A 57,671-nucleotide genomic window follows, 5' to 3' on the forward strand; every position below is an offset into this window, starting at 1 on the left:
CCCATTCAGAGCAATCCGGTGACAACAGCGATCGTAAGAACATTCGCTCTGCGCAGCTGCCTTTGCAGTTCATTGAAACACAAGGGGCCGTCCCAAAGTCTAATGACTTTTGGGACAGCCCCTTTTTTGCTTTAGATAAACATGCGTGGATCTGCAATAGGTAGATTGGCGCATGTTTATTTTTCGTTGAGAGGGACGTTGTAGAATTATGTCATACTTTGTCTGCGTTTAATATTCTCCCAGAAAATAGAGAGGAGATAACGTAACAGCACACAGTTTCAGTGGGAAATCAGGGGAGGCGTTGATTTGAGAAAGGCAGGAACAATGCTGTTCAGAGTCTGTATGCTTCTAACGTTGGCGGCGGTTATATTCACAACGGGAAGACCGGTTAGTGGCGCCGAAGCTTCGGCGTTGCCAGAATTGACCGCGGAACAAATCTATCAGGCGGATGCGGACGCTGTGTTTTATTTGAAAGTTTATAAGGAAGACGGGACGCTGAAGACGGTGGGCACCGGATTCTTGATTCAGGGAGACAAGGCGTTGACCGCCTATCATGTCATTGCGGAAGGCGCTTCGTACGAAGCGGTGTTCGATGACGGGAAGACCGTTCGAGGCGTTACGGTAACGGCGGCCGATGAGGATCTGGATGCTGCCGTGCTGTCCATTCAGGCCGGCGGGAGAAAAGCCTTGGAACTTACGTCTGACGAAGCCCGCCACGGACAGCGCACGTTCGCGATGGGGTACCCGCTCAAAGGGACCAAGATTATTACCGAAGGCATCGTGAACGCCCCGGCGGCGAAGGTGAACGGCGTGAACAGGCTGCTGACTTCCGCTCAAGTGGCGAGCGGGATGTCGGGAGGACCATTGTTCGATCAATATGGCCAAGTAGTCGGAATCATCTCCGGCTCCTTCCGGACGATGGACAATATTCACCTATGCGTGCCGGTTGCAGACATTCGCAGCAAACTGCTGAAGGAGGAAGGCAAGTGACCAGAAAAATCATTGCCGTGATCACGGTATTCGCGATGCTGCTGCAGCTTACCGGATGGTTATCGGCACCGATCGCCCATGCAGCGACGACTTATACAGATGTATACGTCCCTAAAGGCGGGAAAATCGTCAACCGCGGGGACATGACGAGCTGGAGCACCAGCTTTTCCAGTTCCGATGCGAACAATTTCGGCATGTTCAAGAGTAAAGCATCCGGCGTGACGGTTAATTCCTCGGATGTTACCTACACGCTTGACAGCATAAGCTTCGATTGGTTCAACACCAATACGTTTACCGGAAAAATTAATATCAGTCAGAACCCGGAGCTTAAGAGACTTGCGCAAGGCGGAACGGCAAAGCTAATGCTGAAGACCGGGAAGTTAGACGGGTATATCTTAACCGTTGATATTACGTTAAGCGGAACATCGAAGTATAGCAAGGTTATTAGCGACGGAGAAGCAGTCAACTCGGGTTGGATCGGATTCGGAGCGACGGATACGATCACGATCGAGTTCAATCACTTATTATCGGCTGGCGAGCTGAATAACATCCAGCTCTACTTCGCGGATATCGATGCCCCTGTTTATCAAGGCAACACGTTCACGACGGACGGCTCCGTTCGCTTCAACGATGACCCTGCTGTCATGCAGAACGAGCTGTTCCTGAAGCAGGACAATATGATGAACATGGCGCTGAACTTCAGCGAGCCCGTATTCCCTTCGATGGCGGTCGATGCGTCCGATCGGATCGATGACAAGTACAGCTTCATGCGGACGGAATTGTTCACGAATCCCGGCGGAGACGGCTACGATCCGTCGACCTATTATTTGACTAACACGGATGACGGGTTTAACGGGTTTACGCTTGGGTCGCTCAATTTGACGAATCATTCACGCTCGACCTTTAATTTGAAATTTACGACGTCTGCGAACGACAGCACGGGCAACGTGCCGCTCGACCCGCTGCGTCTGACGGCGTCCTCCGACCCGGATCGCCCGACGCTGCTGCAGCGCATTAACGATGCCGGATTTATAGATGGGGCGGGTAATCCCTTGCAGACTGTCAGCAGCATCGGAACATCGCCTTTCGCGGACAACAGTAATCCAAACGGTACTTACCGGACGATTATCGACGCGCGTCCGCCGAAATATTCGGCGGTGAAGAATGGCGTACAACCAAACATCCTGACCGGACTCGTCTTGAACAAAGGCAATACGGTCACCTTCAACGTCAATGTAAGCAAGAAGCTGATCAGCGCTAACGCTCCTACCGAGGATACCCGGCTGACCTTCAGCAACGGAATGACGGCGTCTTACGTGAGCGGCTCCAATACGGATACTTGGACCTTCCAAGCGACCGTGCCTGGAGGTACGGGGGTCGAGACCGCTCTACTGAATACATCGGCACTGGAACACGCGAGCGATCCGGGAGACGGCAAGGCGTTGTGGGATTACGCGCACAATTATTTGACCGAGGCGGTCAAGTCTATCGACTGGGCAGATTTGTCTATCGACAATACGGCGCCTGAGGTCAATTACGTGTATAAAAACGAGAGTGGAGTTGAAGTGCCGGCATACCAGCATGTGAAGAACGGATCCATTGCGATCAACGCTTACGATCCAGATCTGAACGGACAGCCGAGCAAAGGCCTGTTCCGGCCCGGCGCTGGCTCCGGTCTCGTCTATTATTGGCTGAGCAAATCCCCGGAAGACCCATTTGCCGGCATGAATGATAATTATGCAGCGGTCAAGCGGTATTCGCTGACGCAAAAGCAGCCGTCGGAAGACTTGTACGCTTCCGGGTTCGAGGACGTCATACTGGGCGTAGCCGAGAACGGCGCGACGATTACGCTGCCGCCGGAAGCCGCAGGGACGAGCGACACCTGGTATTTGCACACCTGGACGGCCGACATGACCTGGGACTCGGCTAGACAGCTCATGCAATATGATAAGGGCAGCACGCAGCGAGACGAATATTTGTTGCAGCACCCGGACGCAACGCCAGCAGAGACCGAGACGAATTTCCGGCAAAATATTATGCCCGGCCTGGGCGAATACGACAATTTGCAGCAATGGCCGCTGAGTGACTACAGCAAGGAAGATTCCAATTGGTCGTATCATCGTGCCGTGCTTAACCTCGACAATGATGCGCCTGTCGTCACGGCAGGAGACGTCGTCGACAATATGACCGACAACGTTAAGATAACGATCACAGCTATCGATCCGACTTCTTCCATTAAGGACGGGAAGATTCAATATCAATTCGTCAAGCAAGGCGCGCAGCCGAACGAGGCTGCATGGCTCGAAGCTTCGCTGAACGAGCAAGGCAAAGTCAGCGTGGCGACACTGTACAATCCGGCGATCGACAGGGGCGGCAAATACGAGCTGTATGCCAAGGCGACGGACATCGCCGGCAACGCAGTGACCGATAAGCTGATCGAGGTCGATGTCCTCGTCATTTTCACCGAGTTCCAAAGTTATCCTGGAGACGGTTATGCGATCAATAACGGTCCCGAGTTTACGATCGCCGGGGTACCGATCGATACGGTCGAATATCAATATACGGATTCTTCGGTACGACCGGAGGACGGTTGGGATGCGATCGAGCAAGCGCCAGAACAAACGCAATTGAACGAGGAAGAAGCATCTCAGTACCAAATACCGGCCGATCAGACGAAGAACGGAACGGTCTATGCCCATATCAAGGTCAAACAGAAAGATATGAACCGTTACTACTATTACTATAAGGAATACAAATTCGATCATCTGCCACCGACGGTCACCTTCAGCAGCCAGGGGTATTTGTACCCGATGGCCGAGCAGAGCCTCATGATCGCCGTGGAAGATTCGCTCGTCGATTTTGCCGGGGTTGCGAAAGAGAATATTCAATACCAGTGGATCAAAGTAACGGAGGGACAAGCTGAACAAGCTCCCGATACCGACTCCAACGATTGGCAGCAAGCGCCTGCGAGCGGCGAGATTACATTGTCCGTCGACAGCAAAGACAAGAACGGCAACTACCGTCTGTACGTCTATGCCAAGGACAGCCTTGGAAACGGGAAGGTCTACAAGACAAGCGGCTTGTTCGCAACGTTCCTGCTTAGTGCGGATCCGCCAGTCGGCAGCGCCGAGCTGATCCATACAATGGGCAATGCAGCTGACGGTTATACCGCCATTATGAAGCTGGAAGTAGATGTGCCAGCCCAGGAGGGCTACTTCTACTCGATATCCTCAAACGGAGGCGACAATTGGAGCACCTGGCGTCCATTTACGAACTATGTGGGCGTGCCGGTTGATACCGATGACACTAACGCGCTGAAGGGTACCGTCCAAGTGAAATTCAAGGGGTACTACGACAACATCAGCGAGATTTATTCGCCGAGCGTGGCGATTCAGGATGCGCCGGCATACGCGCTCGCGTCGCTGGATCAGATTGATCCAGTCAGAGGCGGGGCAAGAACGGAGGACGGCGGTCAGAACAACGGGCTGGACATTGTGTTCGATCAGACGGACGGCAAGACGATTACGCCTACCGATGCCAATCCTGAGATGCCGGAGACGATAGAGGACGGCAAGCGGTACAAGGTGTACCGGAACGGCAGCTACTCCTTTACCGTTGAAGACGGCGGCAAATCGAATATCGTATTTATCGTCGTATCCAACTTTGACGACCAGGAGCCGATCGTTTCTGTGAAGTATTCCACGATCGCCAAAACGTCTGGAACCGTCGTCGCCAGCCTGCAATCGAGCAAGCCGATCCGGATTACCAATCTATCGAAGTCTTCCAAGACGTTTACGGAGAACGGTGATTTCACCTTTGAATACGAGGATGCGGTTGGTTTTACCGGCACGATTGACGCTCATGTGAGCAATATTATGAATACGCCGCCGGACGCCGATGTGGTGCTTCACTATAATCATAGCGATGTGAGCGCACTGATACGGTACGGAGGGCAATTGGTCGTCGTGAACAGCTCCGGGGACGGCTATGATGCGCAAGGAGAGCTGATTCATTATGCAGTGCCGACGACGGACAATGTGGTAGCGTCCAACCTTGTCGTGGCTGAAGTAAGACCGAAAGCAGGTGCGACTCAGGATTATCAGGTTGCCGGCAATAACGCAGGAAGCACACAGTCCTCGGTCGTTCTGAGAAGCAACGCCAAAGCCTTCTTTACGATTGTCGACGCTGCGGGTAACAGCACGAAAGTGGAGTCGGACCCGATCACAACGCTTGTGAGCGATCTGCCTGAAGTGAAGCAGATTGTGATGGAACGCATTGATTCGGCAGGAAACGTGCTGCAGGACGACAGCCTTGTCACGATCAACGGCAAATCATACTCGAAAGGCAAGATCAGGGTCAGCTTTGAGCTGGAGCCGTCGGCGATCTCAGAGAATACCGTGACGATTGGCGGCAAGCCAGCCGATACGTTCCGAGGCGAATATGACGTCAACATGCGGGCTTCCCTGTTGTTAATGGACAGGCTCGGCAACCGGTCCACGCAATCGTTTGTCATTGACGGATTGGATAACACAGCTCCGGAGATCAAGCTCAACAAGTCGGCGGTATCCATCATGCAGAGCAAATCGGACTTTGATTTTGTGACCGATCTAGGTGGTTACGAGGTGTCGGACAATTTGTCGGCAGCAGAGGACATTACCGTGACAATCGTGGAACAGGTGCTGGAGAACGGCCGATATACGGACCGCGACCTCGATCTGACGCGTGAGGGCAAACATACCGTGAAGTATATCGCCAGAGACCAGGTCGGGAACGAAAGCTACGCGACGCAGCTCGTCTATGTAACGCCATCCGACGGCATGTTCATTACAGCCAACGGCATTCCGCTCTCCGAAGCGGCGTCGGAGACGGCGATCGTGAACAGCACGACGGTTACTTTCAACGTTCAGAACTACAATCTGATCAAGATTGGTAACGGCACAGGCAAGCTGGAAAACGAAGAAGGCACCTTCGACCTGCTTTATTATCCTGGACTTGTTCGCGAAGGCGAGATGAAATATATCGCCACGAAGCTGACGTATGAGGAGCTGATGGAAGGCAGCTTCACCGTAACGCTGCCGAAGGCCGGGTGGTATACGATTATCGTCAGAACGCAGGAGCGGGAACAGATTTATACGACGCTGCTCGTAAGCAGATCCAATTAAGCTAAAGGAGCAACATACATGAACAGAACGGCTTTGAGAGGAATCGCAGCTTTTCTGGTTGCCATTCTGCTGCTGACAAGCCTGCCTTTGCATTCGATTGCCAGCATCGTGAGCGCGCCTGAGACGAGCTCGATTCAGAACGATTATATAAAGGTGACAGTCGATAATGCGAGCGGCAGATTCGGCATTCGCACGGTAGACGGCCAGCCGATTCGGAAAAAGGACGGAAACGTCGATCTGATTTTTGAAGGCGACAATCCGGAGTCCTCCTTTACGACATTCCGAATTGATGGAACCGACTTTATTTTCGGTAATCCGTATAAGCTGGCACCCGACTGGTTCTCGGAAGTGTCCGAGCCGGCGGTCGTCAAGAATACGAACGGAACGGAAAGCTTAATTACCGTATGGACGATCAAGCAAATAAGGATCAGCCAAATCATCACGCTGCTTCCGAACGACGATCTGGAGAACGCGGGCAATGCTCGCGTTACGTACCAAGTCGACAATAATACGAAATCGACAGTCGAGGTCGGCGCAAGGGTGCTGCTCGACACTTCTGTCGGCGGCAACGACGGCCCGGCTTTTCAGATCGGCCAGAACTATTTGCAGCCGCTCACCGTGGAGAGAAAGCTCGTTCACGAGCCGGAGACGCTGGGATACGACAAGGAGACGGACGAGCAAGCGTATAACCTGCACAAGCTGCCGTCTTACTGGGTCATGAGGGATAAGCTGGACCCTAGTAATCCGCTGGCGACCAATGTGATGGCATATGGCTTCAATAATATGTTCGAAGGCGGCATTAACATTGTCGACGAGATGATCGTCGGCCATTGGAGCGGGCTTGCCAGCACGAAGTGGGATTATGAGCCGAACGAGAATCTGGATTATACGCTTAACACGAATGCGTACGGAACAGCCGATTCGGCGGTCGCCTACTACTGGAATCCAGATTCGATCACGGCCGGTGCAAGTAATACGTATGAAGTCGTATACGGCTTGGGCGAGATCGTAGAGCCTGACAAAGTGTTCGATGTACGATTCCTGGATCCGGTGCAGAAGCTGGAGACGAACGATGCGGAAACCGGTTATGAGAATGACGGAATTTTCGAGATTAATACGGAAATCGAAAATTTGGCGATGTACGATATGGAGCATAGCCAAATTACGGTTACGCTCAGTCTGGAGAACGGGCTGAAATTCGTGGACGAGTCGGGACAAGTACTGGGGGCTACGCAAACGCTGGACTTTCGCAAAGATATCCCACCGGAGGAGGCGGCGAAGGGAGTAGAGGTCATCCCGTACAAGCCGGGAGAGATCATCTCTGCGAAGTGGAGGGTCAAAGCCGAAGGGAAGCCTTGGCCGACGACAAGTCAATATTTGGTGACGGTAAGCAGCCCTGAGACCGAAAAGGAGCTGCAGAGCAAGCTTCAAGAGGCTGGGGAAGAGCAGGAGTCCGAAATTCGGGCAATCTATGAGTCTTCGAAAGCGAATTTCGTATTTCTCCCACCTATAGGAGAACTTCGGCCGACGCTGCTGTACAGCATGACGCCAGACGAGGTATACGATCAGGACGACAAATATATATCACTGAACTTATCCAATATTTCGGCGTACGAGCCGGGCAGCACGGAGACGGGGGCCGCAGCCAACTTCGATCTCTACTTAAAGAACACGGCAACCGGAGAACGCTATAAAGTGCCCGTGTCGGAGTCGGTGACGACGAGGGCGCTTGGCAATGGCTTCTCGGGCGATATGCGAATTGTTTTCCGCGGCGGCGATCTAGTAGACAATAACGGCTTAACGATCGAGACCGTGGAAGCGAATGAATTGCCGCTTGGCGAATACGCGGTAGTTGTAGATTTCAAGGACAAGTCGAACCCGAACATCGCGGAAGCACTAAGCTTCGAGACGAGCGAGACGTTCCATGTGACGCAGAACGCGGAAGTCCGCGTTCGCAAAGCGAGCATATTGGCGGTGTACAAGGCAGTGCTCGATCTGACGCAGAGCGGCAGCGATGACAGTCAGAGGTTCGCGGAAGCGCTGCCTGCATCTTATAGCGGTTTAAGCGATGCGGATTTCATCGCGAAGAGAGCGCAGGACAAGACGATCCTGAGCGAAGCAGGGAAGGCGATCGCGAAAGCGGCTAAAGCGGTGACGCCGGAGCTGCGCTTGGATGAGGCGATCGATGTTTCGGCCGTACCGGTGTACGGCGTGCGGGCATTCCAATCGGAGGCAGAATTCGAAGCGTTCGAGACCCAGCTGAAGAAGCAGGACGACAGTCAGGAGATCGTGCTTGAAGTACGCGGCAATATCGTGCAGTCCGGCACGGGCGCGGGCGCCCAGTATACGGTGAAAACCGACCCGGAGCCTGCCATTATTAACCGAAGCGTTGCTTACACAGGCAAAGATTTGAGCTTCCCAGTCGGCGAGTTTCCGCTGGCTTCCCGGATTAGCGCGAATACTTCAACGCCTTTCCTTCACACGTTGTTCGCATCCGGGGAAGGAACGCTTAGTATCGCCAACAGCGGTTTCGTTTTTTATAAGGGCGAATGGACGGTTGATTTCTATAACGGCTTCGACAAAACGCTAGGAACCGGGACTAAGCTGTCGACAGAACAACAGGAATGGGAAGCAGCGAAAAATCCAGAGGACAGTACGCTAAACGGCAGTCTGGGCTGGGCGAACGGCTTGATCGGGGACGCGTCGAATCCTTATCGCGATCTGCTGGTGTCCTACGTTTACTTCAATCAACACTCGCTGTTTGCCTCCCCGAGCTTCTCTATTTCGGGCTTCGGGCTGCAGCTGAACGATTACGTGCTGAGAGAAGACGGCGTATCCTTTGGCGGGGCCGTGAAGATGGTCATTGTCGACGGCGAAGTGAAGAATGTCATGTTCAACGAAGAAGGCTTCGTCGGCATTGACGCTTCGCTCAAGTTCGAGCTGGGCAAAGCAATCGGACTGTTCAAAGAGGACAGTAAGAACGATGGTGGCGGCGAAATCAGCATTACGCACTATCTAGATCCGAACAAGTACGACGTTAATAACTACTACGGAATCAAATTTAACGCCAAAATCGAGCATGTCATGTCCATCAAGGCGGAGCTTGCCTTCAAGCAGGTGGCAGACGGCCGCATATTGCCTGACGTTATCGCTTTCGGAAGTGATCTGCCCGATCCTGGCGTCTCGGTCGGGCCAGCCACCTATATTACTGCTCTGAGAGGCGCAATACGGGAGCTGGCCGATACGATCGCCGGAGGAGACAGCCGAGTTCCGCTTACGCTGGAAGCCGGCATCGACATGAAGATGGGCATCAAGCCCGCCGTACTAACCGGCGATGTCGATCTTTCGCTGAAGATGACCGGTATTAAAGTGGCCGGATCGCTGTCATTAGGCGAGGATGACGAAGCCATCAAGCTGCTTACGGAAGCGGTCATTCAAATGCAATGGGTCAGCCCGATGTTCTTGTCGGCCAGAGCGACGATCGATATCGGAGGCTGGGGCATCATCGTCGGTAAGACGAGCCTGTTCATCGGAGAAAATCTGGAGAAGCATCGGACAGACTTCGAGGGCATTATTAACGGGCGGATTCAGGTGCCAAGCGGCGTGCCGATTGTCGGTGGAATCGGGTTCGGCGTTTATGCCGGCGCCAATAATGACAAGGTGTGGGCCGGCGTTTCCGTGCTGTTCGTAACCGTAGGCGTCACCTATTATTGGGGTGGAGGCATCGAATTCGGCACCGATGGCAATACAGAAGGCAAAGATGCGCTCATGTACTTGCTCGTTGAGGATCCGGAATTGGGACCTAAGGTGATGGCGATCGGCAGCGGCATCGACGTGCTGGCCACTTCGTGGGAGAACGAGGAGTCCGAGAAGCAAGAGATCACTTATCGGTCGATCAGCGACGGCGTTGCTATCATCGATGATGGGTCGCAAAATTTGGGCATCGGAGGCATCGTTACATCTAACGGCGCCAAGGTTCACTCCATTCCGATGAACAAGGTGTCGGGGGACGCATTGCTTGAAGTCGAATACTACGATACAAAGCGTCCGAAGCTAACTATGACCAGATCGGATGGCAGCAGCTACGATATCGTGATCGGGGATATTACGGATAAGAATGCGACAGCCTTCGAACAGATTATTAAGGCGGCTAAGGAAGGCGATCTGAAAAGCGACGGCACGAAGGTTACGAAGCAAGAAGCACTTGCGTCTACGGACGTGAGGAGAGTTTATATCGCCGTGCCGGAGAGCGAAGCGAAAACCGGCAAATGGACGTTGACTTCAGATCAGCAAATTCGCACCAAGCTGATGAATCTGCCGGTTCAACCAGCCCTGACCGGCGCTTCCATCGAGCAAGGCTCGGATGAGAACAAGTTCACGGCGAAGTGGACGGTTGACCATGCAACGCCGGGAGATACGGTCAGCCTGTATCTATCCAAGGACAAAGCATCGGATGTACCGGACCCTGATCAAGAGATCGATCCCGGTCTGTTAATTGCCAAAGACATCGTGATCAAGGCGGAGGATATCGCGGCGGACGGCACCGCTTCGGGCAAGCTGGATGTCGACGCGGCTCAGGTAAGCGGATTGGGCGGAGTAGACATCCGTGGTCTGCTGCCGCAAGGAAACTACTACTTGCGGGCGGAATTGAAGACGGAAACGACTTTCTCCGTCAAGTCCTCTGCCGAAACGTTCAGAATCATTGATCCGCTTGCGCCTTCGGAAGTGAGCGACGTCTCGATCAAGGCGGCAGGCAATGGACAGTTCGAGGTTGCTTTCCCGCAAGTGGCTCATAAGAGCGGTCAGGAGAACGCGCAATATGGCTACTTGATTACGGCGAAGGACGACAAAGGCAATCAATACGAGCCATTCGGAGAAGTCATGTATACCGAAGAGCAATTGGAGAGCGCCTTGCAGGATGGGAAGTATCGACTGAATATCGGCGGCTGGAGCCTCGTCGGCAAGCCGAAGATGGACGATGATGGCAATATCGTGCGTGATGAGCAGGGCAACATCGTGATGGAGGACGTACAGGACCGCTATACGGGACTTGAGACCGGCCTCAAGTATAGCGTCGGTGTCTCGACGGTTAGAATCCCGACAGAGGAAGACGGAGCAAGCTCGAACATGCGATTCGCGGAAACGGTGTATTCCGAGAATAAGCTGCTCCCTGTACCGTCAAAGCCTGTCCTCAACATTAACGGAGACACGCTTCAAAACAACCGCTACGACCTGACGGTTAAGGAGACGACGCAGCATATCGAGCTATCTTCGAACCAGACGGGCGTTGTCGTCGAAGCTATAGCAGATGACGCCGTAATTGGCAGCGTTACTCTCTCGGGCAGCGGCAACAGCGGCAAGCTTGATTTGAAAAATTTCAATACCGACGGCACTTATGCAGTGGAGCTGCGGGCGCGCAATGTGAATACGGGAGATTACTCGGTATCGATGCTTTATCTGACGGTCGATACGACGGCGCCGATGATTTATTTGGACACGCCAGATGGAGGCTTCCGAATAAACGGAGGCGGGTTCGAGCTCAAGGGAACGACCAATACCGATGCAACCGTTGCGGTGACGAATGCCGAGACGGGCGAGGAGCTGGCTTCTATCAAGCCGGATGCGAAAGGTCATTTTGACCAGAACGTCCCGGTTTCTTCTACGGACAGAGTGGTGAAAATCCGCGTTGAGGCGATCGATGACGCAGGCAATGCCAACAGCGCGGTAACGGAAGTGATCAACGATGATCTGAAGCTGCCGAAGCAGCTGAAGCTGGTCGTGCCGGACGAGATCGTAACCGGCGGTACCTCCGTTGCACTTAATGCGGTTGTGCAGTATACGGACGGCAGCGAAGAGTCGGTAGACCGTTCAAAGCTCGTATTTAGTGTGGAACAAGGCGATTCCAATGTAAGGCTGACCGATGACGGAATGCTGACGGGACGCAGGGAGGGCAGTGCGCTGATCCGAGTCGATTACAAGGCTTGGGAAGGGCTGCAGCTGAGCGGCTATGACGTAGTCGGAATCACACCATCCCCTGGACAATCCGTCCCGACCTCGATGGGGGTTATTAAAGCGGCCACGGCGGGCACCGGCAAAAAAGGCGAAACGCGCGTGATTATCCAGTCGTCTGGGAATGACGGCAATATGACCGGCAGCGAGTTGGCTTACAAACTTTACGTCGATGGACAGAAGGCAGCGATTCCGCTATTCGATCAAGATATTACATCGTGGAAAAGCTTGCCGAGCAACGGAATTATCCCTGCCAAAGACGGCAATATGATCGTTGTAGCCAAGCGAACGAAGGATGAGCCCAAGCTGACGTTGGCAGCTTCGGCGCCGATCAGGGCGTACGAGAGGGTTTACTCGTCAGGAGCGTCGAAGGGAACAACGATCACCGTCGGAGGGGTTGAAATCGCCTCCGGATCGAGCAAGAATGTGCAGATCCCGTTGATGCTTGACGGGGTTTCGACGGAAGGCCTTCTTCAGGCCGATATCGAGGCAAGTAACGATGCCTACAAGGTAGTGGTCAAGCCGGTGCGGGACAAGCTGCTTGAAGCGATCGGCAGTGGACATCTGACGCTATCGCTCCCGATGAAAGGCGCCGTCGACACGCTTGACTTCCAATTGGACGCTGAGTTAGTCAAGCTTATGCAAGACAAGGACGTTACGCTCGAGATCGAGACGGATATCGGCAAATATGTTCTCTCGCCGAATGCCATTGATTTGGCCGAGCTCGGCAAGCAATTTGCCGGAAGCAGCTTGCAGGATATCCAATTGACGATCAAGGTGGCGAAGCCAGCGGACTCTTATTCGAAGCTGGCGGAGCAGTTCGCGAATCAAGAGGGAGCGAAAGTGGTCGGAGAGCTTGCTGAATTCTCGATTACGGCAAACGCAAGCGGCAGGACAGAACAAATAAGCCAGCTCGCATCCTTCGTACGAAGAGAAATTCCTCTTCCTGACGGCGTGACCGAGACCGACGTTACAACGGCGGTCGTCATTGGGGCAGACGGTGCGGTGCGCAGCGTGCCGACCAGCGTACAGGTGCGTGAAGGGATGTACTACGCGCAGATCAATAGCATGACCAACAGCGTGTATGCGCTGATCAGCAATTCCCGCACGTTCAAGGATACGGGCAAGCATTGGGCATCCGATGCAATCCATGATTTGGCTTCACGATTCATTGTGTCCGGCGACGGAAGCGGAAGCTTTAATCCTTCTTCCGACATGACGCGCGCAGAATTTGCTGCCATTCTGGTGAAAGCGCTGGGCCTTGCGACAGTGAAGCCGGAGCATTCAGCCTTTAGCGACGTATCCGTCAACGATTGGTATTACGACGCTGTGCATACGGCTAACCAGTACGGGTTAATCAGCGGATACGGCAACGGACAGTTCGGTCCGAAAGACAAGACAACCCGCGAGCAAGCGATGGTCATTATCGCGAAAGCGATGAAGCTGGCCGGGCTTGATTACGAGCTTAACGAGGCTGAGATGAGCAGTCTGCTCAGCAGCTTCAAGGACGTGGGTCAAGCGTCGGCATGGGCGAAGGAAGGCATTGCATTGACCGTCAAATCTGGCATTATTACCGGCCAGAAAGCCGATCAACTAGCTCCGAAAGCCAACATGACGAGAGCGGAGCTCGCGGTTGTGATCCGCAGGCTGCTGCAGAATGCAGGTTTTATCGACTAGAAGTTATGAACTAGATTCAACGGTATCCAGCCCCCTCAATTCGAGGGGGCTTTCTCATGTGAAAGGTACATGTTCAACCCTTCCCTGGCCAGAAGGTTTTTTCGTCTTTCAGTGGAATTTCATGTACAATGAAAATTCAGATGTTAGATCACGTTTGGGGTCATTCCACGCCAGAATTCATTTTACGATATAGGGAGTTGTCTGAAGGACCATGAATAAGAAGGAACTCGCACATATTCGCAAGCAGCTGAAGCTGGACCATGAGATGTTGAAGCTATTCGAGATATTGAACGTGTACATCATGAAGGACAGCAGCGAGATTTATCATTATGAGCGCCAGCCGTTTGCCCTGTTGGATCGGGAGAAGCAGGAGCTGTACATGGGTAATTTCAAAAAGCTGCTGACCGGCGAATTGGATCAGAAGATGTTCGAGTTGAAGTTCCAAGACAACGCGGAAGAGCCTTCGAGGGAGCTTCTTCATCAAGCGCTGATCACCGGCGATCCGGATGAATGGCATGATCTGATGATTCTGCTGGTGGAGAAGATGCTGAAGGATACGAAGTATGAGAAGGATACCGTCGTGACGTTCGTGCGTGGACAATATGCTCGTCCGACTCGGGTAAGAAGTGAAGAGTCGGAGGAGAGCGCGAAGGATGAGATGTTCTCGCATCCATTCATCCTGTGCAGCGTGAATTCCACGGAACATCAGCGTAAGCTTCTCATGTTCGACTATGTGGAGCGAGTATACAATTATAGTGTGTTCGTTGATCCGATTATTAAGCTGAACACGCCGGAGCAGGGCTTCTTCTATCCAAGCGTGACGGATAACTATTCGGATGTGAATCGCGTACTGTATTGTTCGGGTAAAGCCCATGAACCGAATTTGCATTTCGTTGAACAGGTGCTGACGGCAGAGAAGTCCATAACAGCGATTGAAGAGCGTGCGATTTTCGAAGACATCGTGAAGGAAGTGGCGGGCGAGCAGCTGGATGCTTCAGCGATCGCTGCGGTGTACGAGGAGATTAATCGGGTTATCGAGGAGAACGAGGGAGAAGAGCCTGCGCGTCTGGATTTTGTCGATGTGGAGCGCATGTTAACAGGCAGCGGCATTGAGAACGTAACGCGTGAGAAGGTGGAGCGCGCGTTCGAGACGGTGGTCGATGATCGGAACTTTGAATTAAAGGCGAGCAGTGTCATTCCGAAGTTCACTTCGAAATCAATTAAGATCGATACGAAGGTTGCGACGATTACGATCAGCCCGCAGGATTTGAAATATATTAGACAGGTCAATTATCAGGGGAAACGATGCATCATGATCGAGGTCGACGAGGATGCTGTGATCGAAGGATTCACACTCAATACGGAGACTTTATAGTGTCGAGTTATAGTTGGTGGGCGCCTAAGAGCGTGGGTTCGGTACAGTGCCGAGCTCGCGCTCTTTCATTTTTGCCTTTATTTGTTACAATTTGTCGAGAAATTGTACCGCTCGGTATGTATAATAAGGAGTAACTTATTATGCTAATAGAATGAGAGAAAGCATGTTCATATAGCTGCTAACTGCTGAACTTAAAGGATGGATTGGAATGAGCATGGAAGGAAGCTACAACTTCTACATTGTTGCGCTCTCGGTATTGATTGCGATTTTTGCATCATATTCCGCCTTGAGCATCGCAGCGAAAATTTCGCATTCAAGAGGGAAAACGCGATTCTTTTGGCTGATATCCGGCGCGTTCGTGATGGGAACCGGCGTTTGGTCGATGCATTTTGTCGGAATGCTGGCGTTTCATCTGCACGCAGGAGTGAAGTATGATGCATGGCTTACGGTTCTCTCCATGTTGGCCAGCGTCGTTTCTTCTTTTATTGCGTTCTATATCACGATGCCGAAGAGCATTAATTGGGTGAAAATGGCGATAGGCGGCTTCATTATGGGCAGTGGAATCGTGGCGATGCATTATATAGGCATGGAAGCTATGATCATGCCCTTCGAATTATCGTATGATCGTTCACTGTGGAGCTTATCGGCCGTTATTGCGCTGATTGCTTCTTATGCTGCATTATTGCTGTTCCTGCGATTTCGGAATCAGACGTCGTCTAGTTGGTTGAAATGGCTATCTTCTATTATTATGGGATTCGCGATTTGCGGGATGCATTATACGGGGATGAAAGCGGCCCGGTTTTATTCCGAGGACGGCATGATGATGGAGCATACCACATCTATAGATTTTCCCCTGCTGTATGGCGTAACGATCACGATATTCGTCATCTTAATGGTGTCGTGGGGAGCGATGCTGTTTGATCGACATGTATTGGCGAAGATGGCTTATGAGGACTCGATAACAGGCTTGCCTAACCGCAATGATATGAACCGATTCTTCGATACCCATATGGGCAGTGACAGCAGAATCGGTATCCTGTTTCTCGACTTGGACCGGTTCAAAGCGATCAATGACACGCTGGGCCACAACATCGGCGATTTGCTTGTGCATGAAGTGGGCGCCCGGCTGCGCCAGTTTATTTACGGCGATCAGCAGGTGTACCGAATTGGCGGCGATGAATTTCTATTCATTGTGGAGCGATGCGACGAGGAGCGGGCGGAACGGCTTGCGAATCAAGTTCTTCAGAGCATTAAGAAGGTTTATCGAATCGAAGGAAACGAGCTATATATTACGGGAAGCATAGGAATCAGCATCGGCTCGATCGAGGAGTCCGACCGATTGCATTTGTTGAAGACGGCGGACACAGCCATGTATAAAGCGAAAGGGCTGGGAAAAAACCAGTATTGTGTTTATACCGATGAAATAGGGATTCAGGAAGTTCGAAAGATGGAACTGGAGAAGGATTTGCAAAGAGCGCTTGAGCATAATGAGTTCTTTATTGCGTATCAACCAAAATGGAATGTGAAGACGAACCAGTTGTTCGGGTTCGAGGCGCTGCTTCGATGGCAGCATCCCCGATTAGGCGTCGTGTCGCCTGGAGAGTTTATTCCGATTGCAGAAGAGACAGGACTTATTATTCCGATGACAAGATGGACGTTGGAACAAGCTTGCCATCAATGCAAAGAGTGGATAGCCCAAGGCATCGACCAGCCGGTTTCGGTCAATTTGTCTGTTCGACTGTTTCAACCCGACATTTTATTGGAATGGATTCAGAACGTGTTGGAAGAAGCGAGCTTGGAGCCGCATTATCTTGAACTTGAAATTACGGAATCGATGGTCTTCTATGACGTCAACGATATTATTCGTCAGCTAGAGGAAATTCGCAGATTGGGCGTTCGAGTTTCGATGGACGACTTTGGCACAGGATACTCTTCCATTGGGCTTCTTGACCGGATGCCGATCGACGCGCTCAAATTGGATCGATTATTTACGAACGATCTGGATACGCCGGGTAAGCGCGCTATTATTCATGCGATTATTTTGATGGCGGAACGTCTTCATTTGGATGTTATAGCCGAAGGCGTGGAGAACGAGGAGCATATTGAATACCTTATAGCAATGGGCTGTTATGTGATGCAAGGGTACTTCTACGGCAAGCCCATGAGCAGTGACGAAATGATGAATTGGATCGAGGATAATCAAGGAATGGGTTTCCACCCGGCGGCGGCCGCGTCCATGAATGAATAAAACGCTAAACAAGTTAAGACACTAAGTTTTGTAAATATGCAGAATTTAGTGGAGGAAGTCCATGACCTTTCAGAAACCTGAAGTTAAACCAACCAATATCGAATTCACCTGCACGGAAATCGGGGGACTGTGGGGCGTCTATATCCAGGAAAGTCTGTCGGTATGCTGTCTGACCTACATGATGCATCATCTTCAAGACGGCCAGATCCTTCCGCTCGCTGATGAGGCACTAAAGCTATCGCAAAGCCGAATGGATCGAATCAAGCAGTTCTTTCTTGCGGAGAATTTCCCGATACCCGCAGGCTTCTCGGAAGGCGATGTGAACCTGGCCGCTCCTCCGCTTTTTCACGATACGTTTACGCTAAGCTTCATCTATATGATGAATCGGCTCGGAATGATTAATTTCTCTTTCGTGGCTTCGAATAACGTTCGACTCGACGTATTGGATTTCTTCAAAGAATGCATCCATACGTCTACCGAGTTGTTCGGGAAAGCGGTTCGAATGATGCTGGAGAAAGGCATTTATGACCGCCCGCCCAAAATGAACTACCCGAGTAAAATCGAGTACGTGCAAAAAAAATCGTTCCTGGACGGGATGTTCGGCAAGAAGCGGCCCCTCAATGCGATTGAGTTATCCGAAATATTTTTCAATATCGAGCGCAACTATTTCTCGGTTATCCTTATGCTTGGTTTCGCGCAAGTCATGAAAGACAAGAAACTGAAGGACTTTATCATTGCAGGCAAGAAAATCAGCGAAAAACAGGTTGAGCTCTTTAACGATTTGCTTATGCAGGAGGACTTGCTTGGCACGGTGACCGTAAGCATGGAAGTGACGGATTCCACGGTTTCTCCATTCTCGGATAAGCTTATTATCTCGATGATCAATGTCTTGAATTCGATCGACATCCTCTTGATCTCGCATGCGCTGTCTCTATCGATGCGAGCCGATCTCACCGCGCACTATGCCAAGATCATTGCTGAAGTGATGGCGTACGGCAAAGATACCTTCGATATCATGGTGGAGCATGAATGGCTCGAACAGCCGCCTCTCACGACCGATCGGCAGCAGCTGATTCAATCTTAAGAATGACGAATCCAGAAGCCTGACCCTTATCGACAAGGGTTAGGCTTTTTACTATGTACGTTTTACGCTATCAAGTTAAAAATGCATTATATACTCCTTTTTACCAACTCAATACAATTAGAGACGTACCACAACCGTATAGAAAAGGGGAAGGTTATGAGTCGATATGCGAAGTTTGCTAGAGTGTTGACGCTCTCCGTTGCGATTGGCTTGCTGCCGACGTTGGCAGCTTGTTCGAGCGATAGCGATGAGGGGGCTTCGACCTCCAAGACATCCACAACGAGTCAGTCCGACACAGGTACAGGGACGACAACGTCCACAGACAGCGGCAATTCAGGTGAGTTGTGGAATCAGAAGTTCGATCCGCCGGTTACGATTACGACGGCCATCATGGATGATGGCACCTCGAGGGGCAATGCGTTCAAGCCAGGCGAATCGATGGAAGACAATGCGAATATTCGTTGGATGAAAGACAATATGGGCATTAATGTGAAATTCGACTTCATCGTCACGAAGCCGGAGGATTACGATACGAAGCTTCGTCTGCTGCTGTCGAGCGGCGGCAAGCTGCCAGATGCATTCGCTGCATCAAATGATCCGCTGCAAAGCTTGCTCTCCGCGAACAAGCTGATGCCGCTGGATGAGGCGATTGAGAAGTACGCGCATCCGGAGTATAAGAAGCTGCTCGAGAAATACAGCTATGCGCTGGGCGAAGTGAAGAAGGACGGCAAGATCTACGGTCTGCCAGCGTTCTTCATGGGCGACGAAGGTACGGTTATGTGGATTCGGAAGGATTGGCTCGACAATCTGGGCCTGCAGCCGCCGAAGACGCTGGACGATTTCGAAAACGTTCTCAAGGCGTTTACGGAGAACGATCCGGATAAGAACGGCAAGAACGATACGATTGGTCTGGCGGTTCCGCTGAAGGAAGGCCCTTGGACGTGGATGGGACAGACGGACGCCATCGTCAGCGCCCTTACGGATCAAATGATTAACACCTACGACGTGCGTCTGTTCTGGAACAAAGGCGCAGACGGCAAGCTCAGCTACGGCGCGATCCATCCGGATGCGAAGCTGTACCTTGAGAAAATGCGCGATTGGATGAGCAAAGGCTACTTGGACAAAGAAGCGGGCATTAAGGATCCGTCCAAATCGTCCGAATTGGCGGCAAGCGGCAAGGCCGGTATCATGTTTGGTCCGTTCTGGATGGGCGAATGGCCGCTCGGCGATGCGACGAAGAACGATCCGAAGGCTGATTTTGAACCGTATCCGCTTCCAACAGGTCCAACTGGACTTGTAGGCCGCGCTGAGAAGCCGTTGACGCAGGGCTTCACGGTGTTCAGCAAGGACTTCCAGCATATCGACGCGTGGTTCGCTTACTTCAACAAAATCTTCGCGAAGAAGCTGGAGCAGGCAGGCGATCCCTACTTCGATCCTCGTTGGAAGGACGGCTACCTAGAGGGCTACGACTATGTGAAGTATAACGGCAAAGTCGTGAAGGGCAACTACGAGGCAGCTGGCGTTCCGGCAGAACAATGGCCATTGAAGGACGGCGGTACGCTGGATATCCGCTACATGATGACGAACATCTTGGGCAACTTCACGAGCATTCCGGGCTCGAACGTCGACGCAGTTAAGAAGTTCCTGGCCGATCCTAACGCTGAGGCGACATCGTCCCTGGAGTTCGACGTCAGCCAGATGAAGAAGAGACAGCTGGACGCTGCTGGCGTTCGGATTAACCAACAGGTGAACGAAGGCAAAAACTATTTCACCGGTCCGATGACAGCAACGATGAAGTCCAAGGGCGAATTGCTGAAGAAGCTTGCGACCGAGAGCTACCTGAAGATCATCTACGGCGAGAAGCCAATCGAGTACTTCGATCAATTCGTGAAGCAATGGCTCGACAACGGCGGCCAGAAGATCACGGACGAAGTGAACGAGTGGTACGCGAAGAACCAATAAGCTTACTTGGCCTAGGCTGAGGACGAACAATAGTGAAGCGATTGATGTAGAAAAAGAAGACGGAGGAGAGGGGGCTGCGGCTCGCTCCTCCTTCATTTTGTCAGGATAGGAAGGAAGGTGCATCATGGCAGCGTATTGGCGCAAAACGTGGCCGTTTCATTTGCTCTTATTACCGGCTCTAGCCTTGGTTATCGTGTTTCAATATATTCCGCTGTTCGGCGTCGTCATTGCCTTCCAAGATTATGAGCCGTGGCTTGGTATTAAGGGCTCGCCTTGGGTAGGCTTTGAGCATTTCCAATACTTGTTCACGTATCCCGATGGCAAGCAGGTCATATGGAATACGCTGATCATCTCGGCATTCAAATTGATTATTAACTTGATCATTCCAATCGTGTTCGCGCTGCTGCTCAATGAGGTTCGCAAGACGTTGTTCAAGCGGGCAGTGCAGACGTTTGTTTATTTGCCGCACTTTTTGTCCTGGGTTATTCTGGGCGGCATTATGCTCGATATCCTGTCGCCGGAGGGCGGCATCGTCAATCGCCTGTTGAACGCCTTCGGCATCGACAGCATCTTCTTCTTGGGCAATGGCTCGTGGTTCCGGTTCACGGTCGTGCTGAGCGACGTATGGAAGGAATTCGGCTTCTCCGCGATTATTTTCCTAGCTACGCTCGTTGGCATTAATCCGGCACTGTATGAAGCAGCCGAAATCGATGGCGCCTCGCGTTGGCAGCAGGTAATCTCGATTTCCATTCCGCTGATCATGCCGATCGTCATCGTAGTCGCAACGTTGTCGCTTGGTCGGATTCTCGATGCGGGCTTCGATCAGATTCTGAACTTGTACAATCCGCTCGTTTATTCGCATGGCGATATTATCGACACGTTCGTCTATCGCGAAGGCTTGAATAACGGACAATTCAGCTTCGGTACTGCGGTCGGACTGTTCAAATCGTTCATCGGCTTTATTCTGATCGTGATCAGCTACCGACTGGCATTCAAGCTTGCCAACTACCGGATTTTCTAAGGAGGGACACCATGAAATATCGCTCTCGCAGTTATTCTATATTTACGTACTCCAACACGATCTTTCTGACGCTGCTGTCGCTGCTCTGTGTTCTTCCTCTTATTCACGTATTGGCGCTGTCCTTCAGCTCGCGGGCTGCGGCTACGGCGAATATCGTCAACTTCTGGCCGGTCGGTTTTACGACGGATGCCTACGTAAAGACGCTCGGCAACGCCATGTTCCTGAAGTCGCTGTGGATTGGCGTTGAACGGACCGTGCTTGGCGCCGTGCTGTCGATGATCGTCGTCACGATGGCGGCGTACAGCTTGTCGAAGACGAATTATAAGTTCAAGGGGCGCCAAATCTACATCTGGATCTTCGTCTTCACGATGCTGTTCTCGGGCGGACTCATTCCTTCTTATATTTTGATCAGCAAGCTGCACTTGATCGATTCCATCTGGGCGCTTGTGCTTCCGCCGGCCGTCAGCGTATGGAATATGATTCTGATGCTCAACTTCTTCCGTACGATCCCAGAGGATCTGGAGGAAGCGGCCTTCATCGATGGAGCGGGTCATCTACGGGTGCTGTGGAGCGTGTACCTGCCCGTATCAATGCCGTCGATTGCGACGTTGTCGCTGTTCACGATGGTGTCCCATTGGAACTCGTGGTTTGACGGGATGATCTATATGTCCAATCCGGATGGGTATCCGCTAGCGACCTATTTGCACTCTATGATTGTAAGTGACAACCTGTCGCGCATCGGTGTAACATTGGATAGTGTTGAGAATTTCTCCAATCGCACGGTCAAAGCCGCCCAAATCTTCATCGGCGCGCTGCCGATCTTGCTCGTCTATCCATTCCTGCAGAAGTATTTCGTCAAAGGGATCGTCCTTGGCTCGGTGAAATCCTAACCGGATTGTTGCATCGGGCTCTATCATACACTTGAATCGGGGGAGCTCATGTTCAGAATGAGACGTGGACCTGCTGGCAAAATGAATATTTTCACGAAGGTCATGATCGTCATCGTTCTGATGCTCATCCCGATTATTGCCATGTATAATTCCTCGAACAAGACCAGTACCCGTGTTGTCGAGCAAGAGCTGCTGCAAATAAACTTGAACCGGATTCATTTCTTCGTCGAGCAGTTGGATGTGGAGGTGAACCGGCTGTGGCGGGCGGCCTTCGTCATCGCGGCTGATCCGGATACGCTGCAGCTGCAGCTTCGAACTTCCTCCGAACCTGATTACTCCTCGCTGGAGACGAAGCGGGTGCTCCTCCAGAAGCTAGATATGCAATCGACCTCCTTCGAATGGGAGAACGACTTCACCGTCTATTCGCCGTTGTCCGATGTGGTTGCCTCTACGAATATGAAGCAGGTTTACGATTCGGCGTATTTCAAGGACTCGGTCTATGACCGGTGGGATTATCGCGTCGCCTTGACGGATCGAGGGCCGGAGAAAGCGTTCGTCCGCGTGCTGAATACGCCGTTCGAGTCGTTGACGAAGCTGGGTGACCCAAACCTATATGTCGAAGTGACGTTTACAGCGGATAATCTTGTGAAAATGCTAGACCGATTCATGCAGGGCAGCGTCGGTCAGCCGTTTCTCTACCACCCCGGCTTTGATCCGATCATGTCTCGCGAGCTCGACCCCGAGCTGATCAACGCAATGGCGAAGCAGTTCGATACGATGAAGGCCGACAATCCTTCCGAAGGCTCGGTCACGATTACCTTCCAGGATGAACCTTATCTCGTTAATTACGTGGCATCCTCTTCGCTGGGCTGGTATTTGGTAGATTTCCAACCGATGCAGAAGGTGCTGCAGCCGATCAATCATAGCAAGCTGACGTTTTATGCCGCGGGCCTGCTGCTGCTGTTGATGGGCAGTGCAAGCGCGGCGCTGCTCTACCGCAATGTGCAGAAGCCGATCAATGATCTCATTCGAGGCGTAAAGTCGCTCCGGCGAGGGGCGTACGATCATCGGATTAAAAGTGGACCGAACAACGAATTTCACTATTTGATCGAGCAGTTCAACCTCATGTCGGAAGATATTCAGACGCTGATTGATAAGGTGTATGCGGAGCAGCTGAGCGCCAAGGAGTCCTCGCTGAAGCATCTGCAGGCGCAGATCAATCCTCATTTTCTCTACAATAACTTCGCATATATTCAAAGCATGGCGCAGCTGGATCGGACGAAAGTCATCATCGCCTTCACGCAGCATCTAAGCCAATATTATCGATATACGACGCGGACCGAGCAGCAATTAACGATGCTGGCTGAAGAGATGGACCTCATCCGCAACTATCTAGAGATTCATCGGATGCAGTCGGAGCGGCTGCATTTTCACGAACAGATTGATGAAGATATGCTGTCGATTCTACTGCCGCGGCTGCTGTTCCAGCCGCTGGTCGAGAACGCGATCGTGCATGGCATGGAAGGAAAGCGAGGGCAATTCGAAATTGTCATCACAGGCAGAAGGATAGAGGGCGGCTGGGAGCTCATCGTGGAAGATAACGGCGTTGGAATGAAGCAGGGGGATTTGCTTGCGTTGAGGCACTCCCTGTCCTTACAGGCGAGCGCGGATCACAGCCTTGGGCTGCGCAATGTGCATCAGCGGCTTAAACATTATTACGGTGCATCATCGGGACTGGTAATCGAACATTCTTCTCTGGGAGGGCTTCGTGTAGGGCTGGTGATAAAGACGGAGGTGATTGACGATGCTGGAGGTTCTGATCGTAGACGATATACCCTCTCAAGTTGACAGTATCGCCGCAACCATTCCGAAGGACGAGCTTGGGATTGGCACCATTCATAAGGCCTATTCCGGCGAGGAAGCGCTGCAGCTCTATCGGGAGCATAACATCCACATTGTCATTACCGATATTCGGATGCCGGAGATGAGCGGCGTTGAGCTCATTCGAGAGATCCGTGAGATGGGGCGCAAAGCCAAAATTATCGTCATTTCGGGGTATGCGGATTTTGAATATGCGCAAAGCGTAGTGCCTTACAATACATCCGGTTATTTGATGAAGCCGGTGAACCCGGATCAACTGCGGGTGACGTTGGGACAATTATCGGAAGATATCGCGAATGAGCGAAAATTGCAGCAACAGCAGCAGCGTGACACTTATGCGCTCCGTGAGAGCCTTCCCGTGCTGCGCAACGAGCTGCTTAATCGGCTGTTGTACGGTAACGCCGGAATTCCGCTCGCCGAACTGGAACGGAAGCTGTTCCTACTCAATGTTCCTTTTCCGCTGCATCAGAAGGTAGGCTTGTTCATCGTGAGGCTGGAGGGCAAGCTGCAGCAGTATGAACGGCTCGATAGAGAGCTGATTGAATATGCGGTTACGAATATGGCGGAAGAGCTGTTCCGAGACGACTTTCATTTGTGGTTCTGCCGCGATCATAACGAATACCTCGTCTTTCTCGTGACGTCGAAGGATTCGAGCTGCAACCGAGGCCAATCGCTTTGTCATGTGATGGACGTTCAGGCGGCAGCGCTGAAGAAGAAGGCAGAGGCGCTCTTGAACGGGTCGATTTCGATTATATTGGCGCAGAACTGGTCGAGCTTCCCTGAAGGGGTACCGGAATTATACCGCTCGGTCATCGATGGGATGCGGATGGTTGAAGAAGAGCGGCAGAGCGTCTTTCTGCGGTTCGCGGGCAAGCTCGACCAGGTTCGGATCGGGACGTTGACGGCGCTGTATCGGCCGCCGCTCCTCATTCATTTGCTCGATACGGGCAATTGGGCGCAAGCGGAGGAGAAGCTGATCGAGATCTTCGCTGAGCTGAAGAGCGTCAATTATCCACCGGAGCATGCGAATGAGGCGTATTTCGCTATTGCAAACGCGTATCAGTATATGGCGCATAAGAGAGGAAAGCTGCTTAGCGAGATTGGCGCTTCTTCCTTCGGTCTAATGCCGGCTGCACCATCACTAAGCAAGCTGGAGAAGTGGGCATTCATGATGCTTGGCAATTTGAGAGAGCAATCGGCAGATACATCCGACAAGTCGAAAGGGTTAGTCGATAAGGTGCATGCCTTCATCGAGAAGAACATCAACGATAATCTGTCGCTGCAGACGATCGCGTCGCATGTTAATCTGCATCCCGCGTACTTGTCGCGAGCGTATCGAGCGGAGACGGGGAACAATCTGAGCGACTACATCCTGCGTTATCGGATGGAGCTGGCTTCGTATTTGCTGCGCAGCAGCGATAAGAAGATTTACGAGGTTGCCCAAGTCGTCGGGTACCAAGCTGTGCCGCATTTTATTAAGCTGTTCAAGGCATTCACGAACATGACACCGCAGGAATTCCGCGATCGGGCAGGGGTGAATTGACGAAAGGTTTCAAGACTGTGTAATAAACCGTCAGCAGCTGCTGTCGGTTTTTTTTGCCTAAACGATGCTTTATGGACGATACTAGAGAGTAGAAGACATGCTGGTATGAAGTGGACAAGACGAAAGGAGCACCTACCAATGAACGCACAAGAGGTTATGCAAGGACTTGAAGCGCTGAGCAAGGAACGTCTGAAGAAAATGTACATGTCCAATGGTGCGCATGAGCCGCTGTTTGGCGTGGCGACGGGCGAGATGAAGCCGATGGTGAAGAAGATTAAGATCGATCAAGCGTTAGCGGACGAGCTGTATGCTACAGGAAACTATGACGCGATGTATTTCGCGGGTATTATCGCAGATCCGAATGGCATGACGGAGACGGATTACGATCGCTGGATGGATGCGGCGTACTTTTATATGCTGTCTGACTTTGTCGTGGCTGTTACGCTGTCAGAGGCAGATATTGCGCAGCAGGTTGCGGACAAATGGATTGCAAGCGGCGACGAGCTGCGAATGTCGGCGGGCTGGAGCTGTTACTGCTGGATGTTAGGCAATCGGAAGGACAATGCGTTCGAAGAGAGCAAGATCGCAGCCATGCTCGAAACGGTGCGCAATACGATTCATGACGCGCCGCTGCGCGCGAAGTATTCAATGGCGAACTTCTTGTACACCGTGGCGGTATCCTATGTGCCGCTTCATGCTAAGGCGGTGGAGACCGTCGAGGCCATTGGGCCAGTTGAGGTCGTCAATAATGGCAAAGCCAGTTTCTTGAGCACGGCTGCTAATATTCAGAAAGTAATCGATAAGAATCGACTTGGTTTCAAACGTAAACATGTAAGGTGCTAATCTGCCGCTAATCGAAAAGTCGTGTTGATAGAGGGCTTCCTCTGTTAACACGGCTTTTTTGCTATCACGCCTATTGTTGTGGTGTTGTAAAGACAGTTGTTCGGTTTCAAGAAATAAACAACAAGAACGACAAAAGCTTAATATTGTGATGACATTTGTCGAAATGTACGGTGCTATACTCGCGAAGGAGGCTGGACGTACGAGTAACATGCGACACGATTAATAGAAGAAAGGAGTATTCACTTGCTGCTAGTGAATAGCAATAGCAAAGCCGCAATCCGTTAGCTTTTGGCGGGGCGCACGGATCACGGCTTTAGAAGAAACCGGCTTATCGGCGGTTTATTTGCCGTTGATAAGCAAGTCTTGTTTTATTTTACCACAGGAAAGCACGGCCTACCTCTCTGTAGAACTACCATTTTTTATAACGAAATGATTGAACGGAGGCGTACGAGTGGGTTACGCGATTTTAAGAAATAAACGGATATTTGGCATCGTTCTGTCCGTCATGCTCGTTCTATCGATGCTGCAACCAGCGAGTCTCATGTCGCAGGCAGCGGCAGCTTCGGATGTAACATTGGCGAAGTGGGACGGAACAGGTACGGGCTCTAACGCAGCTGTAGATCTTCCGGCTAACGCAAGCGTTACGCTCGATATCAATAAGGATAAGAAGCTGACGACAACAGCGACGACGGTTGGATTCTCCAACGACAAATCGGAACCTGCAATGTCGGTTGTTAACGGAAGTGGATGGGCAGTAGGCGGCTACTGGCAAGTATCTCTCGTTACGACGGGTTATTCGAACTTGAAGGTATCGTCGGTGCAGAGGGGATCGAATACAGGGCCGAGAGATTTCAAGCTTCAAGTCAGCTCGGACCTTGCGAACTGGACGGATGTGGATGGTGGAGCTGTCACGGTACAGAACGACTGGACGACCGGCGTACTGAACAATGTGGCGCTGCCTTCCACAGCGGACAATCAAGCGATGCTCTATCTGAGATGGACGCTTGTCGACAATATTTCTGTTCGTGCGGGTACAGGCTCGTATTCGGCAACAGAGGCTTTTCAGTCTGGCGGCACGAGCCAGATCGAGAACATCATCGTAATAGGTGATTCGACGGACTCGTCAACAGGAAATGGCGGCGATGGCGGTAACGGAAGCAATGGCGGCGATACCGGAACGGGTACGCAGTCATCAACAGCTCCGGCTGCTGCTAAGATTACGTTCGTAGATGACTATATGACGCTGAGCGGTGAGATCGGAGCGGTTCCGGCGAATGCGGTCATTAACGTCTATGATGCAGCTAATGCATCACTGGGCCAAACGACGGCGAATGCAGACGGCTCCTTCACGCTTACCATTACGAATCCGACGCATGAGGGTACGGTATTCGTCTCCGCGACGGAAGCGGACAAAGAAGAGAGTACGAAGGTAAGCGTATCGGTTGGTCAGACGACGGCTCCGAACGCTGCCAAGATTACGTATGCCAGCTACGCGACCGTATCGGGAACGACTGGTGCAGTTACGGGCGGTTCGACTGTCGATGTCTATCTGGCAGATGGAACGACATCGGCTGGCACAACGGTTGCTGCGGCGGACGGCTCCTTCACGGCTAGCCTTACGAATGCGGATGGCAATTCGAAAGTTTTCGTAACGGCTAAAGCAGCGAACAAGCTTGTCAGCGCAAAGGTGGGCGTTGATTTTGCAATCGTAAACGCAGCTAAAGCGAATCCTGGCGACGTCGTCTTCAGCATGCTGAACGTCAGTGGTACGGCGAACGGCGTGTACAAGAACAAGTTCTTCGAGCTGCACAATCGCACCGATCATGATATCAGCCTGAAAGGCTGGGTTGTAGAATACAGTGCATTGACGACGCCAAAAACGTCGGGGTCGGGCACGACGCTTACCGGCACGATTAAAGCACACGGCTATTATCTGGTGTCTGGCGCGGCCAACACCAATGGTGCATCGGCTCTTCCGGTGACGGCAGACGATGTCGGCTCACTGGGACCAAATGCAGGTTCCTCAGGCGGCGGCATCATGATTCTGACGCAGGCATCAACAGCGACAACAGATCCGAGCAATGAGAACATCGTTGACCTGGTGGCTTACGGCAGTGCATCCTCGTACTTCGACGGTAAAACGTTCGTATGGGGAACGCCGTTTGTAGCTTCGGATATCGCCAGCGGCGTGATGATTCGTAAAACCGAGATCGGTTCGGACCCGCGTGCCGCGTTTGGATTGCGCAGCGGTGCTTACTTCACGAAGGACCCGTCCAAAGATTTCGTGACCTTCGTACCGAAAGTACCGTCGGCACCATCCGAAATCGTAGTGAAAAACGCCTCTTATAAAGAAGCGCCTGTCGCTTCTGCGATTACATTCGACGGTGCAGCATCGGTAATCGGTACGGCGGATTCCGTCGTGGCGAGCTCCTCGGTGAAGGCTTATGCCTACGTTGATGGTGTATTCCAGTCTGTCGGCCAAACGACGGCAGGTGTGAATGGCGCCTTCAATATGACGATTGCGAATACGACAGGCATTCAATCGGTCTATATCACGCATACGTATGCGAGTGTGGAAAGTGACTATACGCGTATCGATGCATCGGCTTACGCGAAACCGACAGTTACGTCCATTAGCGATGTACGCGCTTCGGATTCGAACGGTATGGCACAACAAGTCGGTTACTCGACCACTGTAGAAGGTGTAGTGACGACGGCTAACGGTGTGCTTGGCACGGAGTCAACGAGCTTCTATATGCAAGATGCAACGGGCGGCATTAACGTAATTGCCGGCGCAGCACCAAGCGCTGCAATAACGGCAGGCCACAAAGTGAAGGTAACAGGTACGATCGTATTCACAGCAGGTATGGTTCAGCTTCAAGCGTCTTCCATCGTAGATGAAGGCGATCAAGGCGAGCCAACGGCTGCGACGGTTACACTCGCACAAGCAGCTTCGGCGGCAGTAATGGAACCACTCGAAGGCAAGCTTGCTGCAATCAAGGGTACGGTTACCAATACGGCTGCTTCCGGTACGGATACAGACGTGACGATTACGGACGATGAGAGCAATACGTTTATCGTCAGAGTCACAGCGGGTTCAGGTATCGATATGTCGGGCAATACGATCGAGCGGAACGAGACGTATACGTTCACTGGCATTGTCAGTCAGTCCGATCGCGTGAATCCATACGACAGCGGTTATCGCTTGATGCCTCGCAGCGCAGCGGATGTAAAGGGTGAGCTTCAGTTCAGCCATACACCGCTTGAGAAAGCTTATACAGGAATCGACGTCAGCTTCGAAGCTATGGCGAAGTTCGCAGATTCCGTGACGCTCTATTACAAAGGAGCAGCTGCCGACAACTATCGTTCCATTACGTTGACTTCGGCGGATTTGGTGCATTACAACGGCCATATTCTACAAGCTGATGTACCAACGACAGGCAAGCTTTACTATTACATGGAAGCCGTATCCGGTACGACAAAGCTTGGTTCAGGCAGCAGTGATGAGCCGATTGTTATCGATATCGTGGAAGATGCGGACGGTCCTGCCATCACAAGCCTGTCGCCTGCGGAAGGCGATACGCTCGAAACGCAGCATCCGGCGATTTCCGCATCGTACAACGATCCAAGCGGTATTGATTATTCGAACGCAACGCTGAAGATCGACGAGGTCGATTTTACGCCGAAAACGACGTTCACAGCGACGCAAGCGACGCTGACATTAACCTCAGATGATGATTTATCGATTGGCAGTCATACGGTAGAGCTGACGATTAAAGATGCACTCGGCAACACAACCGTTAAGACATGGACATTTAAGATTGAGGAAAAATTCACGGGCGGCAATCACTACTACGGTACGACGCATAACCATACGAACATCTCGCATGACGCGCACGGCGATCCACAAACGGCGCTCGATCAGGCGAAGTATTATGGTTACGACTATTTTGCATTCTCTGACCACTCCCATGATATCGATTCTGCGATTCGGGGAACGACAGCGGATACGGCCTCCCATGGCGGTATGCCTGAACGTAAAGGCGGCGACAGCTGGGCACTGACGAAGTCGCTGGCACAATCCAATACGGTTAACGGTCAATTCGTCGTATTCCCGGCATTCGAGATGACGTCGACTACGTGGGGTCACTCGAACGTATTCGGTACGGAGAACTTCATTGACCGCGTTGAAGACGGCGGCGCTTATCAGGACCTGGACAAGTATTACTCGTGGGTCATGACGTACGACGACATCGTCGCACAATTCAATCATCCGAATGCGCCGACAGGCTCGTTCAACAGCTTCTTGCCTTACAACAAGCAGGTAGACAAGCTGTTTACACTGTTCGAGGTTGGTAATGGCTCGGGTAACTACGCTTACGTCAACTTGGATAGCTTGTACTTTGCAGCACTCGACATCGGCTGGCATGTCGCACCAACCTTCGGTGAGGACAACCATGATGCTACTTGGGGTCAGACGAAGAAACGTACAGTCATCGTAGCCAAAGATTTGTCTACGGACTCGCTCATGGACGCCATGCGCAACATGCGTGTCTACATGACGGAAGATCCAAATGCAAAGCTGGACGTTACGGCGAACGGCTGGTACATGGGCTCTACGGTAGACAGCAAAACGCTCAACTTCAACATCACAGGCAGTGACGACGTGTTGGAGGATAAATCCGACCCGCATTACAGCTACATGACGACGACATCCAACGATAACATTGCCAAAGTTGAACTGATTACGAATGGCGGCGTTGTTGCAGCAACGTATACGCCGACGTCGGCATCGACTTCATTCAACTGGACACCAACGGTTACGGCTGCTGGCGGACAACAATGGTTCGTTGTTCGCGTGACGCAAGCGGACGGAGACCGGATCTACTCCTCGCCATTGTGGTCGCAGGAAGAGCCTGTCGCTGTGAAGGTTGGTACCGTCACGGCAGCAGAAGGTGCGATCATCGGCGGGAACTCCGCGACGCTGAACGCATCGATCAGCAACCAAGGCACGGAAGACATCACGGGTGCGACGGTTGCATTCTATTACGATCAACAGGACAGCGGCCATCTGATCGGTCAGACGACGATTGACAAGCTGGAAAGCGGCAAGTCGACGACGGCAAGTGTTGTTTGGAGCAGTCCAGAGTCTGGCAGCCACGACATTATCGTTGTTCTGACGACAGCAGACAAGACGCTGACCGAGTATCATCAGACGTTCTCCATTAAAGCGCCGCTCGGTAAGAAAATTCTGATCGACGCTTCGAAGAATAACGAGAACACGACGAAGGACACCGGCACTTACAAGGACAACTTGAAGTCGTTCACGACTCAGATGAAGCTTCAAGGCTATACGGTTGCCGAGAACACAGCGACTACTATTACGGATGCTGCGCTTGCGGATGCATCGGTGCTGTACATTACGCACCCTGCAACGGCATACAGCACAGACGAGATCGCGGCAATCAAGAAATTCGTTGATGCAGGCGGCTCGCTCTGGTTGACGGAGAAAAGCAACTATGGCAGCAGCATTTCGAACCAGAACCTGAATCCGATTCTGACGGCAATCGGCTCCTCGATCGTTGTGAATAACGACGAAGTGGTCGATGAGACGACGGACGGCAACTTCTGGACAACGCCATTGTCATCCAATTATTCCGTTCGTCTGCATCCGAGTCCGGTAAGCAATTACTTGACGGACTTCGTGTCGACGATTGAGTTCTACAGCGGAGCGAGCTTGGCGAAAAATGATGGATCGGCCAAAGGAGCACTGACCAACAGCGATACCGTGACGATTCTCGCTAGCGGCAATGAATCCACGTTCCAGCTGACATCGCAGATTAAGAGCGATACGTACACGTACAACGCTTCGACTTCTCCGGCTCCTGCGGATTTGACAGGCGGCTCGGCGATTCCGGTTATCGCCTCGGAGACGGTAGGCGCCGGAAGAGTCATTGTTTCGGGTATGAACATTTTCAACGATAAGCAAATGGATGAAAGCTACAATGCGAAGGGCAATAACGAGTTCGCACTGAATGCAATGAACTGGCTTGCGCACCGCGAGACGGTCGTTAGCTCGATTGCAGAGGCACGTGCGCTGCCAGTTGGCACGGATGTTGTCGTTCAAGGTACGGTAACGACGGATTCGGAAGTATTCTTCGATGCCTTCTATCTGCAAGACGCAACGGGCGGCGTCATGGCGTTCAACGAGCTCCCTGAGCATACGCTCTCTCTGGGAGATGTTGTACGGGTATACGGTCATATTAGCGTATTCGAGAACAACATCGAGCTCGAGTTCAATGGCTTCACGAACAGCGTTGTGAAGGTTAGCGCTGGAACACCACTTGAGCCGAAGCTGGTTAGTACGCATGATGCGACAGTGGGCAGTAATGTAGGCGAATTGGTGAAGGTAGTCGGAACCGTAACTTCGATTCCTGACAGCACTTCTTATGTCATCGACGATGGCAGCGGTCCGGTTCTTGTGTTCGCGGACGGTTACATTATCGACCAGAGCGGTCCGATTCCAGTTCTGCAAGTGGGAGAAACGCTGCAAGCAGTCGGATTGTCCGGCGGATTCTCCGGCGGCATGCGGATTCGTGTTCGTGACACGAAGGAATTGTCCAAAGGCGAGTCTGTTGATCCGACAGACCCGACAGAACCAACGGATCCAACCGATCCAACAGACCCGACAGATCCAACCAATCCAATTGAGCAGACAGCAACGGATGTTGCAGCGGCACTGACAAGTCTGACAGCACCTGCGAAGGATGCAACGACATGGACGCTGCCAGCTGCACCAAGCGGATTCACGTACACGATCAAGAGCGTGACGCCAGCAGGTGTCATTGCAACGAATGGCAAAGTGACACCTCCGACCGCAGCGACAACCGTTCAAGTTGTTGTAACGGTTACGAGAACGTCGGATCAGACGACAGCGGATACGGCACCAATCTCGGTGACGGTACCTGCGAAGACGTCTTCAAGCACGGGTGGAACGATTATCAGTGGTGGCAATAGCGACAACAGCGACAACAGCGGCTCGACTGGAACGACCGATACACCGAAGGATGTTACGGTGGTCACAGCTGCAATGCTGCAGCAATCCAGCGGTGAAACGACTGCAGTTCTTGATCCAGGCACGACAGGATTCAGCCTGCCTGGTAACGCATCCGATCTGCTTGGCAGCCATCCATTGGTGCTGCAAGCGGGCAATGTTGAGCTGCAGCTGCCTTCGAGCGTAATCAGTCAATTGACGTCCCAAGTATCTGGAACGGATCTTGCGAAGGGAACGATCGCTCTCCAAATGACACCGCTCAGCTCAAGTGATGCTAACAAGGCAATTACGAGCGGCGAGAGCAGCAACCATTCGGTGATCCAGGTCGAAGGACAGATCTATGAATTCAGCCTCACCTTCACATCGGCATCCGGAGAAGTGAGGAAGCTGACGCAATTCAAGGAGCCAATCACGATTACGATCAAGGTTGATCCTTCGGTTGTAGCTGCGAATCCTGGCCTGTTCGGCATCTACTACATCGGAGATGACGGCGAGCTGGCGTACATCGGCGGCGAATACGCAGACGGTTCGATGACGGCGCAGATCAGCCACTTCAGCAAGTATGCGGTTCTGAAAGTAACGCATAGCTTTACCGATGTGCTTCCGACATCGTGGGCGTACAACGTTATCCAAGAGATGACAGCGAAGCAAATCGTGAACGGTACGAGCGCTACGACCTTCGAACCGAATCGAGCGATTACGCGCGGTGAATTCACGAAGCTGCTGGTGAATGCGCTCAGGCTGACAGGCTCGACGGACAAAACGTTCTCGGACGTGTCCCGTACAGCTTACTACGCGGAGCCGATCGCGATTGCTTACAGCAATGGCATCGTTACTGGCCGTACAGCGACGACGTTCGATCCGAACGGACTCATCACGCGTGAAGAAATGGTCGTCATGATGATGAAGGCTTACGCCGTCATCAAAGGCCAAACAATCGATACGGTGAACGAATCTCCGTTCGCGGATATCGGCAAAGTATCAAGCTGGGCAACGAAATACGTGAACGCGGCGGCGAAGCTCAAGCTGGTCAATGGGCGTTCGGCGAACCAGTTCGTGCCGAAAGGCAACACGTCCCGCGCTGAAGCGGTACAAGCCATCTACAACTTGATGCAGCAATAACGCAATTGGAAGCAAGGCAGGGTGCCGCGCCGCCGGCTCGGCGCCCTGCTCCTTGTTTTTCAACGATTCGAGGAGGTTAGCGACGTGTCTGTGCACAGATTAGGTAAGCTATTCGCAGGAATAGGGGGAATTGCAGCGCTTGCTCTTGCAGCGTTGTCGTTTCCTGCATCAGCATCCGCACACGCATATAGCGCAAGCTATACGACGTTAGAAATGACGAAGTCGGGTACCGTGGTCACTTATGCGATTGATGAATTGTCCGTCATCGAATGGGTGGGCGGCGATACGAACGAGAACAACATGCTGGAGCCGGAGGAGTTCGAAGCGGACAAGGCGCCTTTTGCCGAAGTGTTCAATAAGAACGTCACGCTCAAGATTGGTGGACAAGTACAGGAGCCCATTGAGATCGAGAACTACTACCTGGATCGCAAAGGCGATGCTACACAGGTCATTATGCAAGTGCGTTATCCAGCCCCTTCAGGAGGCCAATCTATCGCACTTTCGGATAAGCTGTACGAGACCGATGCGAAGACGAATTACGTCAATTTGTTAACGATCAAATATGGCTCCGGCCAGAGCACCGCAGCTTTATCCGGCGGCGATCGGAATTGGGCGATGCAAGTAACGGACGATGAGTTCGCAGCATTGCCAGCAGATATGCAAGATGGGCAAGCAGCATCTTCTTCGAGCGGCGAGGGTCAAGCGGATGTGACACCAGTGGAGACTGCTGCGGCAGATGCCTCGACTACAGAGAGCAGCCACAGTGCAACTGCAGGCTGGTACTCCTTCTTCAAATTAGGCATGCATCATATTCTCGGCGGCTACGACCATCTGCTTTTCTTGTTCTCTCTGCTCATTGCTAGACAGACGCTGAAGCAGCATCTCGTGATGATCACCGCGTTTACTGTGGCGCACAGCATTACGTTAACCTTGACGGTTCTCGGCTGGATCAGCGTTCCGGGCAGCTTCGTGGAGCCGATGATTGCTTTGAGCATTTGTTATGTGGCCATCGACAATATGGTTCGTCCGCAAGTCAGCTATCGATGGATGCTGACGTTTATGTTCGGCCTCATTCATGGCATGGGCTTCGCAGATATTCTAGTCGGCATGAACATTCCTCGCAAAGAGATGGGCGTCGATCTGGTCAGCTTCAATCTAGGCATTGAGACGGTGCAATTAGCGATTGTATTCATCGCGCTTCCGCTGCTGCTGCTCTTGCATCGCTATAAGCATTCAAGAAAATTCGTGTTGGCAGGCTCTAGCACAGCTTTGTTACTGGGCGGGATGTGGCTCGTTGAACGGGTATTCATCGGTTAACTTGGGAGTGTGAACGTATGGAGAATACAGCGGTACAACGGAAGCCGGCGTCCTCACGGGCGAATCTGTTTGCAGGGGTAAGCCTGCTCATCATTCTCGTGCTTTATTTGTTCTCTAGCAAAGCGCCAGCCACATGGCTCGCGCATCCGAAGCTTCAATTGTTCAAGACGTTGTTCATCAGCATTATGCTGGAAGCGATGCCTTTCATTCTGATCGGCGTCATCATCTCCGCACTCTTGCATGTGTACGTTTCGGATGCGATGATTCGCCGCTTTATTCCTTCGAATCCGTTGCTAGGTATTCTAACGGCAACGGTGCTGGGCATCCTATTCCCGATCTGCGAATGCGGGATGGTGCCGGCGATTCGCAATCTCATTCGCAGAGGGATGCCGACGCATGTGGCGGCGACCTTTATCTTAGTGGGACCGATCATTAACCCGATCGTCTTCTGGTCAACCTTTACCGCCTTCCGCGGCCGCCCCGAAATGGCGTATACGCGTATGGGGCTTGCTTTTGTCATCGCCTTCATCGTTGGTTTCATTGTATATCGGGTAGTGAAGTACGACCCCTTGCGGGAAGCGAAGGCGGCTCCAGCCGTTCATTCGCACGCCCATCATCATCATCAGCATGATCATCAACATGACGCTAACCATGAACATCCTCACGCTCACCGCTCCGGCCGATTGGCCGAGATCATGGGGCACGCGGTCAGCGAATTTTTCGATATGGGCAAGTTTCTATTAATCGGTGCCGTACTGGTCGGACTTCTCCAAACCTTCGTATCGAATGCCGATCTGATGACGCTGGGGCAGGGTGCGGGAAGCTCGAACCTGCTCATGATGGGTCTGGGCTTCATGCTGTCGCTATGCTCCACATCGGACGCATTCGTCGCACAATCGTTCCAGACGACTTTCCATGGAGGGGCGCTGCTGGCCTTCATGGTGTTTGGTCCTATGATGAATTTGAAGAGCCTGTTCATGATGCTCGCTGTGTTCAAAATGAAATTCGTGCTGCTCATCGGCGGCTGCGTAACCGTGCTTGTATACGTTGGTTCGCTGCTGTTGATGAATTGAGGAGGGGATCACAATGTCACGCTGGAAGCCCGCGCATGCCGAAGCCTTTGACCATGCGTTCCGAGGTGTTATTTTGATCGGATTCGCTGCGCTGATCATTATTTTGTGGCAAACCGGTGATATGCTGCTCTACATTGCGCCTAACGTGGTGCCTTACGTCGTTGCGGCATCGGTTGTATTGCTCGTATTGGCTGTTTCTCAGTTCCGTCTTGCCGCGCTGTCTCTTTGGCAGCGGGTCATCGTCTGTGATTGCGGACACGAGCATGAGTCGGACAATGCTGATCATAATCATGAGCGGTCGAATCGGCTGCTTCGGAAGGTCGGCGTATACGGTCTATTCCTGCTGCCTTTGCTGCTCAGCGCAGCACTGCCAAGCACGGCGTTCGCCGGCTCGCTGGCCGTTAATAAAGGGATGAACATGGGAGCATCGGTTCCTATCGATGACGGCAAAGCCGACATGGAGCTCGTCGAGCTCGAAGGCAATGTTGATCCTGGGCTCAAGGAGCTGTTCCGCACACAGCCCTACAACCTCGATTATGCGAAGCTTGGCATGCTGCTCTATCAGCAGGATACGATCGAGATGAAGGACCAGTGGTTCATTGAGAAGCTTGAGGCGATCAATCGGTTCGTGGACAACTTCCAAGGCAAAACCATTACGATCACAGGCTTCGTCTACCGAGACAAGCAGCTGGCCGGCGGCCAATTGATCGTCGGCAGAATGGCCATGACCCACTGTATTGCGGACATTGCGCCTTACGGCATGATCGTCGAGCTGCCGGACGCGGATGCTTACCCGGATGACGCATGGATTACCGTAACGGGCACCATTGGCAAGACGCAGCTGGGTGAGCGTCAGATTATGAAGATCGTCGCCACGAGCATCGAAGAGGCGCAGCCTTCGGCGGTGCCTTATGTGTATCCGGATAATGATTTTGCATCGAAAATATAACGTAGCTTGAAATGGCTGAAGAGGAGGCCCTTCTGTGGCATTGCAAATCGGAAGCTTACTGCTCGTGCTTGGCGCGACGGTGTATTTAATTATAGCGGGCACGGCGAATCGGGCTATTGCGCTCACGCTCGTATTCCTCGCGTCCGTATCGCTTAGTTTTCTGCTCATCGAAACGTTGGACTATAAGCTGGTGCTTGCCGCTATCGCAGCTGGCGTTGTAGGGACTGGGCTGGGTCTTGCTTTCATACGGCGTTATGGCGGAGTAACTGCAGTGAATACCGTGATCACGGGTTGGTTGGGTGCAGGAATTGGCTTGTTCGCGGGTTCGCGATTCTATATCTCGGATGCCGTCATGATCGGCGTCGATCTGACGTTCGTCGTGCTTGCATTCCTCATGCAGAAGGTGGCGGAAAGATACGACCGTAGAGTGCCTGAGCAAGCTGCACCAAATGGGAAGTTTAACGCTGCAACGGGCAAAAAAGCGAAGCGGACATCCCGGGGCTTCTCGGTATCCTTCATGTATGCTGTACTGGTTGTAATAGCGGTTTCCTTCATGCTGACGCATGTGGATCATTCAAGTGCAGACAAGATCGGCCAGACGTCATCCGCTGATGCTGTATACAATGCGGATGAAGGCATTCAGACCGCAACGGTGGAAGTGAACGGTGCTGGCTTTAATCCGCGCAACATTAATTTTCAGTCGGATGCGATGATCAAGCTGGTGTTCCATGTTTCTTCCCTTGCGTCTGACGATATGATGTTCGTCTCGGAACAGCTGAATCTCGAGGCGCCGCTGCATAAGGGCGACAACATCTTCATGCTGAAGAAAGCACTGCCTGGCGTATATGGCTTCACCGTACAGGGCACGAATGTGAAGGGTACTTTTACCGTGAAGGCGGCTTCTAAATAAGCTTAATATGTCGTTCTCCAGAACCCGCCTGCTGTCAGGCGGGTTCTGCTTCTAGTAGGGTCCAGTATTTAATGTCTATGGAAACTCGCCAAGTTGTGCTAAGATTTCATGAGGGATAATACCTAGGCGAACGGATTATTAATGATTGTCAGGCGAGGAGAATCGAGAACAATGGAAGACAACAATAAATCAAATGTCGAGCAATCGACAGAGCCGAAGAAGATCAGCCTTGCTGAAGCGATGAAGCGTAAGCTTGCAGAGAAGAAGCAGGCGCAGTCTCAAGGCAAACACCAGCAATCGCACATGAACACTGGCGTACAGAAGATGACGAGCCAGATTAAGAAGAAGCCGAATAACCAGAAGAAGCGGACTGGCGTTTAAGAGAGAACTTGTTGTGCAGCTCAAGTTAACATGGGCTTGCGTTCTTAATTTGAACAATCTAGGATATCCTGATTCTATACGTTGCATAGGAATAGCAGCAGCATAATAACGGAGTGATCATTGAAGCATGGCTAAAGGCAAGGGTGGTACAGGCAGAGGAACCGATAAGAAGGGCTGGAACCGTTGGCAGGCAAGTGCGAATAGAATTAAGAATGCACCAAAGCCTTATAAGAGCAAGGGCACGAAGGCCAAGAGTGAAGCGGCGGCTGGGGCGGCTGGAACATCCAATGGTAATGGTAATAAAGCAAAGAAATAATAAACTAGTACACACTTAGGAGTGATCGTTTGGGAAAGCATAAGCCAATGTCATTTGATGATTTGTTGATGGAATTGAAAGGCCAGAAGAACGTTCAAGAAGATCCGGGCAATGTCCCGCTTGAGAAGCTGTTCCATGACGCGTTCATGACGAAGCATTCCAATGTGAGCAGCTTCGCAGAGTTTATGGAGAAAGGTAATTTCCAGGCAGACACACTGCGGGAGATTAGCAATATCCAAGACGAGCTATTCGATCGGCATGTAGCAAGAGAGACGAAGTTCTCGAACTGGCAAGCCATGCTGGATACGGCGAAAAAGGAACATAGCGACACGTTGAGCTAGTCTCTGCGCAGCAATAGGGAAGACAACAAAACCGACCTTACATTTGTAGGGTCGGTTTTGTTGTTGGAGGAGAAGTAATAAGGCATGCTCCCCTATTTCAAAACAGAGCCATAGCCAAATCCACAACAACCGTCAGCGTAATGCTGCTCAGCAGCATAGACACGAGAACGGCTTGCGCCGCGAATCCCGGCTCATTGCCATACTCAAGGGCGAGAGCTGCACTGTTGCGAGAGGTTGGGATTGCGCTGGCAATGAGCAGCGCTTGTGCGGCGATTCCGTGAAGGCCAAATAGATAGATGAGTCCGAATGCACACAAAGGCGAAATACATAGACGTACAAGACTGCTGAGCAGGACGGCGGACGTGTTCTGCTGGAACGTGGTCGAAGCAAGCTGGGCACCGATGGAGACAAGTGCGAAGGAGAGCATGCCGGCAGAGATTTGATCCAGCGGCTGTATGATCGGTTCAGGGATGTCGATGTGGAACAGCTTCAATAGCGTCCCCGCCGCTATTGCGTATAGGACAGGCATTTTGGCGAATTGAATGAGTGATTTGGTTAAGCCCGAGGTCGTCTTGCTCGCATTCAGAATCCCGAACGTAAACGTAACGAACAGTTCGAACACCACGACGATCACTTGAATGGACATCGCGAAGGCATCCTGCTTGAAGGCCATCGCATTGACCGGGATGCCGACGTTGCCGTTATTGGTCAACGAGACGCTGTTGGAGAAGCTTGCCGTCAGCGGCTTCGAATAACCCATCATACGGCTGACGCCATATCCAATGGCAACGATGATGAGAAACTGTACGATCAAGAATCCGAAGACGGTAGCGACCAGTTGGCTGGATAGCTCGGATTCATAGATTTTGACGAAAGCCAATGCCGGAACATAGTAGTTCAGAATGAGCTTGGAGAAGCTGCCTAAGTCGAACTTGAATCGTCGGTGGAGGAGTGCCCCAATGGCGATCGGGATGAGGATGGGGATCATAATATGGTAGAACGTGTATAAGATAGACATGGCCTTGCTCCACTCCTTCGTGCTTCTCTAATGAACTTCTATCGTTTGGCCCGGCTCCATGGCCGTCCCCGCTATGCCTAAGTCACCAAGCTTCTCGACGAAACGCTTCCCATCCTGTTGAATCGGTGGATACGTCTCATAATGGATCGGAATAACATGCCGAGCTTGAAGCCACTCCGCTGCGATCAGCGCATCGTCGGGTCCCATTGTAAATCGGTCGCCAATCGGGAGAAAAGCGATATCGATCGCAAACCGCTGACCGATCCATCGCATATCCCCGAACAGCCCAGTGTCTCCCGCATGATAAATCACTTTGCCTTCCATCTCAATAATGAATCCAACAGGGACGCCGGCATAGACGCGCTGTCCATCCATCGTTCGTATCGAGGACGTGTGCGTAGCCTGCGTGACATGAACCCGGCCGAAGGGGTAAGACCAAGTACCGCCGACATGCATCATTTCGGTCTGAACGCCTTGCTGACTGAAGTGGTCAGCAAGCTCCTCGATTGCAATAATCGGCGCCGCATTGCGTTTTGCCACGGTGATCGCATCCATGCTATGATCATCGTGACCGTGCGTAAGCAGAATGAATTGTACGTTAACGTCCTCGGCTCGCGTAACGGATTTGGGGTTAGCGTCAATAAAAGGATCAATGAGGATGGAATGCTGACCGGCAGTCAATTGGACACAGGAATGTCCATGAAATAAGACTTGCATAGTGGTAACCTCCTTGAATATAATCAAAGTAACAACGATCGTTTGAAAATATATTACAAACCTTATTTTGGATTGTCAATACAGTACCTGCCAAATTGTCTTGTGAGGGGGTATTTGCTTTGTTATCGCTTGAGAAACAAATGTTGTTCCTGATCTCCTCGGCGGACGGAATAGATGTCAAACGGCTCATTGAGATTTACGATGCACGGAATGTTGCCGAGCAAGTTGTAAGGAATGCACTGGTGCGGCTGAAGAAGGATGAATACATCCATTCGCTGGAGCGCTCGAAATACAGCATTACGGAGCGGGGCTTGGACTTTATTACGACGATCAACCGGAAGCCGCTGCTGCTGGACAAGCGCTGGGACGGTCAATGGTTGACGGTTATGTTCGAGGTTCCGGAATCGGAACGGAAGAAGCGGGACGCCTTGCGCAGCGATCTGCTGCAGCTTGGATTCGGACCATTATACAAAGGTGTATACATTACGCCTTGGGACTACGCGGAGGAAGTGCTGCGTTTTGCCGAACAATATGACCTAGGGGCTTGTTTGACGCTATTAAGGGGATCGTTCATCTATCAATCGCCGACGCCGCTCCGTGCGAAGCAGCTGTGGCCGCTGGAAGAGTTGAATGAAATCTATCGGGGCAGGATGGACTGGTTCAGAACCGAGTTTGTGCCAGCGGCTGACCGATTGCTTGAGGCGCCTGCCGATGGGCTGGCGATCTTCGTTCGTTTTCTAGAGCTGGGTGAATTGCTGGCTGAACTAAGCTTAAGCGATCCGATGCTGCCGCAGGAGCTGCTTGATGAGAGCTGGCTCGGGAGAGCATGCTTTGGGGAGATGCAAGTTTATTTGAACAAGCTGGCGAATGCAATCCCGACCACCTCCACGTATTATGCTTTCGTTTCTCGGCTTCTTCAAGGATAGCCCGGTTGGAATAGGGTCGATGATCGGTACTCGTCGTAATACTTCCACCGTGTTCATCTGACCCTGAGCATGTGACAATAGCTCCAAGAGGAGTGGAATGAAGTAATGGCCTATCAAACCATTAACGGCGTACGCGTCTGGGGAAATCCCGACGACGGGGCGCTGTCGCAAGCATTAACCTGTTCGGAGCATGGCAACGTGGTGCAAACGCTGTTGATGGCGGATCATCACAAAGGGTATAGTCAGCCGATTGGCGGAGTCGTCGTCTATGACGGTCAAATCTCACCATCTGGCGTTGGCTATGACATCGCATGCGGGAATAAGGCTGTAAGAACCAACTTGAAAGCAGCGGACATTAAGCCAAGATTGGCGAAGACCATGGACGAGATCGCTCGGCGCCTCTCCTTTGGCGTGGGTCGAGTTCATAATGATAGGGTCGACCATGAGCTGTTCGACGATCCGGATTGGGCCGTGTACAAGGCGATTGGCAAGCAGGAGCATGACAAGCTGAGGGCATTGGCGCAGAGCCAGCTCGGCACGGTCGGCAGCGGGAATCATTTCGTGGATCTGTTTGAAGAAACGGCGACGGGGCAGTTGTGGATCGCGAATCATTTTGGCAGCAGAGGGTTCGGACATAAGACAGCTAGCGGGTTCCTCAACTTGGCTGCGGGCAGAGAATTTCTAGGGAATGCGCCCGGCGAGAAAATGGATCAGCCGCCGGTTCTCCTTGATCTGAGCAGCGAACTCGGAGATATGTACTACCGTGCGATGAAGCTCGCTGGACGCTACGCTTATGCAGGAAGGGATTATGTGATCCGGCAGGTGCTGTCCATTCTGGGCGCGGAAGCGGAGTATGAGGTACATAACCACCATAACTATGCGTGGAAAGAGACGCATAACGGTAAGGAAGTCGTTGTCGTTCGTAAAGGAGCGACGCCGTCGGCACCCGGTCAGGTTGGTTTCATCGGTGGCAGCATGGGAGATATCTCGGTAATTGTGAAAGGCAAGGACAGCACCGAGAATCGGGATGCGTATTACAGCACCGTTCATGGAGCGGGCCGGCTGATGAGCCGGACTCAGGCAGCTGGCAAGATGAACTGGAAGACGCGTAAGCGCAGCGGCGGCCAAATCACGTCCAAGCAGATGCTGGACGCGGTTCGGGATTTCGGCGTCGAGCTGCGCGGAGCGGGGACGGACGAGAGTCCTTTTGTATACCGGAAGCTGCAAGAAGTGCTCGACGCCCACAAGGAGACGATCGAGGTCATGCATGTGCTGAAGCCAATCGGCGTGTGCATGGCCGGGGCAGATGAGTTTGATCCGTATAAGGATTGATCGACTAGAGACATTGATAGTATTCCCTATAATCATTCTCTACGGAATACTTCTAATTACGTATGTGACAGGGTATTTGCTAGAAAGAAATCGTGTTTAGTAAAAGGAAAGTACCATAACATGCAATCAACCTCCGAATCCTTTTCGATGAATGGGATCTGGAGGTTGTTTTGCTATTTGGGTCAGTTTAGGTGCACGATTGAGTTGTTTAAAAAAATGATCTAAAAAAAGCAAAGTTCAAACTAGAATTTGTGAAGTGAAATGTATGCGCTTACTTGGTAATATCTAGATGCGCTCGAAGCGGACGAGTTCATCGTGCAGGGCGCATAAGGGTTGTCACAATGAGAGGAGGGACAAGCCGAGAACATCTGAAAGTCACGGTATGAAGCATGCACTGCAGCAAGAATCGATCCACAGGATAGGGTAACGATAGCTTTGCAGGACGCAAGTGACTAATGTTCGAATAATAGGAGGGTATTAGTGATGATGAAATGGACGAAGAAAGCGATTGTGACAGTTCTGGCAGCAACAATGAGCATGGGTATGTTTGCGGCAACTTCAAGTGCAGCGACTGATTATTGGCAGAACTGGACCGACGGCGGCGGTACGGTTACTGCGACGAACGGATCGGGCGGCAATTATAGCGTCACCTGGTCGAATACCGGTAACTTCGTTGTCGGTAAGGGATGGACTACGGGCTCTGCGTCCCGGACGATCAACTACAATGCTGGCGTATGGGCACCATCTGGCAATGGCTATCTGACGCTTTACGGCTGGACGCGCAATTCGCTTATTGAATATTATGTCGTGGATAGCTGGGGCACTTATCGTCCTACGGGAACGTACAAAGGGACGGTAACGAGCGACGGCGGCACGTACGATATCTACACAGCGACGCGCACGAATGCACCTTCCATTGATGGTACGGCAACCTTCACGCAGTATTGGAGCGTTCGTCAATCGAAGCGGGCGACTGGCAGCAATGTTGCAATCACATTCGCTAACCATGTTAATGCCTGGAAGAACGTAGGCATGAACCTGGGCAGCAGCTGGTCCTATCAGGTTCTGGCGACGGAAGGCTACCAAAGCAGCGGCAGCTCGAACGTAACGGTCTGGTAATCGGTTGAGGAATGGATGGCGGAGGACTGCCGGCTTTACAGCCGGCGGTCTTACGCGTTTCTGAGCAGCAATTGGAGACAAGCCCATGGGAGATATCGCGATGAGAAGATTATCGATGAGCTTTGCATTAATCGCATTGGCCGTTGCTGTCAGCGCTTGTTCGCAAGCCTCGCCGGCTGCGACGAAGGATCAAGCCCAGGCGGGTCAGCTTATTCTCGTTAAAGGTGGGACATTTAAGGATACGAAGTCTAATTTCTACGGACACTCCATCGCTTTACCTGACTATTATATCGGCCAATATGAAGTAACCCAGCGAGAATGGATCGAAGTGATGGGAGGCAATCCCTCGCAAAACAAAGGCAGCGGCTTGCCCGTCGAGATGGTCAGCTGGTATGACGCGATTGAGTACTGTAATAAGCGAAGCGTCAAGGAGGGTCTTACGCCGTATTATACGATCGACAAGAGTAAGAAAGATCCGAACAATACGAGCGAACATGATACGGTCAAATGGATTGTCACGATCAACGCAGAAGCTAACGGCTACCGATTGCCGACAGAAGCGGAGTGGGAATACGCTGCAAGCGGCGGTCAGCTGAGCAAGAGCTATACGTATAGCGGAAGCAACGCGCCAGATGAAGTGTCGTGGAACTGGCGGAACGCGGGCACAAAGTATTTGTCGGGCGATTGGAATTGGCCGCTTATTGAATCCAATCATAATACGACCAAACCAATCGGAGGCAAGAAACCGAATGAGCTAGGGCTCTATGATATGTCCGGCAACATTAGGGAGTGGAGCTGGAACTGGTATGGGGACGGACTGGATAATAGCAGCGGCGCTTTACGGGTTGTAAAAGGCGGCGGCTGGCTGGGTGACGTAGTGAGCAACGAGGTTTCTTACCGAGGCAAGTTCGAGGCGAACGGCTTTGGCCCCGATCAAGGCTTTCGGGTAAGCCGGAACGGATAGGGCGAGCCATTCTTAACATTGGATTAGGAGCGAATAAGGATTGGTCTTCCTGCAGGCACAGGAACCCACGAATGATACGTAGTCGAAGAAGCCCGCAATCTCATCCGAGATTGCGGGCTTCTTCGACTTTGTGCTGCCACCAAATGTTCATATCATTTTTTTCTATGCTGCACCAAACATTTCGTGCGTTTCGTTTGTGTTACTAGAGAAGGGGGTCATTCACCATGGAGGAGCCCTTGCAGCGTACGAGCAAGGACATCACTCAAATCTACCAGCGTCATGTCCACACCGTCTACAAAGTCAGCTTCATGCTGCTGAAGAACGTGGTCGACGCGGAAGAAGTGACGCAGACCGTCTTCCTGAAGCTGATGCAGTCGGATGTAGCTTTTCGTGATCACGAACATGAGAAAGCTTGGCTGATCGTTACTGCACGTAATCACAGCCGTAATGTACTGAAGCATTGGTGGAGGCGCATGCGAACATCGCTTGAGGAGACTGATCAGAAGCAGCTGACCGAGCAGCTTAAGCATGACGATACACTTGGCGATGTGCTGGCTTTGCCTGCCAAGTACCGGCTGCCGATTTATTTGTTTTATTACGAAGGGTACAGAACGAAGGAAATTGCGGAGCTGCTTGCTGTGAATGAAGCAACAGTCCGCACACAGCTGCATACGGGCAGAAAGCTCTTGAAGCTGAGGATAGGCGGTGATAGCGATGACTGAGCAGGAGCTGATCGAACGCCTAGCCCGAATGGGGCCTACAGAGACGCAAGTAGAAAGAATGCTGAATCAGATTATGAATCCGTCCGAAGCAAAGCCGAAGCGGCGATGGAGCTGGGGTTACCGTATCGCGCTGCCGGCAGTGCTTGGATTGCTGCTCCTCGTAATCGGGCTGCCATTCATCATGAATGGAGCAGAGGAGCCTGTCTGGGTCCCGCTTAAGCCGGTTGCATCTCCGGCCCCGATGTCAATTTCAATCGAACCTCGGGGATTGGATTTGACCCACGCGAGCGACGTTCGCAAGTTTCTGAATTATAACGGCAGTCGGTACGAGTTTCTGAACAACGGTGAACCGTATGACTTGTCGGAATGGAAGCTCGGGGAGAACAAGCCGCTGGGGAAGCTGGACGATGACATTACGGCAGATGTGCAGGCTGGCGGAACGAACGGATACGCGAGTCAAGATTTTGGCACGACTTATCTTGTCGGGGGTATCTTGTATAAGCTGCCTGGCTATGACCCGGCGTTCCGATTGGTTGTTGAACAAGATGGCCGCTATTATATCGTCCAGCTAGTGGGCCGTGCAGATGATAGCAGCATGACTGCCAATGAATACGTGGAGAGTGCTGACTTGGACAAGCTGGCCGACCGAGTGGAGCTGTTGGATCATTCCAGCAAGCTGCTGCATACGTGGTCGACTCCGAAGGATGTGCAGGAGTGGATCAAGCACATCGCCTCTTTCGAACCGGCGGGCAAGCTGACGAATGAGCAAGATGAGCAGCTCGCGAAGGCGGACAGCTCAGGTGAGACGTATACGCTCCGCGCAGCGTTGAAGGATGGCACCACGATCGATATGAAGCTGACGCCTGAGATGCATCTTATCGCTATAGGGGATAGCCAATACAAGCTGTCTGACGAGTGGCTTGCGACATATTCGTATCTATTCGATCACTAGATAATTGAGAGGATGAGAGACAATGAACACAACGATGAAGAAAGCTTTTGTAGTACTTACGACTGTATCCTGCCTGATGGGTGGAGCCTCGATTGCGGCTGCGGAGCAAGTGGAAATTATGCCGATTAGCGCACCAATCACAGCGGTGCCAATCAGTGCGCCGATCGAAGCGGTGCCGATCAGCGCTCCGGTGTATGAGATCGGACACAGCAATCTACTGCCATCCGTCCGTGTATACGGTCAAGCGGCTAAGATCGAAGAGAAACGAATTCTGCTAGAGAATAACAACGAGAATGATGCGCTCTCGTCGGTAATCGTGAATATTAGTGAGGATACGCGAATTCTGAATGCGGTGACCGGCATGCCGATGAAGCTGGAAGACATTCGCGAGAACGAGACGTTGTATGCCTATGTGGGTCCGGCCATGACAAGGAGCTTGCCGCCTATGGCCCATGCAGAGCTGATCCTCGCAGGCATTCCAGCGGACTTCGCTGTACCGACGTTTGCCGAGATCGAACGTGTAACGAGAGGCGAGGACGGCTCGGTCGTAATCGGAACGAACCGCGATGCAGAGTTCGCCGTAACGGCGGACACGACGCTCTCCCCATACCTGACGATGAACATCATTACACCTGAAATGCTTGTTCCAGGCCAGAAGGTACTGGTCTGGGAATCGGCAGCAATCGATGGCGAGCAGGCGGCGAACGTCGCTGACAAGGTGATGGTATTCCCTTACGGCTACAAGGGTTATGTATCCGCGAATCTGGATGGCATCTCGGTCAATGGCGATAAGGTAGAGCTATCCGAAGGCGAAGCGCCGTTCGCGAAGGACGGTCAGCTCATGCTGCCGCTGCGTAAGGTGGCAGAGGCGCTTGGCTACGAGATCAAGTGGAATGCGGAAACGCGGAACATTGAGGTTGTTAGCGGCGAGGATGTCCTGTACAGCCTGAAGCTGCGCGGCACGGAAGTAACGACGGCAGATGGCGAGACGCGCGAGCTGCGCGCAGCAGCAGCGCTTGAAGGCGGCAACACCTTCCTTGCAGCAGACGATTTGATCGACTTGAACGAGATCAAATACGTAGAGCAATAACGGTCGCTCGAGATCGACGTTACAATTCGCACACGAAAGATCCTCAGGCTCCACTGTACAGTGGAGCTTGAGGATCTTTTGTCTGAATGAGATAAGCGTCAGCATGGATATCCTTCATCAACCCAATGATAATTCCTGCAAATGTGCAGCCGTATTGCGTTGCGATGAAGCTAAAGCTCCCTAAGCCTACAAATGTGCAGGTTTTGAGTACATATAAGCTGCTAACGATTAACTACGGTCGAAATACCTGCACTTTAGCAGGCTTGTCTTCCATGGGTACGTCAGTACCCCGAGATTTCTGCACTTTGGCAGGTTTGTACCATCGTCATCGGGTATGAACCCGCACGTGCTCCAAAAGCGACTTTAGAGCAGCTGCATTTTACGAGAATATACAGTCCTAAGCTTTAAAATGCACCACCGCGCTGTAATGCATCTTCTTGTGGTTATGATCAAATACGACGTTGTGCGTAACGGCATGCACTTGCAGCATAAGCGCTTTGTTCTTCTCGATCTGTTCTTCGATCTTCTTCTCCAGCGTCTTCATATCATAGGCCTCGAAGCATTCGACCTTATCGGTTATCCGTTCAAGCATGAAACTCATTAATGCTCACCTCTACAATAGGGTATAAAGCCCCCTATCTCAGCCGAGATCGGGGGCCTCTTGTGTTCATTCTACCAAAAACATGTCCTAAGCTTCCATCTTCTGCTGTTACTGTTTAAGGGACGTTGGATGTCTGATAATTCAGCTAAATATCGTCAAAATTCGACAGAGAAATGTCAGGTAATGGTTGTTATAGGAGGCTGATCCTTTTGTATGGTTATTGTTTCCTTTATAATCAATAGTAAATAACGAGACTTTAGAACTAGGTCGAATATACCATAATGGGTTGGGCGGGAAATCGCAGTTATCCGCAAGGTGTCGTACGCCTTCTTATTCTGGCGCTTATCCTCGTGAAACGAAAGCAGTTCCCCCCCGGTTCAACTACACGAGCTGGCGGGACTTTATTCTAACGGGAGTATGCTTCCGATTGAATAGATGGTTATATGGAGCGGAATGGAAGAGCCTTTGTACGATTTGGACGATGATGAATATATTCTGTTTTGGACATGGGAGAGTTTGAGGCGAATGAAATATTACCGAATGAAACGGTTTGACGTCGAGGACAAGAAAGACAGCTACTACGTGTACCATGGCAAAGAGGAAGTCGAGCTGGAGCTGAACGCAGGCTTCACCGCTGCAAGAGATTTGTTGGAATTCATTCATTACGCATCAACTCCGGAGAAGAAGGTCTCTCTATTTATCCATTACGATGAGGAAAAGCTGAGGTACTACGTGCAGGCGGAGGGCATTCCGATTATGGAGCAGCTCCAGAGCTGGGTTCCGCGATGTGAATGGGTGGAGGAGGCGTTTGTGCCGGATACTTCTTTCGCCAAGGAGAAAATCGTGCTGCGGGGCTCTGCTTCGCCGCTTATTCTGAAAAACAGGGATGAGAACCTGCTGGATGAGCTTATTCAGGCGATGCCGCATGAAACGTTTCTTATTCAGGTGAAATTCGGTGTTGAAGATGCTCCGTCCATTCGTAATCAGCTCGGCAATCTGGCGCAAACGATCGAGAGTATGTCTAATCAAGCATCGGTGCAGGCCGGGGAGCAGGCTAATCTATTGGGCCATGTCAACAAGCTGGTGGCGGGCGGAGATCATCCGTCTTATCAGCAGAAGGACATTCTGGAGAATCACCTATTCACGTTGAAGAGCCAAGGGGCTGTATTTTCATCAGCCGAATTCATCATCTACGCCGGTGCTGGCCAAGCATCCCTCCTTGCATCGAAGATGGAGGTATTCGCTAGACGCTCGGGTTCGCTCTCTCTTCAGCGGCTTCGTAGAGATGAAGCCTCTCCTGTGGCATTCTTAAATTACACCAACTCACACAGTCTAGCCGCTCTGTTGGCATTCCCGATGAGCTCGATTCCTGGCTTCAAGTTGAACCGCAGGGTCGTTTTTGGTGCAGATCTGGTTAGTGTCTCAGGCGAAACGATAAATGTTGGTATGCTGACCCTTGCACATGAGACGAAAGTGCCGGCAGCACTCCCGTTAGCAGATTTGACGAAGCATGCGATTGTAACTGGCGTGACGGGCAGCGGGAAGACGAGCACGATTAAGAGCCTGCTTATGCAGGTGTATGAGCACAAGAAGCCGTTTCTGGTCCTTGAGCCGACAAAGACGGAATATAAATATTTGGATGCCGTAATCCCAGACTTGAAACGATATGTGCTTGGTATCGACGGGGCATTCAGTCTGAAAATAAACCCTTTCGCCTTTCCTGAACATATTCACGTGCAGACGCATCTGGACCATTTGAAATCCCTGTTTATCGCAGCCTTCCCGATGTACGGACCTATGCCTTATATTCTTGAGACGGCATTCTATACTATCTATAGGCGAACGGGTTGGGATTTCGTATCCGGGCGCAATATATACGCATCCCAGCTAAGTCGGGATCAGCTCTTTCCGACGATGGAGGACTTATACGCAGCCGTTGATCCGGCAATCGAAGCTGTCGGTTACTCTGTAGATTTGTCTAGCGATATCCGTGGAGCATTGAAAGTGAGAATCAAGAGTTTGCTCAGCGGAGCCAAAGGGGCTATGCTGAACTGCCGGGCAGGAAATGCCATCGGAGAACTGCTGCAGACGCCTGCGATCGTGGAATTGGAGCATGTTGGCGACGAGCAGGAGAAGGTATTCCTGATGGGGTTGTTGTTCATTTCGATCTATGAGCATTATGTTTCTGAAGGACTGAATCATGCGGATCTGCAGCATCTGCTCGTCATGGAAGAAGCACACCGCCTATTGGAGAATGTGAAGGCTTCCGGTCATCAAGAGTTGGCCGATAGGAAAGGCAAGGCGGTCGAAACGTTCAATAACATGCTCTCCGAAATTCGGACGTATGGTCAGGGGGTTCTAATTGCTGATCAAATTCCGAACAAGCTGTCGCCTGACGTTATGAAGAATACGAACTTAAAGATCGTGCACCAATTATTCGCTAAGGATGACCGGAAGGTAATCGGTAATGCAATAGGGTTGAAGCAAGAGGAAGAGGACGAACTGATTCGCTTGAAGCCGGGAGAAGCTATTGTCTTCCACGGCCGCACCGACAGAGCAATCAAAGTCCGCGTGCATGTAACGAAAGAAACGCTTGCAAGCAACCGCAGAGACGTGCAGCGTGTAGAGACAGCAGCCTTCCGAGTGGAAGATTTCCTGATGCAGCAGGAAGGTTATTTGCGCAAATGCTTCCGATTGATCCATACCTCCCTGTTGTTCCCGGACTGGAGATCGAAAGCGGAATTAAGCGCTATAGCCTTAATGGAAGACGATTATGGGTTAACCATACCGGATAGAGAACAGCCCTCCTTATGGAAGAAGCTGCTGGAACGATATATTCGAATGAATCATTATGTGAACAACATGACCTTCGTACAACTCACTCGATTGATGAATGAAATGGAAAGCAGCTCGGACCCGTTCGGCTTCATGCTTCAACGTATGGGTGAGATTATTCGAAAGTTTCATGCAGAGCATCCTATGCAGCGGTTTTCAAATGTTTTCTTGCGGTATCAGCAATTCCGATTCGCATATCCTGCTGCCCGGGAGCAGTTCCTTGGGTTTGTTGCCAGTCAGTCGAAACCTATGCGCTATGACAAGATATTAATTATTGATCAACTGCTGAAGAAGGCAGGCATGCAGCAGCACTTTGCATTGGAGTTCATGACGGCAGAGCAGCGTAAGCAATTATGTTATGCAGTGGTGCTTGTAGAGCTTGATGATCAGCCGGATTGGCTTGAAGCCTTTTTTGATGTACGGGATATACGTCCGAGCAGCATTGTACGGTATGGTCGATAACTAGCAGGAAGCCCCCAATCTCAACCGAGATCGGGGGCTTCTTGTGTTTGTTCTATGCAATATCGATCTTAAGCTTCCATCTTCTGCGCCGTGTACAGTCTGTAGTAACGACCGCGCATCGCGATCAGCTCGTCATGCGAGCCGGACTCGGCAATGCCTTTGTCCGCGACATACATGATGCGGTCGCAGTTCTTCACCGTCGAGAGACGGTGAGCGATGATAAACGAGGTACGGCCTTTGAGCAGCTCGTTCAGCCCCTTCTGCAGCAGGCGCTCGGTCCGTGCATCGATGGACGAAGTTGCTTCGTCGAGAATGAGGATGCGCGGGTTCGCGAGCAGCGTACGTGCGAACGAGATGAGCTGACGTTGACCTTGCGACAGCTTCGAGCCGCGTTCGTTAACCTCGGTCATATAGCCATTCTCGAACTCGCGAATGAATTCGTCAGCGCAGACCGTCTTCGCAGCGGCGATAACCTCTTCTTCGGTAGCGTCGAGTTTACCGTAACGGATGTTGTCCATAATCGTACCGGAGAAAATAAAGCTGTCCTGCAGCATGATGCCCATCTGGCTGCGGAGCGATTCCAGCTTCACTTCGGCGACATCGTGGCCATCGATTAAGATACGGCCATCAGATACGTTGTAGAAGCGGGAGATCAGGTTGACGACCGTCGTCTTGCCGGCGCCTGTTGGACCTACGAGCGCGACGCTCTCGCCTGCTTTGATGTCGAACGAGAGATTTTCGAGAATGTTATGACCCGGATCGTAAGCGAACGTCATGTTGTCGAACGTAACGCGGCCTTGGATTGGCGGCAGCGTACGTGCATTCGGAATGTCGCTGACCGTCACTGGCTCGTCAAGCGTCTCGAAGATACGTTCCAGATACGACACGGCGTTGATGAAGCTGTTGTACAAGTTCGATAAGTTGAGAATCGGCTGCCAGAAGCGCGCTGCGTAGCTGCTCATCGCGAGAATGACACCGAAGGTGATTTCTTCTGGGCCAAGCGTAATCAGACCAACGAAGTAGATCGCCGTCGTGACGATGGTCGCCAAGTTATCAACCGAGAACGGGATCAGGAAGTTGAAGTACATCGCGCGCATCCACACATTGCGATAGTTCGTGGACAGACGCGTGAATGTCCCTTCGTTGCGCTTCTCCCGTGTGAAAATTTGCGTGACGCGAATGCCGCTGATGCTTTCCTGCATGTACGCGTTCATATTCGAGCTTTTGTTGGATACCGCCTGCCAAGCGCGGCGCTGCTTATTCTTGATGAGCAGAATAACGCCGGCGAAGATCGGCAGACCGCCAAGAATAACGAAGCTCAGCTTCACATCGACCGCAAACATGAAGATCGCGATGAAGATCAAGTTCAAGATCTCCAGAATGAAGTTGATAATACCGTTCGACAGAACGTCGGATACCGAGTTGACGTAGTTGACGACGCGGATCAGGATTTTGCCCTGCGGGCGATCGTCATAGTATTGGAACGGCAGCTTCTGCAAGTGCTTGAACAAGTCGGTACGGATATCGAAAATAATATCTTGTCCGACGCGCGTCATGATCCGCGAACGGATCGTGGCGAGAATGACGCTGACGATAATCGTCAAGAGCGTCATGCCTGACCAGAAGAGCAGCGCCGACTTATCCTTGGACGGAATCGTCACGTCAACGACGTGCTGAATGATGAGCGGCGCCGACAGTGCGACACCTGCCGAGATCGCGCTGAGCAGGAAGGCGATGATCATCGGCTTCTGCTGTTTGCGAATGTAGACGAGTGCGCGTTTGAAGTGCTTTATATTGAAGGGAGACTCCAGGTTCTCGTCGATGTCGAATTTATTTCTAGCCATGCGTAGTCGCCTGCCTTCCGATGCCTTCGTTCTGCAGCTTGAATACTTCGTAATAATAGCCGCGCTTCGCGACTAGCTCACTGTGCGTGCCTTCTTCGATTACGCGGCCGTTATCCAAGATGAGGATACGATCCGCTTCTGCCGTCGTGGACACGCGCTGGGCGATAATAATCTTCGTGCAGTCGAAGTCAAGCTCACGCAAGCTTTTCTGAATATGCTCCTCCGTCTCGTTATCGACAGCCGAAGTCGTGTCGTCGAGAATGAGAATTGGAGGCTGAACCGCCATCGCGCGAGCGAGGGCGATACGTTGTTTCTGTCCGCCTGACAGGCCAACGCCGCGTTCACCGACGATCGTGTTGTAGCTCTCCGGCATTTTGCGAATAAAATCATCTGCTGCCGCCAGCTTGGCGAACTCCACCACATCATCTTCCGGCATATCCGGATCGCCATAGGCGATGTTGCCGTCGATCGTGTCGGAGAACAACAGAACGTCCTGCGTTGCGACGCCGATGTTGCCGCGCAGCTCATCGAGCTCCAGCTCCCGTACGTCCTTGCCGTCAACGAGGACACGACCCTTGGTCACGTCATAGAAGCGCGGAATCAAGTTGATGAGCGTTGTTTTGCCAGAGCCTGTTGCGCCCATGATCGCAATCGTCTCGCCCGGCTTGACGGTAAAGTTGATGTTCTCCAGAACGGTCGCATTGTCGTACTTGAAGCTCACGTTCTCGAATTGGATCGTGCCTTTGTAGCGGCGTTTCACTTCTACGTTGTGCCCGTTGACGATACGCGGCTCCGCGTAGTAGACGTCGACGATCTTCGTAAGGCTCGCGAAGAAGCGCTGAATATCATTGATGATGATACCGATGTTGCGCATGGGGTTAGACAGACCCCAGATAAGTGCAGAGAATGCCGAGAATTCACCGAACGTAATGCGGCCGTCCATGACGAGCATACCGCCGACGATCATCAGAATAACGTTGAATGCTTGCGCGAACGTCTCCAGGTACGGGAAGTAATCGAGCCATACCATTGCCGCGGCTTTATTGGCTGTGGAATAGTTGACGTTCTTCTCCGTGAACTTTTGAACCTCGAACTCTTCACGCGCGAACGCTTTGACGACGCGGTTGCCCGCGATATTTTCCTGCGTGATCGTGTTGAGCTGGGACAGCTTCTCGCGAAGATCCCCATACATCGGACGAACACGTCTTGCGAAAATAAATGCCACGATGAAAATCGGAGGCGACAGAATGAGCAGCCACCAAGTCAGTTCCGCATCAATATAGAAGAAATAAACGACGGCTGCGATGAATACCGTTAGCGATTCGACGATCGTCTTAATGATCCACGCCATCGTGTGACGGACCATATCGAGGTCACCGGTCATTTTCGTCATCAGGTCGCCTGTGCGGTTATGGTCGTAGTAGTGCATGTCTTGACCTTGAATCTTGTTGTACAAGAAAATCCGAACGCGATACAGCATGTTCTGCGATGCGCGCTCATACAACAACGTTGTAAAGTAGGCCATGCCTGTACGCAGCAGGGAGAAGCCGATCATGCCTAAGCATAGGCCGATAAGCAGTGACCGCTGGCTGGTCAGATTGTGTACCGCGTCGTCGCCCGTGATGAACGTATCGACGATACGCTGGCCGATGTACGGGTTAATGATCGTAAGCGAACAGCCTACGACTGAGAGAATGAGCGCAAATATGTAACGTGCCCGATCCCCTCGCAAATTGTGCCAAAGCCACTTCAGTTGAAACATTTGTTTGATCACCAGCTTCTGTAAGTTGTGGATTATCCAATTCCGGGAGGACTACTCCCAAATTGCAAACTATGGAGATTATAACACGCTTACAAAGAAAGCCACCCGACACAATTCCGACACAGAACGGATAGGGGGGCAAAATATCGGAAGGCGGGAATTGAGCGCCCCTTAACCTTACTTTTTCGCCATATGTTTCGGATATGCTTCCGATTTCGCCGTAGTTCTTTATTATTACGAGAGGGTTAAGGATTATTATATTTACCAGTGTTGAAATGACTATTTTATGGTAATTTCAGAGGCGGGGTGGGATGGGTTAAGCGTTCGATTGGTAGGAGTGTTGGGCACCGTTGACTTTGGTGCTGGTGGTTGGCCATCCGTTAGATAGTCTAGCAATTTATTCATAGGATATTGTCTTTAGTAATGAATTTTATTATCTTTCAAGCATTGTATTAATTATACTTAGAGGATACAAAAATCGACTTGTCGAATAGGAGAGCGTACAACACGCTCTTTTTTTTATTTTCTTTATTTACTAGGAGGCATACAGCATGTCGCAATTGCCTATGGAACTGCGTGATATATTCAAGAACAAACAAAAGTCCTACAAAATGTCTCTTATTCATTGTCTTACAATTGAAGGTATGTATGACGTTCAAAACGGTGTTCACATCGATGAATTGGCAGAACGATTCCGTACCCACTATCAGAAACGCGACCACGTCGGACTTCCAATCGATCTTCCTCCAACCTATATCGGTGATTCGTGGGCGACGATCACTATTGCTGAGGTAAAGACGATTATGCAGAATCCCATAAAAGCACTAGAAAAGATTCTTATGAAAAATGCTGAGGATGTAGTTCAGTTGCGTCCTGATCTTGTTAGTCAACTACATGAATCACAAATCGATGAGCTTCGCGAATACGCTAAACGTGAAGAGAACGCTTATTACGCTTCGATTTCATCTACCATCCCTTTACGGGACAATTTGCTTGAAGTCATGAACTCCTACGTTCAGGCTCGGACTGAATCGATCAAAGAACATCCAATCGACCAGCTTGTCCGTAAAACAATCCCAGACGAGCTTCGGAAGCTTCCATATATTCAGCAACCGCTGATTGTTCAAGGCTCGGTAGGTAAGGGGAACTGGGCTACGATTCCTTGGATAGCGATTATGA

34 protein-coding genes (1 of these 34 running past the window's edge) are annotated in these 57,671 nt (G+C 51.7%); 29 read left to right on the forward strand and 5 right to left on the reverse strand.

Annotated features, from left to right (window positions below; genetic code table 11):
* Positions 1-306 precede the first annotated feature (306 nt).
* The 20 genes from DFQ01_RS19060 to DFQ01_RS19155 all read left to right on the forward strand — a co-directional run bounded on the left by DFQ01_RS19060 (position 307) and on the right by DFQ01_RS19155 (position 40,148).
* Positions 307-990, forward strand: a complete 684-nt coding sequence (locus tag DFQ01_RS19060; RefSeq protein ID WP_110045502.1) for a S1 family peptidase — start codon at positions 307-309, stop codon at positions 988-990.
* The gene (locus DFQ01_RS19065; RefSeq protein ID WP_110045503.1) at positions 987-6,152 is read left to right on the forward strand and encodes a hypothetical protein; all 5,166 of its coding nucleotides are present in this window, start codon (positions 987-989) and stop codon (positions 6,150-6,152) included. Before DFQ01_RS19060 ends, DFQ01_RS19065 begins: the two co-directional genes overlap by 4 nt.
* A gap of 18 nt (positions 6,153-6,170) precedes the next feature.
* Entirely contained in the window at positions 6,171-13,838 is a 7,668-nt protein-coding gene (locus tag DFQ01_RS19070) for an S-layer homology domain-containing protein (protein ID WP_110045504.1), read from the forward strand.
* Between the two features lie 211 nt (positions 13,839-14,049).
* Positions 14,050-15,213: a DUF4317 domain-containing protein gene (locus DFQ01_RS19075; protein ID WP_110045505.1), complete on the forward strand. Its 1,164-nt coding sequence runs from the start codon at positions 14,050-14,052 to the stop codon at positions 15,211-15,213.
* Positions 15,214-15,427: 214 nt separating this feature from the next.
* The gene (locus DFQ01_RS19080) at positions 15,428-17,461 is read left to right on the forward strand and encodes a bifunctional diguanylate cyclase/phosphodiesterase (protein WP_110045581.1); all 2,034 of its coding nucleotides are present in this window, start codon (positions 15,428-15,430) and stop codon (positions 17,459-17,461) included.
* 61 nt (positions 17,462-17,522) lie between these two features.
* On the forward strand, positions 17,523-18,545 hold the full coding sequence (locus DFQ01_RS19085; RefSeq protein WP_110045506.1) for a DUF3231 family protein: 1,023 nt from the start codon (positions 17,523-17,525) through the stop codon (positions 18,543-18,545).
* Between the two features lie 156 nt (positions 18,546-18,701).
* Positions 18,702-20,507: an extracellular solute-binding protein gene (locus tag DFQ01_RS19090; RefSeq protein ID WP_174812526.1), complete on the forward strand. Its 1,806-nt coding sequence runs from the start codon at positions 18,702-18,704 to the stop codon at positions 20,505-20,507.
* Positions 20,508-20,631: 124 nt separating this feature from the next.
* Complete coding sequence (locus DFQ01_RS19095) at positions 20,632-21,528, forward strand: ABC transporter permease (protein WP_110045508.1); 897 nt, start codon at positions 20,632-20,634, stop codon at positions 21,526-21,528.
* Between the two features lie 11 nt (positions 21,529-21,539).
* Positions 21,540-22,418, forward strand: a complete 879-nt coding sequence (locus DFQ01_RS19100) for a carbohydrate ABC transporter permease (RefSeq protein ID WP_110045509.1) — start codon at positions 21,540-21,542, stop codon at positions 22,416-22,418.
* A 57-nt stretch (positions 22,419-22,475) separates the two neighbouring features.
* Positions 22,476-24,266: a sensor histidine kinase gene (locus tag DFQ01_RS19105; RefSeq protein WP_174812527.1), complete on the forward strand. Its 1,791-nt coding sequence runs from the start codon at positions 22,476-22,478 to the stop codon at positions 24,264-24,266.
* Positions 24,223-25,842, forward strand: coding sequence for a response regulator transcription factor (locus DFQ01_RS19110; RefSeq protein WP_110045511.1), 1,620 nt, complete (start codon positions 24,223-24,225; stop codon positions 25,840-25,842). The genes DFQ01_RS19105 and DFQ01_RS19110 overlap by 44 nt, the downstream gene beginning before the upstream one ends.
* Positions 25,843-25,980: 138 nt before the next feature.
* Positions 25,981-26,685, forward strand: coding sequence for a DNA alkylation repair protein (locus tag DFQ01_RS19115; RefSeq protein WP_110045512.1), 705 nt, complete (start codon positions 25,981-25,983; stop codon positions 26,683-26,685).
* Positions 26,686-27,136: 451 nt separating this feature from the next.
* A complete protein-coding gene (locus DFQ01_RS19120) occupies positions 27,137-34,861 on the forward strand; it encodes an S-layer homology domain-containing protein (protein ID WP_110045513.1) in 7,725 nt (2,574 codons plus the stop codon).
* 84 nt (positions 34,862-34,945) lie between these two features.
* Complete coding sequence (locus tag DFQ01_RS19125; RefSeq protein ID WP_110045514.1) at positions 34,946-36,178, forward strand: HupE/UreJ family protein; 1,233 nt, start codon at positions 34,946-34,948, stop codon at positions 36,176-36,178.
* Between the two features lie 17 nt (positions 36,179-36,195).
* Positions 36,196-37,251 (forward strand): permease, encoded by a 1,056-nt coding sequence (locus DFQ01_RS19130; protein ID WP_110045515.1) that lies wholly within the window; start codon positions 36,196-36,198, stop codon positions 37,249-37,251.
* A 13-nt stretch (positions 37,252-37,264) separates the two neighbouring features.
* A complete protein-coding gene (locus tag DFQ01_RS19135; protein WP_110045516.1) occupies positions 37,265-38,200 on the forward strand; it encodes a TIGR03943 family putative permease subunit in 936 nt (311 codons plus the stop codon).
* Positions 38,201-38,234: 34 nt separating this feature from the next.
* A complete protein-coding gene (locus tag DFQ01_RS19140; protein ID WP_110045517.1) occupies positions 38,235-39,110 on the forward strand; it encodes a cupredoxin domain-containing protein in 876 nt (291 codons plus the stop codon).
* A 171-nt stretch (positions 39,111-39,281) separates the two neighbouring features.
* Positions 39,282-39,491 carry a hypothetical protein gene (locus tag DFQ01_RS19145; protein ID WP_110045518.1) on the forward strand — a complete coding sequence of 70 codons (210 nt, stop codon included), beginning with the start codon at positions 39,282-39,284 and terminating at the stop codon, positions 39,489-39,491.
* 127 nt (positions 39,492-39,618) lie between these two features.
* Entirely contained in the window at positions 39,619-39,807 is a 189-nt protein-coding gene (locus DFQ01_RS19150; RefSeq protein ID WP_110045519.1) for a DUF3934 family protein, read from the forward strand.
* Between the two features lie 29 nt (positions 39,808-39,836).
* Positions 39,837-40,148: a hypothetical protein gene (locus DFQ01_RS19155; RefSeq protein ID WP_425452421.1), complete on the forward strand. Its 312-nt coding sequence runs from the start codon at positions 39,837-39,839 to the stop codon at positions 40,146-40,148.
* 97 nt (positions 40,149-40,245) lie between these two features.
* Here the strand turns inward: DFQ01_RS19155 and DFQ01_RS19160 are convergent, their stop codons facing one another.
* Positions 40,246-41,166: an AEC family transporter gene (locus tag DFQ01_RS19160; RefSeq protein ID WP_110045520.1), complete on the reverse strand. Its 921-nt coding sequence runs from the start codon at positions 41,164-41,166 to the stop codon at positions 40,246-40,248.
* A 27-nt stretch (positions 41,167-41,193) separates the two neighbouring features.
* The gene (locus DFQ01_RS19165) at positions 41,194-41,883 is read right to left on the reverse strand and encodes a metal-dependent hydrolase (protein ID WP_110045521.1); all 690 of its coding nucleotides are present in this window, start codon (positions 41,881-41,883) and stop codon (positions 41,194-41,196) included.
* A gap of 119 nt (positions 41,884-42,002) precedes the next feature.
* Here DFQ01_RS19165 and DFQ01_RS19170 point away from each other — a divergent pair, with 119 nt between their 5' ends.
* The 7 genes from DFQ01_RS19170 to DFQ01_RS19200 all read left to right on the forward strand — a co-directional run bounded on the left by DFQ01_RS19170 (position 42,003) and on the right by DFQ01_RS19200 (position 48,988).
* Positions 42,003-42,809 carry a PaaX family transcriptional regulator C-terminal domain-containing protein gene (locus tag DFQ01_RS19170; RefSeq protein WP_110045522.1) on the forward strand — a complete coding sequence of 269 codons (807 nt, stop codon included), beginning with the start codon at positions 42,003-42,005 and terminating at the stop codon, positions 42,807-42,809.
* Positions 42,810-42,914: 105 nt separating this feature from the next.
* Entirely contained in the window at positions 42,915-44,141 is a 1,227-nt protein-coding gene (locus DFQ01_RS19175) for an RtcB family protein (RefSeq protein WP_110045523.1), read from the forward strand.
* A gap of 483 nt (positions 44,142-44,624) precedes the next feature.
* Positions 44,625-45,260 carry a glycoside hydrolase family 11 protein gene (locus DFQ01_RS19180; protein WP_110045524.1) on the forward strand — a complete coding sequence of 212 codons (636 nt, stop codon included), beginning with the start codon at positions 44,625-44,627 and terminating at the stop codon, positions 45,258-45,260.
* A gap of 100 nt (positions 45,261-45,360) precedes the next feature.
* A complete protein-coding gene (locus DFQ01_RS19185) occupies positions 45,361-46,224 on the forward strand; it encodes a formylglycine-generating enzyme family protein (RefSeq protein WP_110045583.1) in 864 nt (287 codons plus the stop codon).
* A 224-nt stretch (positions 46,225-46,448) separates the two neighbouring features.
* Positions 46,449-46,946 (forward strand): RNA polymerase sigma factor, encoded by a 498-nt coding sequence (locus tag DFQ01_RS19190; RefSeq protein ID WP_110045525.1) that lies wholly within the window; start codon positions 46,449-46,451, stop codon positions 46,944-46,946.
* Entirely contained in the window at positions 46,939-47,898 is a 960-nt protein-coding gene (locus tag DFQ01_RS19195; protein WP_110045526.1) for a hypothetical protein, read from the forward strand. The genes DFQ01_RS19190 and DFQ01_RS19195 overlap by 8 nt, the downstream gene beginning before the upstream one ends.
* A gap of 22 nt (positions 47,899-47,920) precedes the next feature.
* Positions 47,921-48,988 (forward strand): stalk domain-containing protein, encoded by a 1,068-nt coding sequence (locus DFQ01_RS19200; RefSeq protein WP_110045527.1) that lies wholly within the window; start codon positions 47,921-47,923, stop codon positions 48,986-48,988.
* Positions 48,989-49,385: 397 nt separating this feature from the next.
* On the opposite strand, the gene DFQ01_RS19205 is transcribed toward DFQ01_RS19200, so the two are convergent.
* Positions 49,386-49,589 carry a DUF2536 family protein gene (locus DFQ01_RS19205; protein WP_110045528.1) on the reverse strand — a complete coding sequence of 68 codons (204 nt, stop codon included), beginning with the start codon at positions 49,587-49,589 and terminating at the stop codon, positions 49,386-49,388.
* Positions 49,590-50,114: 525 nt separating this feature from the next.
* Here DFQ01_RS19205 and DFQ01_RS19210 point away from each other — a divergent pair.
* Positions 50,115-52,886 (forward strand): ATP-binding protein, encoded by a 2,772-nt coding sequence (locus DFQ01_RS19210; RefSeq protein ID WP_174812528.1) that lies wholly within the window; start codon positions 50,115-50,117, stop codon positions 52,884-52,886.
* Between the two features lie 68 nt (positions 52,887-52,954).
* Here DFQ01_RS19210 and DFQ01_RS19215 read toward each other — a convergent pair whose 3' ends face one another.
* Positions 52,955-54,730, reverse strand: coding sequence for an ABC transporter ATP-binding protein (locus DFQ01_RS19215; protein ID WP_110045530.1), 1,776 nt, complete (start codon positions 54,728-54,730; stop codon positions 52,955-52,957).
* A complete protein-coding gene (locus DFQ01_RS19220; RefSeq protein ID WP_110045531.1) occupies positions 54,723-56,492 on the reverse strand; it encodes an ABC transporter ATP-binding protein in 1,770 nt (589 codons plus the stop codon). The genes DFQ01_RS19215 and DFQ01_RS19220 overlap by 8 nt, the downstream gene beginning before the upstream one ends.
* Positions 56,493-57,043: 551 nt before the next feature.
* On the opposite strand from DFQ01_RS19220, the gene DFQ01_RS19225 reads away from it, so the two are divergent.
* A protein-coding gene (locus tag DFQ01_RS19225; RefSeq protein ID WP_110045532.1) for an MrcB family domain-containing protein crosses the window boundary here: on the forward strand, positions 57,044-57,671 show its start. Its footprint extends 1,613 nt past the window's final position; 628 of the gene's 2,241 nt are visible here — the first part of the coding sequence; it begins with the start codon at positions 57,044-57,046; its stop codon lies beyond the right edge, outside the window.

The organism is Paenibacillus cellulosilyticus (assembly GCF_003182255.1).
Classification (GTDB): domain Bacteria; phylum Bacillota; class Bacilli; order Paenibacillales; family Paenibacillaceae; genus Paenibacillus_T; species Paenibacillus_T cellulosilyticus.

Coding starts and splice junctions, on each gene's coding strand:
- DFQ01_RS19205 (WP_110045528.1), bottom strand. CDS start 49,589: ATGAGTTTCATGCTTGAACGGATAACCGATAAGGTCGAATGCTTCGAG.
- DFQ01_RS19105 (WP_174812527.1), top strand. CDS start 22,476: ATGAGACGTGGACCTGCTGGCAAAATGAATATTTTCACGAAGGTCATG.
- DFQ01_RS19075 (WP_110045505.1), top strand. CDS start 14,050: ATGAATAAGAAGGAACTCGCACATATTCGCAAGCAGCTGAAGCTGGAC.
- DFQ01_RS19085 (WP_110045506.1), top strand. CDS start 17,523: ATGACCTTTCAGAAACCTGAAGTTAAACCAACCAATATCGAATTCACC.
- DFQ01_RS19200 (WP_110045527.1), top strand. CDS start 47,921: ATGAACACAACGATGAAGAAAGCTTTTGTAGTACTTACGACTGTATCC.
- DFQ01_RS19080 (WP_110045581.1), top strand. CDS start 15,428: ATGGAAGGAAGCTACAACTTCTACATTGTTGCGCTCTCGGTATTGATT.
- DFQ01_RS19175 (WP_110045523.1), top strand. CDS start 42,915: ATGGCCTATCAAACCATTAACGGCGTACGCGTCTGGGGAAATCCCGAC.
- DFQ01_RS19145 (WP_110045518.1), top strand. CDS start 39,282: ATGGAAGACAACAATAAATCAAATGTCGAGCAATCGACAGAGCCGAAG.
- DFQ01_RS19100 (WP_110045509.1), top strand. CDS start 21,540: ATGAAATATCGCTCTCGCAGTTATTCTATATTTACGTACTCCAACACG.
- DFQ01_RS19220 (WP_110045531.1), bottom strand. CDS start 56,492: ATGTTTCAACTGAAGTGGCTTTGGCACAATTTGCGAGGGGATCGGGCA.
- DFQ01_RS19165 (WP_110045521.1), bottom strand. CDS start 41,883: ATGCAAGTCTTATTTCATGGACATTCCTGTGTCCAATTGACTGCCGGT.
- DFQ01_RS19185 (WP_110045583.1), top strand. CDS start 45,361: ATGAGAAGATTATCGATGAGCTTTGCATTAATCGCATTGGCCGTTGCT.
- DFQ01_RS19130 (WP_110045515.1), top strand. CDS start 36,196: ATGGAGAATACAGCGGTACAACGGAAGCCGGCGTCCTCACGGGCGAAT.
- DFQ01_RS19135 (WP_110045516.1), top strand. CDS start 37,265: ATGTCACGCTGGAAGCCCGCGCATGCCGAAGCCTTTGACCATGCGTTC.
- DFQ01_RS19160 (WP_110045520.1), bottom strand. CDS start 41,166: ATGTCTATCTTATACACGTTCTACCATATTATGATCCCCATCCTCATC.
- DFQ01_RS19180 (WP_110045524.1), top strand. CDS start 44,625: ATGATGAAATGGACGAAGAAAGCGATTGTGACAGTTCTGGCAGCAACA.
- DFQ01_RS19150 (WP_110045519.1), top strand. CDS start 39,619: ATGGCTAAAGGCAAGGGTGGTACAGGCAGAGGAACCGATAAGAAGGGC.
- DFQ01_RS19115 (WP_110045512.1), top strand. CDS start 25,981: ATGAACGCACAAGAGGTTATGCAAGGACTTGAAGCGCTGAGCAAGGAA.
- DFQ01_RS19210 (WP_174812528.1), top strand. CDS start 50,115: ATGAAATATTACCGAATGAAACGGTTTGACGTCGAGGACAAGAAAGAC.
- DFQ01_RS19090 (WP_174812526.1), top strand. CDS start 18,702: ATGAGTCGATATGCGAAGTTTGCTAGAGTGTTGACGCTCTCCGTTGCG.
- DFQ01_RS19195 (WP_110045526.1), top strand. CDS start 46,939: ATGACTGAGCAGGAGCTGATCGAACGCCTAGCCCGAATGGGGCCTACA.
- DFQ01_RS19095 (WP_110045508.1), top strand. CDS start 20,632: ATGGCAGCGTATTGGCGCAAAACGTGGCCGTTTCATTTGCTCTTATTA.
- DFQ01_RS19110 (WP_110045511.1), top strand. CDS start 24,223: ATGCTGGAGGTTCTGATCGTAGACGATATACCCTCTCAAGTTGACAGT.
- DFQ01_RS19215 (WP_110045530.1), bottom strand. CDS start 54,730: ATGGCTAGAAATAAATTCGACATCGACGAGAACCTGGAGTCTCCCTTC.
- DFQ01_RS19190 (WP_110045525.1), top strand. CDS start 46,449: ATGGAGGAGCCCTTGCAGCGTACGAGCAAGGACATCACTCAAATCTAC.
- DFQ01_RS19070 (WP_110045504.1), top strand. CDS start 6,171: ATGAACAGAACGGCTTTGAGAGGAATCGCAGCTTTTCTGGTTGCCATT.